Source organism: Flavobacterium cucumis, from assembly GCF_900148835.1.
GTDB lineage: Bacteria > Bacteroidota > Bacteroidia > Flavobacteriales > Flavobacteriaceae > Flavobacterium > Flavobacterium cucumis.
Genome location: NZ_FRYK01000001.1, coordinates 519,043 through 576,713, shown reverse-complemented (window position 1 = coordinate 576,713; position 57,671 = coordinate 519,043). Strand labels below are relative to the sequence as shown.

Annotated in this window: 60 protein-coding genes (2 of these 60 only partly in view); 26 read left to right on the top strand and 34 right to left on the bottom strand. The window is 32.7% G+C overall.

The features are described 5' to 3' along the window. The 5 genes from BUE95_RS02735 to BUE95_RS02715 all read right to left on the bottom strand — a co-directional run. Positions 1 to 1,125, bottom strand: partial view of an efflux RND transporter permease subunit gene (locus BUE95_RS02735; RefSeq protein WP_073581169.1) — the start only. 1,287 nt of this gene lie to the left of the window's left edge; the window shows 1,125 of its 2,412 coding nt (coding positions 1-1,125); the start codon lies at positions 1,123 to 1,125; its stop codon lies beyond the left edge, outside the window. A gap of 76 nt (positions 1,126 to 1,201) precedes the next feature. Further along, a complete protein-coding gene (locus tag BUE95_RS02730) occupies positions 1,202 to 3,685 on the bottom strand; it encodes a DUF5686 family protein (RefSeq protein ID WP_073581167.1) in 2,484 nt (827 codons plus the stop codon). 164 nt (positions 3,686 to 3,849) lie between these two features. Then, positions 3,850 to 4,413, bottom strand: a complete 564-nt coding sequence (gene frr / locus BUE95_RS02725) for a ribosome recycling factor (RefSeq protein WP_073581165.1) — start codon at positions 4,411 to 4,413, stop codon at positions 3,850 to 3,852. Between the two features lie 70 nt (positions 4,414 to 4,483). After that, positions 4,484 to 5,191, bottom strand: a complete 708-nt coding sequence (gene pyrH, locus BUE95_RS02720; RefSeq protein WP_073581163.1) for a UMP kinase — start codon at positions 5,189 to 5,191, stop codon at positions 4,484 to 4,486. A 115-nt stretch (positions 5,192 to 5,306) separates the two neighbouring features. Then, positions 5,307 to 6,089, bottom strand: a complete 783-nt coding sequence (locus BUE95_RS02715; RefSeq protein WP_200778602.1) for a patatin-like phospholipase family protein — start codon at positions 6,087 to 6,089, stop codon at positions 5,307 to 5,309. Positions 6,090 to 6,153: 64 nt separating this feature from the next. Here BUE95_RS02715 and BUE95_RS02710 point away from each other — a divergent pair, with 64 nt between their 5' ends. Further along, positions 6,154 to 6,759 carry a thioredoxin family protein gene (locus tag BUE95_RS02710; RefSeq protein WP_073581159.1) on the top strand — a complete coding sequence of 202 codons (606 nt, stop codon included), beginning with the start codon at positions 6,154 to 6,156 and terminating at the stop codon, positions 6,757 to 6,759. Positions 6,760 to 6,911: 152 nt separating this feature from the next. On the opposite strand, the gene BUE95_RS02705 is transcribed toward BUE95_RS02710, so the two are convergent. The 8 genes from BUE95_RS02705 to BUE95_RS02675 form a co-directional block, all read right to left on the bottom strand. Then, on the bottom strand, positions 6,912 to 7,529 hold the full coding sequence (locus BUE95_RS02705; RefSeq protein WP_073581157.1) for a YiiX/YebB-like N1pC/P60 family cysteine hydrolase: 618 nt from the start codon (positions 7,527 to 7,529) through the stop codon (positions 6,912 to 6,914). A 1-nt stretch (position 7,530) separates the two neighbouring features. After that, on the bottom strand, positions 7,531 to 8,091 hold the full coding sequence (locus BUE95_RS02700) for a hypothetical protein (RefSeq protein WP_084530215.1): 561 nt from the start codon (positions 8,089 to 8,091) through the stop codon (positions 7,531 to 7,533). A 5-nt stretch (positions 8,092 to 8,096) separates the two neighbouring features. Further along, positions 8,097 to 8,432 carry a type II toxin-antitoxin system RelE/ParE family toxin gene (locus tag BUE95_RS02695; protein ID WP_073581155.1) on the bottom strand — a complete coding sequence of 112 codons (336 nt, stop codon included), beginning with the start codon at positions 8,430 to 8,432 and terminating at the stop codon, positions 8,097 to 8,099. Further along, entirely contained in the window at positions 8,408 to 8,572 is a 165-nt protein-coding gene (locus tag BUE95_RS13620; RefSeq protein WP_157958486.1) for a hypothetical protein, read from the bottom strand. The genes BUE95_RS02695 and BUE95_RS13620 overlap by 25 nt, the downstream gene beginning before the upstream one ends. A 68-nt stretch (positions 8,573 to 8,640) precedes the next feature. Further along, positions 8,641 to 9,330 carry a tRNA pseudouridine(55) synthase TruB gene (gene truB, locus BUE95_RS02690; protein ID WP_073581153.1) on the bottom strand — a complete coding sequence of 230 codons (690 nt, stop codon included), beginning with the start codon at positions 9,328 to 9,330 and terminating at the stop codon, positions 8,641 to 8,643. After that, entirely contained in the window at positions 9,330 to 10,115 is a 786-nt protein-coding gene (locus tag BUE95_RS02685) for an undecaprenyl-diphosphate phosphatase (protein WP_073581151.1), read from the bottom strand. Before BUE95_RS02685 ends, truB begins: the two co-directional genes overlap by 1 nt. Positions 10,116 to 10,181: 66 nt before the next feature. Continuing rightward, positions 10,182 to 10,421, bottom strand: a complete 240-nt coding sequence (locus BUE95_RS02680) for a DUF3098 domain-containing protein (RefSeq protein ID WP_073581149.1) — start codon at positions 10,419 to 10,421, stop codon at positions 10,182 to 10,184. A 41-nt stretch (positions 10,422 to 10,462) separates the two neighbouring features. Beyond that, complete coding sequence (locus BUE95_RS02675; protein WP_073581147.1) at positions 10,463 to 11,338, bottom strand: cell division protein FtsX; 876 nt, start codon at positions 11,336 to 11,338, stop codon at positions 10,463 to 10,465. A gap of 180 nt (positions 11,339 to 11,518) precedes the next feature. Here BUE95_RS02675 and BUE95_RS02670 point away from each other — a divergent pair, with 180 nt between their 5' ends. The 3 genes from BUE95_RS02670 (at position 11,519) to BUE95_RS02660 (ending at position 15,969) form a co-directional block, all read left to right on the top strand. After that, positions 11,519 to 14,527: a leucine--tRNA ligase gene (locus BUE95_RS02670; RefSeq protein ID WP_073581145.1), complete on the top strand. Its 3,009-nt coding sequence runs from the start codon at positions 11,519 to 11,521 to the stop codon at positions 14,525 to 14,527. A gap of 221 nt (positions 14,528 to 14,748) precedes the next feature. Further along, on the top strand, positions 14,749 to 15,171 hold the full coding sequence (locus BUE95_RS02665; protein WP_073581143.1) for a hypothetical protein: 423 nt from the start codon (positions 14,749 to 14,751) through the stop codon (positions 15,169 to 15,171). Positions 15,172 to 15,273: 102 nt separating this feature from the next. After that, positions 15,274 to 15,969, top strand: a complete 696-nt coding sequence (locus BUE95_RS02660) for a zinc metallopeptidase (RefSeq protein ID WP_073581141.1) — start codon at positions 15,274 to 15,276, stop codon at positions 15,967 to 15,969. 55 nt (positions 15,970 to 16,024) lie between these two features. Here BUE95_RS02660 and BUE95_RS02655 read toward each other — a convergent pair whose 3' ends face one another. The 6 genes from BUE95_RS02655 to BUE95_RS02630 form a co-directional block, all read right to left on the bottom strand. Next, positions 16,025 to 16,399, bottom strand: a complete 375-nt coding sequence (locus BUE95_RS02655; RefSeq protein WP_073581139.1) for a hypothetical protein — start codon at positions 16,397 to 16,399, stop codon at positions 16,025 to 16,027. A gap of 18 nt (positions 16,400 to 16,417) precedes the next feature. After that, positions 16,418 to 17,245, bottom strand: a complete 828-nt coding sequence (locus BUE95_RS02650; RefSeq protein WP_073581137.1) for an N-acetylmuramidase domain-containing protein — start codon at positions 17,243 to 17,245, stop codon at positions 16,418 to 16,420. Between the two features lie 22 nt (positions 17,246 to 17,267). Then, entirely contained in the window at positions 17,268 to 19,016 is a 1,749-nt protein-coding gene (locus tag BUE95_RS02645) for a hypothetical protein (RefSeq protein WP_073581135.1), read from the bottom strand. Positions 19,017 to 19,082: 66 nt separating this feature from the next. Continuing rightward, positions 19,083 to 20,630, bottom strand: a complete 1,548-nt coding sequence (locus BUE95_RS02640; protein ID WP_073581133.1) for a hypothetical protein — start codon at positions 20,628 to 20,630, stop codon at positions 19,083 to 19,085. A gap of 78 nt (positions 20,631 to 20,708) precedes the next feature. Continuing rightward, positions 20,709 to 21,635, bottom strand: a complete 927-nt coding sequence (locus tag BUE95_RS02635) for a trypsin-like serine peptidase (protein ID WP_073581131.1) — start codon at positions 21,633 to 21,635, stop codon at positions 20,709 to 20,711. 17 nt (positions 21,636 to 21,652) lie between these two features. Beyond that, positions 21,653 to 22,498, bottom strand: a complete 846-nt coding sequence (locus BUE95_RS02630) for a caspase family protein (RefSeq protein ID WP_073581129.1) — start codon at positions 22,496 to 22,498, stop codon at positions 21,653 to 21,655. A 335-nt stretch (positions 22,499 to 22,833) separates the two neighbouring features. On the opposite strand from BUE95_RS02630, the gene BUE95_RS02625 reads away from it, so the two are divergent. The 4 genes from BUE95_RS02625 to BUE95_RS02610 are packed head-to-tail and all read left to right on the top strand — an operon-like array spanning position 22,834 to position 25,384. Continuing rightward, a complete protein-coding gene (locus BUE95_RS02625) occupies positions 22,834 to 23,331 on the top strand; it encodes a hypothetical protein (RefSeq protein WP_084530214.1) in 498 nt (165 codons plus the stop codon). 3 nt (positions 23,332 to 23,334) lie between these two features. Then, the gene (locus BUE95_RS02620; RefSeq protein ID WP_073581127.1) at positions 23,335 to 23,982 is read left to right on the top strand and encodes a hypothetical protein; all 648 of its coding nucleotides are present in this window, start codon (positions 23,335 to 23,337) and stop codon (positions 23,980 to 23,982) included. Then, the gene (locus BUE95_RS02615) at positions 23,955 to 24,728 is read left to right on the top strand and encodes a sensor histidine kinase (protein WP_073581125.1); all 774 of its coding nucleotides are present in this window, start codon (positions 23,955 to 23,957) and stop codon (positions 24,726 to 24,728) included. Before BUE95_RS02620 ends, BUE95_RS02615 begins: the two co-directional genes overlap by 28 nt. A 14-nt stretch (positions 24,729 to 24,742) precedes the next feature. Beyond that, positions 24,743 to 25,384: a response regulator transcription factor gene (locus BUE95_RS02610; protein ID WP_073581123.1), complete on the top strand. Its 642-nt coding sequence runs from the start codon at positions 24,743 to 24,745 to the stop codon at positions 25,382 to 25,384. A gap of 7 nt (positions 25,385 to 25,391) precedes the next feature. Here the strand turns inward: BUE95_RS02610 and BUE95_RS02605 are convergent, their stop codons facing one another. After that, positions 25,392 to 25,862: an Lrp/AsnC family transcriptional regulator gene (locus BUE95_RS02605; protein ID WP_026724461.1), complete on the bottom strand. Its 471-nt coding sequence runs from the start codon at positions 25,860 to 25,862 to the stop codon at positions 25,392 to 25,394. A 331-nt stretch (positions 25,863 to 26,193) separates the two neighbouring features. Continuing rightward, the gene (locus BUE95_RS02600; RefSeq protein ID WP_073581121.1) at positions 26,194 to 27,564 is read right to left on the bottom strand and encodes a saccharopine dehydrogenase family protein; all 1,371 of its coding nucleotides are present in this window, start codon (positions 27,562 to 27,564) and stop codon (positions 26,194 to 26,196) included. 125 nt (positions 27,565 to 27,689) lie between these two features. On the opposite strand from BUE95_RS02600, the gene BUE95_RS02595 reads away from it, so the two are divergent. Then, positions 27,690 to 28,076, top strand: coding sequence for a DUF423 domain-containing protein (locus tag BUE95_RS02595; RefSeq protein ID WP_073581119.1), 387 nt, complete (start codon positions 27,690 to 27,692; stop codon positions 28,074 to 28,076). 70 nt (positions 28,077 to 28,146) lie between these two features. Then, entirely contained in the window at positions 28,147 to 29,772 is a 1,626-nt protein-coding gene (gene pckA / locus BUE95_RS02590) for a phosphoenolpyruvate carboxykinase (ATP) (protein ID WP_073581117.1), read from the top strand. Positions 29,773 to 29,897: 125 nt separating this feature from the next. On the opposite strand, the gene BUE95_RS02585 is transcribed toward pckA, so the two are convergent. Both BUE95_RS02585 and BUE95_RS02580 read right to left on the bottom strand, forming a co-directional pair. Next, a complete protein-coding gene (locus BUE95_RS02585) occupies positions 29,898 to 30,647 on the bottom strand; it encodes a uroporphyrinogen-III synthase (protein WP_073582390.1) in 750 nt (249 codons plus the stop codon). Positions 30,648 to 30,664: 17 nt separating this feature from the next. Next, positions 30,665 to 31,330 (bottom strand): DUF4271 domain-containing protein, encoded by a 666-nt coding sequence (locus BUE95_RS02580; protein WP_073581115.1) that lies wholly within the window; start codon positions 31,328 to 31,330, stop codon positions 30,665 to 30,667. Between the two features lie 106 nt (positions 31,331 to 31,436). Between BUE95_RS02580 and BUE95_RS02575 the strand changes: the two genes are divergently transcribed. Genes BUE95_RS02575 through BUE95_RS02565 form a run of 3 tightly spaced genes read left to right on the top strand, consistent with a single transcriptional unit; the run spans position 31,437 to position 33,882 of the window. Next, complete coding sequence (locus BUE95_RS02575) at positions 31,437 to 32,159, top strand: polyprenol monophosphomannose synthase (RefSeq protein WP_073581113.1); 723 nt, start codon at positions 31,437 to 31,439, stop codon at positions 32,157 to 32,159. Next, positions 32,159 to 33,508, top strand: coding sequence for a dihydroorotase (locus BUE95_RS02570; RefSeq protein ID WP_073581112.1), 1,350 nt, complete (start codon positions 32,159 to 32,161; stop codon positions 33,506 to 33,508). Before BUE95_RS02575 ends, BUE95_RS02570 begins: the two co-directional genes overlap by 1 nt. Further along, entirely contained in the window at positions 33,505 to 33,882 is a 378-nt protein-coding gene (locus BUE95_RS02565; protein WP_073581111.1) for a DUF4296 domain-containing protein, read from the top strand. Before BUE95_RS02570 ends, BUE95_RS02565 begins: the two co-directional genes overlap by 4 nt. Here BUE95_RS02565 and BUE95_RS02560 read toward each other — a convergent pair. Continuing rightward, positions 33,869 to 34,858, bottom strand: a complete 990-nt coding sequence (locus tag BUE95_RS02560) for an NAD-dependent epimerase/dehydratase family protein (RefSeq protein WP_073581110.1) — start codon at positions 34,856 to 34,858, stop codon at positions 33,869 to 33,871. The two genes, BUE95_RS02565 and BUE95_RS02560, sit on opposite strands and share 14 nt — an antisense overlap. A 237-nt stretch (positions 34,859 to 35,095) precedes the next feature. Between BUE95_RS02560 and tyrS the strand changes: the two genes are divergently transcribed. Further along, entirely contained in the window at positions 35,096 to 36,385 is a 1,290-nt protein-coding gene (tyrS, locus tag BUE95_RS02555) for a tyrosine--tRNA ligase (RefSeq protein ID WP_073581109.1), read from the top strand. On the opposite strand, the gene BUE95_RS02550 is transcribed toward tyrS, so the two are convergent. From BUE95_RS02550 to BUE95_RS02530, 5 genes are all read right to left on the bottom strand, one after another. Continuing rightward, complete coding sequence (locus BUE95_RS02550; RefSeq protein WP_073581108.1) at positions 36,378 to 37,379, bottom strand: LuxE/PaaK family acyltransferase; 1,002 nt, start codon at positions 37,377 to 37,379, stop codon at positions 36,378 to 36,380. The genes tyrS and BUE95_RS02550 overlap by 8 nt on opposite strands. 107 nt (positions 37,380 to 37,486) lie before the next feature. Continuing rightward, positions 37,487 to 39,142, bottom strand: coding sequence for a T9SS type A sorting domain-containing protein (locus BUE95_RS02545; protein ID WP_073581107.1), 1,656 nt, complete (start codon positions 39,140 to 39,142; stop codon positions 37,487 to 37,489). Between the two features lie 72 nt (positions 39,143 to 39,214). Beyond that, positions 39,215 to 39,505, bottom strand: a complete 291-nt coding sequence (locus BUE95_RS02540) for a T9SS type A sorting domain-containing protein (RefSeq protein WP_394333983.1) — start codon at positions 39,503 to 39,505, stop codon at positions 39,215 to 39,217. 251 nt (positions 39,506 to 39,756) lie between these two features. Further along, entirely contained in the window at positions 39,757 to 40,911 is a 1,155-nt protein-coding gene (locus BUE95_RS02535) for an autotransporter outer membrane beta-barrel domain-containing protein (protein WP_073582388.1), read from the bottom strand. A 100-nt stretch (positions 40,912 to 41,011) separates the two neighbouring features. After that, complete coding sequence (locus BUE95_RS02530) at positions 41,012 to 43,729, bottom strand: TonB-dependent receptor (protein ID WP_073581105.1); 2,718 nt, start codon at positions 43,727 to 43,729, stop codon at positions 41,012 to 41,014. 179 nt (positions 43,730 to 43,908) lie between these two features. Between BUE95_RS02530 and BUE95_RS02525 the strand changes: the two genes are divergently transcribed. After that, positions 43,909 to 44,598 (top strand): response regulator transcription factor, encoded by a 690-nt coding sequence (locus BUE95_RS02525; protein ID WP_073581104.1) that lies wholly within the window; start codon positions 43,909 to 43,911, stop codon positions 44,596 to 44,598. Next, positions 44,598 to 45,641, top strand: a complete 1,044-nt coding sequence (locus BUE95_RS02520) for a sensor histidine kinase (protein WP_073581103.1) — start codon at positions 44,598 to 44,600, stop codon at positions 45,639 to 45,641. The genes BUE95_RS02525 and BUE95_RS02520 overlap by 1 nt, the downstream gene beginning before the upstream one ends. Here BUE95_RS02520 and BUE95_RS02515 read toward each other — a convergent pair. Continuing rightward, on the bottom strand, positions 45,615 to 46,676 hold the full coding sequence (locus tag BUE95_RS02515) for a glycosyltransferase (RefSeq protein ID WP_073581102.1): 1,062 nt from the start codon (positions 46,674 to 46,676) through the stop codon (positions 45,615 to 45,617). The two genes, BUE95_RS02520 and BUE95_RS02515, sit on opposite strands and share 27 nt — an antisense overlap. Next, positions 46,673 to 47,494, bottom strand: a complete 822-nt coding sequence (locus tag BUE95_RS02510; RefSeq protein ID WP_073581101.1) for a UDP-2,3-diacylglucosamine diphosphatase — start codon at positions 47,492 to 47,494, stop codon at positions 46,673 to 46,675. The genes BUE95_RS02515 and BUE95_RS02510 overlap by 4 nt, the downstream gene beginning before the upstream one ends. A gap of 118 nt (positions 47,495 to 47,612) precedes the next feature. On the opposite strand from BUE95_RS02510, the gene trmB reads away from it, so the two are divergent. The 10 genes from trmB to BUE95_RS02460 all read left to right on the top strand — a co-directional run bounded on the left by trmB (position 47,613) and on the right by BUE95_RS02460 (position 55,142). Next, positions 47,613 to 48,287 (top strand): tRNA (guanosine(46)-N7)-methyltransferase TrmB, encoded by a 675-nt coding sequence (gene trmB / locus BUE95_RS02505; protein WP_073582386.1) that lies wholly within the window; start codon positions 47,613 to 47,615, stop codon positions 48,285 to 48,287. Positions 48,288 to 48,345: 58 nt separating this feature from the next. After that, positions 48,346 to 48,972: a LysE family transporter gene (locus BUE95_RS02500; protein WP_073582384.1), complete on the top strand. Its 627-nt coding sequence runs from the start codon at positions 48,346 to 48,348 to the stop codon at positions 48,970 to 48,972. A gap of 2 nt (positions 48,973 to 48,974) precedes the next feature. Next, positions 48,975 to 49,316, top strand: a complete 342-nt coding sequence (locus BUE95_RS02495) for an MGMT family protein (protein WP_073581100.1) — start codon at positions 48,975 to 48,977, stop codon at positions 49,314 to 49,316. A gap of 193 nt (positions 49,317 to 49,509) precedes the next feature. Then, positions 49,510 to 50,097: a YceI family protein gene (locus BUE95_RS02490; RefSeq protein ID WP_073581099.1), complete on the top strand. Its 588-nt coding sequence runs from the start codon at positions 49,510 to 49,512 to the stop codon at positions 50,095 to 50,097. A gap of 26 nt (positions 50,098 to 50,123) precedes the next feature. Further along, positions 50,124 to 51,389, top strand: coding sequence for a hypothetical protein (locus BUE95_RS02485; RefSeq protein ID WP_200778596.1), 1,266 nt, complete (start codon positions 50,124 to 50,126; stop codon positions 51,387 to 51,389). Between the two features lie 57 nt (positions 51,390 to 51,446). Beyond that, positions 51,447 to 52,004, top strand: coding sequence for a YceI family protein (locus BUE95_RS02480; RefSeq protein ID WP_073581097.1), 558 nt, complete (start codon positions 51,447 to 51,449; stop codon positions 52,002 to 52,004). A 210-nt stretch (positions 52,005 to 52,214) separates the two neighbouring features. Then, positions 52,215 to 53,354 (top strand): Mrp/NBP35 family ATP-binding protein, encoded by a 1,140-nt coding sequence (locus tag BUE95_RS02475; RefSeq protein WP_073581096.1) that lies wholly within the window; start codon positions 52,215 to 52,217, stop codon positions 53,352 to 53,354. Positions 53,355 to 53,433: 79 nt separating this feature from the next. Continuing rightward, the gene (locus BUE95_RS02470) at positions 53,434 to 53,673 is read left to right on the top strand and encodes a NifU family protein (RefSeq protein ID WP_026724438.1); all 240 of its coding nucleotides are present in this window, start codon (positions 53,434 to 53,436) and stop codon (positions 53,671 to 53,673) included. A 76-nt stretch (positions 53,674 to 53,749) separates the two neighbouring features. Further along, on the top strand, positions 53,750 to 54,808 hold the full coding sequence (locus BUE95_RS02465) for an NAD(P)/FAD-dependent oxidoreductase (protein ID WP_073581095.1): 1,059 nt from the start codon (positions 53,750 to 53,752) through the stop codon (positions 54,806 to 54,808). A 1-nt stretch (position 54,809) separates the two neighbouring features. Next, entirely contained in the window at positions 54,810 to 55,142 is a 333-nt protein-coding gene (locus BUE95_RS02460) for a 2Fe-2S iron-sulfur cluster-binding family protein (protein ID WP_073581094.1), read from the top strand. 31 nt (positions 55,143 to 55,173) lie between these two features. Here BUE95_RS02460 and BUE95_RS02455 read toward each other — a convergent pair whose 3' ends face one another. From BUE95_RS02455 to BUE95_RS02445, 3 genes are all read right to left on the bottom strand, one after another. Next, positions 55,174 to 55,956, bottom strand: coding sequence for a DUF3050 domain-containing protein (locus BUE95_RS02455; RefSeq protein WP_073581093.1), 783 nt, complete (start codon positions 55,954 to 55,956; stop codon positions 55,174 to 55,176). 127 nt (positions 55,957 to 56,083) lie between these two features. Continuing rightward, a complete protein-coding gene (locus BUE95_RS02450; protein WP_073581092.1) occupies positions 56,084 to 57,262 on the bottom strand; it encodes an acyl-CoA dehydrogenase family protein in 1,179 nt (392 codons plus the stop codon). 142 nt (positions 57,263 to 57,404) lie between these two features. Beyond that, a protein-coding gene (locus BUE95_RS02445; protein ID WP_073581091.1) for a tRNA1(Val) (adenine(37)-N6)-methyltransferase crosses the window boundary here: on the bottom strand, positions 57,405 to 57,671 show its 3' end. It continues 438 nt past the right edge of the window; 267 of the gene's 705 nt are visible here — the last part of the coding sequence; its start codon lies off the right edge, out of view — the gene reads right to left on this strand; its stop codon occupies positions 57,405 to 57,407.

Genomic DNA, 57,671 nt, shown 5'->3' with positions numbered 1-57,671 from the left:
AATTATAATCAAACATAGAATGAATAAAAAGACAATGTTTAATGATGCTACAACCCCAAATTCACTCAGTAATTTACTATCGGTCAAAATAAAGGTCCCAAAACCAGCCGCAGTAGTTAAGTTTGTTAACAACGTAGCATTACCTACTTTAGAAATAACACGTTGCAATGATTTTGCTTTGTTTCCGTGATTTTTAATTTCTTGTTGGTACTTATTTATCAGGAAAATACAATTTGGAATTCCAATTACAATGATTAAAGGTGGAATAATAGCGGTTAAAACTGTAATTTCATAGTTTAAAAGACCAAGCGTACCAAAGGACCACATGACACCAATCACAACCACAAACATTGAAATGAGAGTGGCTCTAAAACTTCTAAAAAAGAAGAAAAACAACAATGAGGTAATTCCAAGAGCAGCTCCTACAAACAAACCTATTTCACTAATGATACTATTGGCATTTAAGGTTCTTATGTATGGCATTCCAGAAACACGAAGGTCTAGTCCTGTTTCTTTTTCAAAGGCACTAATTTTTTCCTGACTCAGGTGTTTTTCAATGAACTCTTTTCTAGCGGGAGTATTTACAATTTTTTTGTCTAAATAAACAGCAAATCGAACAGCACCACTTTCTTTATTAAAAAGCATCCCTTCGTAAAAGGGTAAATCATTAAAGAACTCTTTTTCTTTGCGTTTTAAGTAACGATCAGATATACTGTCATTATTCACAAAAGAAACAAGTTTGAATTTTTGTGCAACAGTATCTTTTTCTAAGACGCGTAAGTCTTCTATCGAAAGCGTTAGCTCGGTTGCTTTGTCTTTCTTAATTTCAGCTACAAACTTTTCCCAAGCTTTATAGTTTTTTTCAGAAAAGAAGTTTTCATCTTTAAAACCTAGGACAACTAAATTTCCTTCTTCACCAAATTTTTCTAAAAAAGAATTGTACTGAATATTTACTTCATGATCATCAGGTAATAAATTGGCTTCGGTAAAGGTAAAACGCATGTTTTGCCATTGAGACGCCATAAATACAGTAAACGCCAAAACAAGTATTAAAAGAAAAACACGATTTCTTAAAATTTTACGGGCAATATAATCCCAGAAACTGGTACTTAACCACTTTAACATCTCTCAAAAATTAAGGTGCAAAGGTAGTAAATATTGCTTAATTTATTGGTTTAGAAGGCAAACAATTAAAATAAATTTAAAGGCCCAAATCTAAATAATACGATATTTTTATAGCGATATTATCATCGAAGTTAGCCAGTTGGTTTTCTCCATATCTATAAAAAGCAACAAGGCCAAAACCTTTGAAAATTTTGTTGCATTCTACGCCACTTTCAAAGAATCCTTTTTCAAGTGTTTTATAAGCAATACCTATATGTTGGTTGTTTTTATTGTTTGAACCTACAGCCATTCGTGTAACAATCGTAAATTCAGGATTGATCTTATAGCCAAGACGAATTTTGTTAAAAGTGTGTTTTAATTGTAATGAGGCATATTTGTTGGAGAAAAATTCATTAAAATACATGGTTTCAAAACTGTTTTTTCCTGCAAAAGTAATTCGTTGTAAGATGGCTTCTCGATTTAAGTTGTTTGGAACAATGCTATATAAATGCGTGATGGGGACATCTCCAAATGCAATACCTGTTTGAAGTAAGACAGAACTCTTTTGACCCGATAAATAAGGTAATTCGTAATAGGTTTTAAAATCAACTTTGGTAAACGTAAAATCATTATCTAAAATACTGGGTAATGTTTGTGTTAATTGTAATGAAAATTTTGGATGCCGTTTTTCATATTCAATTTTACCCATAGGAGTTTGCATATAATTACTAAATGGATTCCATTGAAGAGCGAATTGAGCTGCTGCTATTGTGTATTTAGTGTAAGCTTGATTGTCATTGATAAAAGTATAATCAAAAAGAGGTTGGATTTCATTGTGTGAAATTCCAAAATAACTGGTTGTTTTAGGGAATAACTTACTTTCTAGAGATAAGACACTTAATTTGTTGTTATAAAATGTAGAAATATTGATGGGGCGTGGATCATAAATTTTAAATCTTCTAGAATCGGTTACAAAATTTGTTTGGGCGATTTCAAAGATATCATTGGAATAAGACGCACTAACCCATGTCTCGGTTTTTTTATCCACTAGATAAGAAGGGGTAATCCCAAATTTTAATTCATCATCTTTTAAACCATAAGCACCGTAGAAAGCAACTTTATATTTCTCAGACCATTTGGTATTGGTAGTAGCTCCTAATCCTAATCTGAACCCCTCAAAGTTATTGAATTTCACAATACTTCTTAAATCAACATCAAAAATTGAAATTGGAAAATAACCATTAATGATTTTTCTGCCAAGAAAAACTTTATGTTCGATTCTCTCTGAAAGGGATAAACTATCAATAGAAGTGTAAGTACGAAGTTTTCTTTTGTCTAAGGAATCTTTTTTGAAGCTGCTCCAGTATTCATTGTCTCTTTTTAAACTTTTTTCAGGAACCTCTATTTTTACTCTTGGTTTTGAAATAGTTATATCTTTGTTTATTTCAATATCAAACGGTGTGGATTCGATGTTTACATAGGCTTGATCTGTAGCATTTTTGCTTTCTAATTCTTCTAAATCCGAACTAAATTTTATAGTACCGCCTAAAATCTTGATGTCTTCATGATTATTTCCTTTCGAAACTCTAAATTTTCTGTTTTTTGGAAACCAAATGGCGATATCTTTTCGGTAATCAAAAGTGTAAGTTGCGTTAATGTTTACAACTCCATAAATTCGAAAATGAGCTTTAGCAATTGCATAGTTTTGACTATCAATGTAAAGCAAACCTCTTAATCTATTAGCGTTTAGTTTTTTAGGCTCAAAGTAAATTCGATATGTGCTTCTTCCTTCTATTTTTACAGTATCAATTAATTTGTAATTGTAAAGTCTTCTTCCAAAATTAGAAATCGGATTTTGAACAGGAATTTCTAAAATCTCAAACGGATTTTCGTAAACCGAATAAGAAATTAGTTTCAAACCTAAATATTCATAAACAGGTTGTTGAAAACCAGCCATTCGAGTAGCAAGAATGGTTTCTTTACTTTGCTTTTGGGTATGTTGAATTAAATTAACTTTTTCTGTTTGGTACAAGTGCTGCTTTTCTGAGAATTTTTTGAACTTGTAATTTGTAGAATCCAATTTAATTATTGGTTTTCTCAATAATCTTTTTTTGTAAATCGTATCAATTTTTGAAGAAATACTATCTGGATTTGCTGTTACTTGAACATATTCGTAATTTTTATATTGAAAACTTGATAAGCTTTTTTCTGGGTCATTTGACTTTCTGTTTTCAATTACTTTTTTGATGATGTTGTTGACTTTGTTTTCGGTGAAAATTTCGGGTTTTTTCTCATTCAAGTCCGTTACCAGTTTTATGGTAATATTAATGGTTTTTGGTTCGGGATAGGTTATTTTTTCGTAATATCCTTTAAAATTGACTTTTATAGGAAGTTTATAATCCTTTACTTCGATTGTGAATTTTCCTTCCCAATCCGCATGGAGTTTTTTATTATTATACGTTATAGAGGCAAAAGCGATAGGTACTTTAGAATCAAAGTCGATAACTTGTCCTTTAATTTTGGTTTGTGCTACAAAACTATTGGTTATTAAGAAGCACAAAAAAAGCCAAAAATATTTCATGTAAGTGATTTCAAGTATTTCTACAAATATATTGTTTTTTTTCAGTTTAATATGATGCTATCAAATTATAGAATCCTTATTTAAAATAAAAAACTCCCAATTCTAGATTGGGAGTTACATCGTATTTTTTCAAATTACTCGTCAGAAACGAAACTTTTATAAATTTATACTTTCATGATTTCAGCTTCCTTAACAGCTAAAAGTTCTTCGATTTTTTTGATGAAAGTATCTGTTAATTTTTGAACATCATCTTCTGCTTTTTTACAAATATCTTCAGCTGTTCCGTTTTTCTCTTCTTTTTTGATATCCGTATTTGCGTCTTTTCTGTGATTTCGGATACCAATTTTTGCTTCTTCAGCCTCGTGTTTAGCTTGTTTCACCAAATCACGTCTTCTTTCTTCTGTTAAAGCAGGGATGTTAATGATGATGTTCTCACCATTGTTCATCGGATTTAACCCTAGATTAGCAATCATGATTGCTTTTTCAATTGGGCCCAACATATTTTTTTCCCAAGGTGTAACGGTTAATGTTCTTGCATCAGGTGCATTAATATTTGCGACTTGCGAAATTGGTGTTTGTGAACCATAATAGTCCACAAAAACACCGCCTAACATTTGTGGCGAAGCTTTTCCAGCTCTAATATTTAAGAATTCTTTTTCTAAGTGGGCAATCGAACCATTCATGGCTTCTTTTGCGCTGTCTAAAATAAAGTTAATTTCTTCTGTCATTTTTTTGTTTCAAGTTTAAGGTTTCAGGTTTCAGGTTAAGAACAATAACAACATGAAACGAGAAACAAAATTATATTGTTACTGTTGTTCCGATAGTTTTGCCCTCACAAACTTTTAGTAAGTTACCATCTTTATTCATATCAAATACAATAATAGGTAATTTATTTTCTTGACTTAATGTGAAAGCAGTTGTATCCATTACATTTAAACCTTTTGTTAATACATCCTCAAATGAAATATAATCAAATTTTACTGCATCAGGATTTTTCTCTGGATCAGCATTATAAACACCATCAACACGAGTTCCTTTTAAAATTACATCGGCACCTACTTCAATTCCTCTCAAAACGGCAGCCGTATCTGTTGTGAAATAAGGATTTCCAGTTCCTGCTCCAAAAATAACAATCCTTCCTTTTTCTAAATGACGTGTTGCTCTTCTTTTAATATAAGGTTCTGCAATAGCTTCAATTTTAAGGGCAGTTTGCAAACGAGTTTGCATTCCAGCTTCTTCCAAAGCACCTTGTAATGCCATTCCGTTAATTACAGTGGCTAACATTCCCATGTAGTCTCCTTGCACTCTGTCCATTCCGTTACTTGCTCCTGCAACACCTCTAAAAATGTTTCCACCACCAATTACAATGGCAATTTCCACTCCTTTATCGTGAATTTGTTTGATTTCTTGAGCGTATTCTGCTAGGCGTTTTGGATCAATTCCATATTGTCTGTCGCCCATTAAAGCTTCACCACTTAATTTTAGAAGAATTCTTTTATACTTCATTCCTGTTTTTATTTTTTTAAAGGAGTCATGCTGTCGCAAGCTCAAGTCATTATGTTGTATTATTTTGGTGCAAATATAGTTAAATCGGTTTTTTCTAAAAAAAATGTTGGAATATTTATAAATCTAAATGTTCAAATGATTTTTTAGCTTCGTTATATCCAATTTCAAAAATAGCATCCATCTTGGTTTTATTCGTTTCAAAAGTACTAAAACGAACGAGTTCTTTAGGTTCAATAATTAAATCGCAATGATTGAATTTTTGAAGATTCGAATTGGCAGTTAATAATTCCAATGCTCTGTAAGTTACAGATTTTATGGAGTTTAGGTTTTTAGCTTCGATATTTTGAACTGGACTAACATAAACGCCAATGATGGAATCACATTTTCCTTGCAATAAATCAACTGGGAAATGATTTAAAATACCACCATCACTATAAAGCTTTTCTTTGATTACATAAGGAGAAATCATTCCAGGGACTGCCGTTGATGCCAAAACAGCATCAACAACTTTGGTCTCAGGATTAAATATTTTAAGTTTACCTTTAACCATATCGGTTGCAGTGATGTAAGTTGGTATTTTTAATTCATTCAAGGTCGTATTTTCACCAAAGATATCCTCAAAATAGCGCTTAAATGAATCAGAATCTACAATCCCAGGTTTTTTAAATGTGAAATGTTTCCAATGAAAAAAGTAAATCGATTTAAAAAAGTCTAATATTTCCTCAGGTTTTTTCCCAAATGCATACAAAGCCCCAACAATTGCCCCAGCACTTGAACCAGAAATACAACAAGGAGCTATTCCTTGCTCGGTTAAAAATTTCAATGCACCAGCGTGAGCAATTCCTTTTGAGCCACCACCTGAAAGTGCTATTCCGATTGATTTTGAAGACAAATCCATATGTAACATTTATTACAGATAAATTCCAAAAATAGAACTAAATTTGCTAATCAAAGTTAATGAGATGATAAATATTATAAAACAAGCATTAGAAAATAGTTTTTCTTATGCAGATTACCGAAAAAAAGTAACTGGATTAATTGCTGAAGGAAAATCTACTGGTCACGAGCAATCTGAAGATTTGCTTCATTATTCAGAATTAAACGAAACCCGAATGAATCGTTTGGAAAAAACCATTGAGGTTACTGACGAAGTGAAAACCAAATTGCAAAACTTAGATAAAAAATTCATTTGGTTGGTATTAAGCGAAGGTTGGTGTGGCGATGCAGCACAAATTGTTCCTGTAATTCACAAAATGGCAGAAGTTGCAGAAAATGTAATTTTAAAAATTGCTCTAAGAGATGATAATGACGCTTTAATGCAACATTTTTTAACAAATGGTGGAAAAGCAATTCCTAAATTAATTATTTTAGATGCTGATTCATTAGAAGTTGTTGCAGATTGGGGGCCAAGACCGACAGGAGCAAAACAATTGATTTTAGATTACAAAGCTGCTCATGGAGTAGTTGACGAAACAGCAAAAATTGAATTGCAAAAATGGTATTTACACGATAAAGGTGTTTCGATTCAGAACGAAATCGTGGAATTACATGAGCAAGTTTTAAGTTGATTTATAGGAACACAGATTGAGGAAATTTAGGTAATTTTTAAAATTTCTTTAATTAGCGTTCCAAAAAAAATAGAAGATAGCAATTAGAGAATCGATTTGTATTCAGACTTTAATTTTGATTTTTGGGCTTGAATTTGAATTTGTTGTTGAACTTATTCAATTGTTCCAACAATCTTTAACTTATTAGAAGTGGAAATTCCGCCAGGGTTACAACCGAGTTGACCTTCTGGGATTTCCATTTTTAGTTTCTTATAATAGTCCGCCCAAACTTCAAAAAAATCATTTGATTCAGGTGATTTGAATGTCATCGGAAATAAATCAAACAAAGGTTTTTTGTACGCATGAAGAAACGCATCATAAATTAGTTCCGAACAATAATATTTTCCGTTATCGTATAAATATTCGTCATCATAGGGAACGCCAACTTGTTGTAAAGAAAAAGTAATGGCTTCTGGAATATATTTTTGGTATTTTCTCTTCAATCTTCCTACAAACATTTCTTCATTTGTGTAGGTTTTGAAGGTTTCATAAGGAGTAATTTTCACCGCAGCTCCAGCAGCTTCAATTACGAAAATCGAATCGTTTTTGATGTATACCATTCCCAAATGACTAAAATCTTTTCCTTGATAACCTTCGGTAACTTCGTTAATGGCTTCGCAAAGCGGTCCGCAATTCATAGATTGGAATAAAATATCGCCAATTTTTAGTTTTACGTTTTGAGAGAAACTAAATAAAGAAATTAGCAGGAATAAAAGTATTGTTTTTTTCATTTTAAAAAGATACTAAAGCAATTCCAAGGCTAATACTTCCTTGACTATTGTTGTTTAAACGAATACCATAAGAAACAACTTCTAGAAAAATTTGAAATTCGGAGGCTTCTAAATTTAATTTAACTCTTTTAAAAGTTCCAGATAAGTCACCTCTACCAATAGCGAAAGTATGACCAAGTCCAACATCAATTCCAAATCGAGTTTCGTCTCCCACTTTTGGCATGATTCTTAAATTTGAAAAAACAGGAGTAACAATTAATTTTTCGGAGAGTTTCATTCCAATTCCTGAGTTTGCACTAATTCCTAACCATTGGTTGAAATGAATACCAAATCCAAAATTACTGTTTATACCATCGGGTACAAACCAACTATCATTAGTACTTCCATCTGGAAATACTTCACCTTGATTTTTATTTCCTTGTAAAGGGACTGAAATTTCAAATTGCGTAAAAGTTATTTTTTTCTTTGTTGGAATATCGTCAGAATCATTTACCGTAATTTCAACTTGGGCGAATGTTAGATTGAAAACTAATAAAATGAAAAGTAAGAATAAATTTTTCAAGGAGATTATGTTTTGATTTTTTTGACCGTTTTAATGTATTTTGGAGAATGACTTCCATGAAAAGCTCTTAAAACCTCAACTCTATGGGTACGAATTCGGTAGATAATCAAATACGAACCTAAAATTATATTGCGATACATTTTAGTCTTGGTTTCCAAATGGCGACATTCGGGATGAAGTAGGTATTCAGTTTCGAGTCTTTCGATGTATTTATATATTTCAGAAATGAATTCAGTGGCTAACCTTTCACCAAATTCAGCTAAACCATATTCATAAATATCAATCAAATCAAAATTATCAAACGGATAGGAAGTAACTACTTCTTTCTTTCTGATTTCCATTTTTCAAATTTCTCTTTAGATTCTTCAACAGTTAAAAATGGACCATTTTCCGCTTCTTTAATTAAGTCAGCGAATGCTTTTTGAGACATCGGTTTGCCAGGAATGGCTAAGTTTTTATTTTTTTTATCTGCAGTTTTCATTGAAAAAGAAATTTATGCTACGTAAAAATAAGAAATAATTTGGTTCTAAACTTCAGATTCAGAATAATTTAACCTAAAGATTGTGCAAAATCATCAGGAGAAATAGCATTTTTAACATCATAATCGCCAATTTTTGTTCTACGAAGCGCTGTTAAATGTCCTCCTGATTGTAAGGCTAAACCAAAGTCATAGGCTAACGAACGAATATAAGTTCCTTTACTGCATTTTACTCTAAAATCGATTTCTGGCAATTGAATTCTTGTAATTTCAAATTCGTAAATCGTAGTTTTTCTCGATTGAATTTCTACTTCTTCACCAGCACGCGCGTGTTCGTACAAACGTTTTCCATCTTTTTTAATAGCAGAAAAAACAGGTGGTTTTTGGTCGATTTCACCAATGAACTGTTTCGTGGTTTCTAAAATTAATTCATCGGTAATATGTGCAGTTGGAAAAGTAGCGTCAATTTCCGTTTCTAAATCGTAGGATGGAGTGGTGGCCCCAACCATAATCGTGCCTGTATATTCTTTGGCTTGTGCCTGAATTTCGTTAATGCTTTTGGTGAATTTTCCGGTACAAATGATTAATAAACCAGTTGCTAACGGATCTAATGTACCCGCGTGCCCAATTTTAAATTTCTTGGGTAAATCGTATTTGCGTTTTAAAATGTATTTTAATTTATTCACCGCTTGAAAAGAAGACCAAGTCAAGGGTTTGTCAATTAAAAGTACTTTCCCTGCTAAAAATTCTTCGGCACTCATTAGATAATTGTTAGTTTTTGAACGAAGAAATGAATCAAAAGAATTGCAACTCCAGCCATAATTCGGTAGTAACCAAAGATTTTAAATCCATGTTTTTGTAAAAATCCAATGAACGATTTAATGGCAATCATAGCAACAATAAATCCAACCACATTTCCAATGATTAGCAAGTTAATTTGGTCTTGAGATAATTCAAAACCAGCTTTATAATAGTCATACGATTTTTTCACTGTAGCACCTAACATGGTTGGAATTGCTAAGAAAAACGAGAACTCAGCAGCCGTTGTTCTGGATAGCTTTTGTGTCATTCCGCCTACAATGCTCGCGCCACTTCTAGAAACTCCAGGAATCATTGCTAAACATTGGAACAAGCCAATCTTAAAAGCAGTTAAATAGGATATTTCAGTTCCTTCCGAATTGCCAAACCAATCATCTACTTTTAATAATAAAAATCCGCCAACAATTAACGAAACCGCAACGGTAATTGGGTTTTCTAATAATCCGTCAATAAAATCACTCAATAGTAATCCGAAAATTACAGCAGGAACAAAAGCTACAAATAACTTGAAGTAGAAATCAAGTGATTGAAAGAAACGTTTAAAATATAAAACCACTACAGAAAGTATGGTTCCCAATTGAATTACAATCGTAAAAAGTTTCGTAAAATCGTCTTGTGCAATGCCGAAAAAGGAAGAAGCAATAATCATATGACCTGTTGAAGAAACAGGTAAAAATTCGGTTATTCCTTCAATAATGGCAAGAATAATAGCTTGTAGTGTATTCATTTTTTTAGTTTTCAGTTGCAGTTTTCAGTCGCAGTTCATCTAGAAACGGTGACTAAAAACTGAAAACTATTTTTTAGGATTTTTTAAAATCGAATAAATCGTAATTCCAAATCCAATTAAAACTACCGTTGGAGCTAATCGAATTCTTCTAAAACTAAATAATTCTTCTCCTTTGAAAACATTTGGATCGTCGCTTCCACCACCGCTCATTAAAATAAATCCAAGCGCAATTACTGCTAATCCAACTAAAAGAATTTTATAGTTTACCTTATCAAAAAGAAATTCAGGTTTGTTGTTGTTTTCCATTTTTATATTTTTTAAATTCACTGAACACTGTTTACTGAATACTAATAAAGATCGTCTGTTTTTAAATTCAAGAAACGTTGTGTTGCAAAGAACGTACTAATCCAAGTAATTAGAATACCAACTCCTAAAACACCAGCAATTACTATTCCGAGAGAAACGTAATCTTTTGCAATGCCTAAACTTGGGAATATACCATCTACATAAATAGCTAAAGCAATAATTCCGATAATAGCTAATCCAGAACCAATTAATCCTAATTTAATACTTCTCCAAATAAAGGGTTTTCTAATGAACGATTTTGTAGCGCCTACCATTTGCATGGTTTTGATCGTAAATCGGTGCGAGTAAATCGATAATCGCATCGAACTGTTGATTAATAACATGGCTACAACCGTTAAAATTCCACTGATGATTAAAATCCAAAACGTAATTTTTGTGACGTTTTCGTTGACCATGTCTACCAATTCTTTATCGTAGATAATTTCTGAAATCATTTCGTTTTTACGAATGTTACGCTCAATTATTTTAATACTGTCGGCATTAACATAATCTCCTTTTAAATGAATGTCAAAAGAGTTTTGAAGCGGATTGAACCCTAAAAATTCCATAAAATCTTTTCCTACGATATCTACATTGTTTTTAGCGGCACTATCCTTATGAACAAAAGCATATTCTTTGATGAATTTTGCATTTTTCATTTCGGTATCAAATGCATTGATAATCGAATCATTAGCATCGTTATTAAAGAAAACCGTCATGGGAATGTTTTCTTTAAAATCATTCGTTATCTTCTTTGAATTAATTACAAAAAGCCCCAAAGCTCCCAAAAGGAACAATACTAAAAAGATACTCAATACTACCGAAAAGTAGGATGAAATCAAACGTCGTTTGTTGTAATTTTCAAAAGATGATGCCATATAATTCTATTTAAGGCGTAAAAATAGTAAAGATATTTTGTTTACATAGAATATAACAACAAAGTTTTAACTTTAGTATTATAAAATGTATTTTTGCACCGAAATTTTAGTTTCAGGTTTCAAGTTTCAAGTTTGATAAAACTTTTTTAACCTGAAACCTGAAACCTGAAACCAAAACAAATGAAGTACTTCCATAACGACATCGAAGCCAAATGGCAACAATATTGGGCAAAAAACCAAACTTTTGCTGCATCAAATAATTCAGAAAAGCCTAAATACTATGTATTAGACATGTTTCCTTATCCTTCTGGAGCGGGTTTACACGTGGGGCATCCGCTGGGTTACATTGCTTCTGATATTGTCGCAAGATATAAAAGACATCAAGGGTTTAATGTGTTGCATCCGCAAGGATATGATTCGTTTGGTTTGCCAGCCGAACAATATGCAATTCAAACGGGGCAACATCCAGAGAAAACAACTCGTGAGAATATTGCACGCTACCGTGAGCAATTAGATAAAATTGGTTTTTCGTTTGATTGGAGTAGAGAAGTACGTACTTCAAATCCGGATTATTACAAACATACACAGTGGATTTTCATTCAATTATTCGAATCTTGGTACAATAATAATTCGGATAAAGCAGAAAGCATTTGTACGTTAATTCAAGAATTTGAAAAAAACGGAAATGCGAATGTAAATGCGGTTTGTGATGATAATATTGTACCTTTTTCTGCTGAAGATTGGAAATCGTTTTCTTCTGAAGAACAACAAAAAATCTTATTACAATATAGATTAACCTATTTAGCCGAAACCGAAGTTAACTGGTGCCCGGCATTAGGAACGGTTTTGGCGAATGACGAAATCGTAAACGGTGTTTCAGAACGTGGTGGACATCCTGTTATTCGTAAAAAAATGACACAATGGTCAATGCGAATTTCTGCTTACGCGGAACGTTTGTTACAAGGTTTAGAAACCATCGATTGGAGTGAATCCATTAAAGAATCACAAAGAAATTGGATTGGTAAATCTGTCGGAGCAAGTGTGACTTTTAACGTTCTTCCAACTTCCAACTTCCAACTTCCAGCAACAATTGAAGTTTTCACTACTCGTCCTGATACGATTTTCGGAGTGACGTTTATGACATTAGCGCCAGAGCACGATTTGGTTGCACAAATTACCACTCCAGAACAAAAAGCAGCGGTTGATGCTTATGTTGAAGCTACAGCAAAACGTTCGGAAAGAGAAAGAATGGCAGATGTGAAAACGATTTCAGGTGTTTTCACTGGAGCGTATGCCGAACATCCTTTCACAAAAGAACCCATTCCAGTTTGGATTGGCGATTACGTTTTAGCGGGTTATGGAACTGGAGCAGTTATGGCGGTTCCCTGTGGCGATGAACGTGATTATGCGTTCGCGAATTTCTTCAAAGGAACTCACGGAATGCCAGCCATTAAAAATATTTTCAACCAAGATATTTCAGAAGCCGCTTACGGTGAAAAAGGCGGTTTCGAATTAGTAGATTCGGATTTCTTAAATGGTTTAGATTATAAATCGGGAACGAAAAAAGCAATTGAAGCATTAGAAAAAATAGGAGCAGGAAAAGCAAAAGTAAATTACCGTTTACGCGATGCCGTTTTCTCTCGCCAACGCTATTGGGGCGAACCATTTCCAGTATATTACGTGAATGGTTTACCACAAATGATTGATAAAAAACATTTACCAATCGTGCTACCAGAAGTTGAAAAATACTTACCAACCGAAGATGGCCAACCACCATTAGGAAACGCTACGCATTGGGCTTGGGATAGTGTTCAGTGTTCAGTGGTTAGTAATCAGTTAATAGATAACGTGAATGTTTTTCCTTTGGAATTAAACACCATGCCGGGTTGGGCAGGTTCTTCTTGGTATTGGATGCGTTATATGGATGCTCAAAATGAAAATGATTTTGCTAGCGAAGATGCACTAAAATATTGGGAAAATGTAGATTTATACATTGGAGGAAGCGAGCACGCAACCGGACATTTATTATACTCTCGTTTTTGGAACAAATTCTTAAAAGACAGAGGTTTCGCTCCAACAGAAGAACCATTCAAAAAATTAATCAATCAAGGAATGATTTTGGGAATGAGTGCTTTTGTATACATTATGTATCAACATGTTCAAATTGTTGACACAAGTGAATTAGTTAAATCATTAAAAGTTAATAAGAAAACTTATTTATTATCAAAAAATATATACGGTGATTTAATTAATAAAATTAACAACTCAGAAATTGAGAGAATTAAAGAGGAAATTTTAAATGAGTATATAAAAATTGGGGTTAAAAGTGCTGTTTGGTTTGATGCAGAACCATTGGCCTTGCCTATACATGTTGATTTATCTTGCATAAACGACATCACAAACGAATTAAACATTGAAAAATTCAAAGCGCATCCATTATATTCAGATTATAAAGATGCGGAATTCATTTTAGAAGATGGTAAATACATTGTAGGTCGTGAAGTAGAAAAAATGTCGAAATCGAAATACAACGTAGTCAATCCAGATGATATTTGTAATGAATACGGTGCGGATACCTTGCGTTTGTATGAAATGTTCTTAGGGCCATTAGAGCAAGCAAAACCTTGGAATACTGCTGGAATTACTGGAGTTTATGGTTTCTTGAAAAAATTATGGCGTTTGTATTTTGATGACAACGGTTTGAACATCACCAATGACGAACCAACAGCCGATATGTACAAATCGTTACACAAAACCATCAAAAAGGTTACGGAAGATATCGAGAATTTCTCGTTCAATACTTCGGTTTCACAGTTTATGATTTGTGTGAATGAGTTGGCCCAACAAAAATGTCATCACCGAGCGATTTTAGAACCATTAGCAGTTTTAGTTTCGCCTTATGCACCTCATATTGCGGAGGAATTATGGAATGCTTTAGGTCATGAAGGTTCTGTCGCAACGGTCGCATTTCCTAAATTTGAAGAAAAATATTTAGTAGAATCTGAGAAAGAATATCCAGTTTCATTTAATGGAAAAATGCGTTTCACGATTAAGTTGCCTTTAGATTTAACAGCAGCTCAAATCGAAGAAATCGTAATGGCGGATGAAAGAACACAAAACCAATTACAAGGAAGAACACCAAACAAAGTGATTATCGTTCCTGGTAAGATTATTAATTTGGTGGGATAAACTCACCCACAATTTTGTCATGCTGAAAGCATCTCACACAAACTTTATGGAGACTCTTTAACTTTGTTGAATCTTCGATTTCAGAGTGACAAACGATGTGAGAAATTTTAAACCGCAGATTCGTAGATTGATTTAAAATCAGCGAATCAGCGGTTTTTTCTTCTCGTTTTTGTAACATTTTTCGTTTTTTACGTATAATAGATAAATTAAAACTATAAAAAATGGAAAAGAGAAATTTAGGTAAATTAGTCACAGGTATTATTGTAATGGTATTTGTTTTTATTGCTGCTTTAATGTTTGGTTTGCCAAGATATAACGTATGGCAACAAGAAATGGCAGGAAAAGCGGAAATGGCTAAAGCCGAACAAAACCGTAGAATTTTAGTTGAAGAAGCTAAGGCCAAATTAGAAGCCGAAAAATTAAACGCACAAGCCGAAATCGAACGAGCAAGAGGAATGGCAGAAGCGATGCGAGTTGAAAACGGAACTTTGAGTGAAACCTATAACCAATATTTATTCATCAGAACCTTGGAAAAGTTAGCAGATAAAGGCGATTTGCCACAAATTATCTATGTGCCAACAAACGGAATGGTTCCCGTGATGGATGTTTCAAAGAAATCCCCAGTAAAACAGATGCAAGAGTAATAATTGTTTTTAGAAATATTTAACGAATGCCAAATTGGCATTTTGTAACTTTGGCTTGTAATTTGTATAAGTTTAGTAAATTTAGAAATAAAAAAAATAGATATGTTAGGATATTATATCATGATTGGAGCGATTGCTCTAGTAAGTTGGTTAGTAAGCTCGCGTTTGAAGAGTAAGTTTGAACACTATTCAAAAGTTTCGTTACGCAATGGAATGAGTGGTGCTGAAATCGCAGAGAAAATGCTTCACGATCACGGAATTTTTGACGTAAAAGTCATTTCAACACCAGGAAGATTAACGGATCATTACAATCCGATGGATAAAACGGTAAACTTATCAGAAGCAGTTTACAATCAAAGAAATGCGGCTGCGGCTGCGGTAGCGGCTCACGAAGTTGGGCATGCTGTGCAACATGCGCATGCTTACAGTTGGTTAACGATGCGTTCTAAAATGGTGCCTGTGGTAAACATTTCGTCAAGTATGTCGCAATGGTTAATTATGGGTGGTTTGATTTTAGGCTTTGCATCAAAATCTAGTATTGGTTTTTACGTTGCGGTTGCAGGTTTAATTTTAATGGCTATTGCAACTACCTTCAGTTTCGTTACGCTTCCGGTGGAATACGATGCAAGTAACAGAGCATTAGCATGGTTGAAAAATAAAAACATGGTGAGCCAACAAGAATATGCAGGTGCAGAAGATTCATTAAAATGGGCAGCAAGAACTTATGTGGTGGCAGCTTTAGGTGCTTTAGCGTCTTTATTGTATTGGGCTTTCCAAATTTTAGGATCGAGAGAGTAATTTAATAATATCGCAAGATTTAAATCCCAGATTTTTAATTGGAATCTGGGATTTTTCATTCTATTAAATACCTATGCCAAATTTGATAATTTAGTTCATGTAAACCCGTGCCTAAATTTTTTGTTTGCAATTTTTCTTGAGAACCATCCTGATAAAAAAGGATTAGATATAGCAAATTATATTCTTCAATGATATCCCAACTACCATAATGCTCATTTTTACTTTGAGAAGGTATAGAAAATCCGCCCGAAGAAACACTTGTAAATGATTCTATTATGAGAGCAAAGCTTTTGTCTGAATAAAGATAAAGAGAGGTTGTTTTTTCATCAAACCACCCTCCGCCATCATAATCCCGATCACTATGGACCTCTTGTTTTTTTAGTTTTCTGTCAGACAACACCTCAAACATTTGTTGAACGTGATAACTCATAACTTTAAATGTATTGTGCTATTGTTTTGAATATTTTGCATAGGCCATTGCCAATTTTGTATCATATTTATTGACTTTGTATGATGCTCCGTTGTAACGTTTTGCAAACTCGGACCAATTTTTATTTTGTAAATATGAGATCAAGTGATTTGTTTTTAAAAACTGACCGAAAGCATGAAGATGCTCACCTTCGTTTGCATACATTTTTTCAATAAAATTATCGATGCTTGAATAGTTCAATGACAAAGCGTGAAACCCCATAATTTGAAAACACCCCCAAGAAGCTGATGCATTTGCCGCATCAATAAACCTTTGATCAGAACCTAATTGTTTCGCTTTTTGTAGTCTCAAATGCTCTGCTTCTCCTCCAAGATAATTTTTTTTGGTCCAATTTTTATATAGTATGTTAGCAGTAGTATTCGTGTAGTATGTATTCGGATCAATCCCTCTTTTTTCTAATTCTCTCCAAAAAACATGACCTTCAAACAAAATTTTAGGTTTTCCACTCAACAAAAAGCCTTTTCCACTACTTTCAATTTCGTTGACTGCTTTTACAGTTGCTAGTTCTAGTTCAAAAACATCGGCAAAATGAATTAAATCGTTTTCCGATAAAAATTTACTATTGTGATTTGTAAATTGGAAATTCAATTCATATAATTTCGACCAACTTTTTGTGCCTACAATTCCATCAACTATTAGATTGTTTTTGGTTTGAAAATCTTTAACGGCATTATCGACCTCTACAGTGAATGAGTTGGAAACTATTAAGTTGTAGCCTAAATTATTAAGCATTTCACAAAGTAGTATTACTTCGGGAGCTTTAATATTGTATTTTATGGTTCTCATAAGGAATAATTTTAATTAAAAATTATCTAGGAATTTTAGGTAGTTTTTCGCAAATCATACCAATTAGGAAAAAACTATCGTAGTTAACCGATTGAGGTTTTAAAAAATACGCTTTTGATATCGTATTTTGATTTTCAATTTTCAATTCTTCTTCAAATGCAGCATATCCATCTTTAATAATTATAATTTTATAATTTCCAATTGGAAGTTTTAATTCCGTAGCACCTTCTTTATCGGATTCAATTTCTTTAAAAAAAGCATTATTATTTCCAATTATTGATATTTCGGACTTATAAATGGCTTGTTTTGTTATTGCGTCTTTGATATTGACAATAATCGACGTTAAATTTCCAGTATTGATAGGTGCTATAGTAGCGGGCTGAAACAAAACGGGGTTTACCAAAATTGGTTTAGAGGCGAGCACCTTCTTTTCAGGAAAGACGGGTTTAGTTCGCATTGTAGTTCTTGTCGCTGAGATAGCAATATTAGGAGTACTAACTGAAGGTTTTACTGCGGTATTAAGTTTCTCAACTTTATTGATTTTTACTTTTTCATTGTAGTATTTTACATTACTTGATCGTAAAGTTTCTTTATTTCTTACAGCTTTTATAAAACTAACATTGTTATTAGAGTTTACAAAAAGTTGACTTTTCATTATTATAGGTCCGAAAGAAATTAACTGATTTATATTACTCACCAGTTCTGCTGATAGAGTAGGGTCGATATTGATCTTAAGATTTTTAATAAGAATCATTTTTTTTGGATAAGCAGGAAGTAGAAAATCGTTATGGATTGTTTCTCCATCCGAAATAGATTTGGCTTCTGTCCATTTAAAAAAATTAGACACCAATGAAGATAAAGAGAACCAACTTCTTTGTAAGGTAACAATTGAGAATTCTAATTCGATCCCGATAATGTTTTTCTCATCATAGTCTATTGAAATAATCTCCTCAGGAAAATTATCTTTGTGGATTTTAGCAATTTCATATAACTCATCCAGTTCTTTTTTTTCAATTGATAATTTTGTCCAGCCATTTTTATTCGACATAAAATCATAAGGAATAAAATTGATGTCGTGAAAAGTCTCTAATGACTGTATGCCGGTTTTTGCAGTGTTTTCCATAACATTTCTTGAATTCATAAGATTTGCTAAAAATAGGTCGAGACCATCTAACTTATTTATTGTGCGCATTGCATTTTCTATAAGTTCTTTATGTCCTAATAACTTATGATCTACAATTGCTTTTTCTTTTCTTAACAAAATAGTATTCAATTTGGCTAGCCAAACTTGTTTTTCATCTTCGGTAGTTAAACCACTATATTTCGCAACATGTTCTTCCCATTCTGTAATTAACTTATCAAACAAGAGCAAATACTTATCATAGGCTTTCTTCTCTTTAGTAGCTTTCCCTTTATCGTCATATAATATTTTATTGGCTTCAAAATTTTCAATTTCTTCTATTTGTTCTGCTTCTATTTGTGCTGTATTTATAATTTTGCTATAAGCATTAAACAGCGTATTACTTGGGTTTATATCCCAAAATTTATCAGATGAAGGGATAGAGTTTAATTGAAACGACATGTCTTGTTTTTTAAGATATGCCTCACCTTTTAGATTTTCATTAATGAGCAATTGAGGTAAAAGTAGATTCATTTCCTCATTATCATAAACACGCAATGAAGGACAAATTAATGGTACTTCAGATTCATTAGTACTCTGAGTTTTATAATACTCTTTTATTTTTTGGAATAATGATATGTAGTATTTCATGATTATATTATGTTTAAAAAAAATCCAAACTCCAATAAGCTGGGGTTTGGATTTTTATTGTTAGAATTAATTCACCTCTACCCATTCATCTTCTTTAATCGAAGGAAGTGGGTTTGGTGATAAGTCAATGATATTGCATTTTCTTCCAAGAAGTAAAATCCCTCCAGAGGACATACCTTGACTTTCTCTAGATCCTGTTTTATTTACCCTAACATCTTCATACCCATAACTACCTCCAATTACAAAAGGTCCAATAGCTAAACCACCACCAGCTTTTACTTCATCTTCAGTTCTTTTGTAAGAATCAGAACCTTTTTTAAAACCAATTTTTAAATCTGTAATAAAATAAAATTCTGTTGCAACAGCTGGCATTAAACCTTTCCCATTTCCATCACTAATCATTTGATTGTTTAAAATTTCTGCACCATTTTTAGAATATTTCCAATAACGTGATTTTAGAAAGGTAGTTCCTAACCAAGTACTTGACACATAGCATTTTCCAATTTTAAAAGACATTTCAAAATCATTAAAATTAAAATTGGAATTTATTCTTTTGTGTTTACCCGCACCTCCTACATTAAACAATCCTGCAAAACTTGCAGCGGCACTCCAACTATGGGCCGTACTTTTATAGTTAGATTCGTAATCACTTTTACTAAATTTGTATTCCAACCATTTACTCGAGTTGGCTAAAGTACTTGCTGGAATTGGGGCAGAGTAGAAATAAGTATTCATTCCTCCAAGTCCTGTTCTTTTAGCTGCTAAAAGTTCCGATTCGTATCTTTTTTTGATGGTAATGAAATTACTACTTTCAATTTCATCGATGTAGTTTAAGGATTTTTCAATTTTACCTTTATAACCAATACCTTCCCAACGTTTTAAGGCATCATCTCTTTTTTTAATGTAGTTTCTACCATTAATGGCCATTTCCGACATAGCATCACCCTCTCCGTCTGCAACTCTCTTTTGTAAATCCGTAAGTTTTTCTTCAGCTTCATAGTAAAGCGCTTCATACTCTAAATATTTTACATATTTAGGAGATGGAAACGATTGATAAATGAATTTTGGATTGTCTTCTGGATGCTCAATAAGTGTGTCATCGTAATCTGGATTTTTCAATTTTTTAATAGTTACGATGTCTTTTCTTAAGGTTTCTAATTTCTTTTCAACTTTAGGATCAATTTTAGTGTTTTTAACCACACAATATTCCATTACGTCTTGGTAAACATTAGATTTTGTGTGATCTGGATGTGGACTAAAAATGGTGAATTTTCTAGATCCATCTTTATCTAATTCAGGAATCATACTCGGAATTTGATCTGCTAAACGAGAAAATTCTTCCGCATGAGCATATTTACTATACTTCTTTGAAGCACGAGCTTCAGTATATTCTTCATCAGTCATTCCCTCGATTTTTGGAGTAGCTCCAAAAAAACCTTTTAATGCATAATCAAATGCTTCAGGGTCAATCACTACAGGAACAGGTTCCCATGCAATAAAATTGTTTGGTCCTAACATTTTAGGATCTCCTCCGTTCGTTAGTTTTTTAAATACGTCGCCTAGAAGATAACTCATAAAGTCACTTTCGTTTGGCATTGGTTTGAAAGTTGCCATAATTTTGTTTTTTATTTAAAGCTTACTCTATAATGGGTTTTCAGCTTCCCCCGTTAGTTAATATTTTATGCTTGCTTTTTAAGGGAATTGTGTTCTTGCTTGATTAATTAAATCAACCATGTCAGAACCTCCGCTTGCCGCATTGGTGGTATTATTTTGCCAGCTTTGTACAGCTACAACTTTAGGAGTTGTTCCCCAATATCCCCAAAAGGGACCTCCACTTTGACCTGGCCAAACATCACCTTGATGGTATAATGCTTGTGCTCTATCTGATGTAGAATCGTCTCCATTTAAAGCAATATTTGTTTGATAAATTGGTCTTTCTGAAGCTGTTAAGTCAACAGGATAACCAGCATGTGTCCAGTATGCACCATTATCCCAAGAATCGGTATAAGATGTTGCACCCATCCACCCTGTAGTATTGCCTAGATTTCTGTCTAATACTATTACTGCGTAATCAAATTTTGATTCTGTGGTATCAATAGTAGGTCCGCTGACTTTATATTTATAAAAAGTTTTAATACTATTTGCTGTTCCATAAGTTGTATTTGCTCCGTTGTAATACATTGGTGAAAACTTTACCCAACCTGTTTTCCCGTTTGATAGAAACTTGATGACATGAGCGCAAGTAAGGACATGTCGAGGGCCTATCATTACGCCACTAGCAACGCCCAGTTCTGTTTGAATTTTACCTATACAGTTCCAAGGGTATTCAAGTGAATGATATACTACTCTTTGATCTGGACCAAAAATTGTTCTACTTTTTTTATCTTGCATAAAAGTTTCTCTATCAAAAAACTTGGTATTCTTTACTTTTTTAGGTATAAATTCTACACCTAAAAATTCAGGTAAAAATCCTTCTGTTTTTTCAATAGTTTTTTTTGTTCCTTCCAGACTTTTAATTGCAATTGCATCAATTTCGTCTAAATTTGAAACCGATTTTTTTGCCTTTACATTCTTTAGTTTTTTTAATTCTTCACAAAGAATTGGTTTTGTAGTTTCCATAATTTAATTTTTAATGTTTATTTAAATATGATTTGATTTAATTCCCGAGTTTTACCTTCGGTTTGATTTGTTTGTGCTGCCCCCATTGCTGCTAATGCATTTGAGATTTGTGCATCTAACGCACTTCGTTTAATGTTTCCGTTTGTTGCCCTTAAAACTTTACATAGATTATAGGTGAAATATCCTCGAGTTACACCTCCCATATTTCCTTCCATTGCTACTTGACTTTCCTTGCAAGCAGCAAAAAGAGCATGATTCATTGTGGATTTGGTTACGACTTGTTTTGTTCCTTTTTTACTTTCCTTTTTTACTTCAATTAATTCTTTAGAATGATTGAAATAAAATTCGTCTTCTAGATTAGGCTCTATAAATCGTGCAGCTTCATTTGTTGGATTACCATCAAGATCAACCAAGTTCATTCTTCTCGTTCCGGTTCCTGAATGGCAACAATCAAAAATGACGTCTAAATTTACTCCTGCTGGGAGTTTATTTATTATAGCGGCAAATTCATCATCACGAATTACACCAGCTGAAGCATAATCATGTGGACAAATAGCATCGTCAAGGCCATCTACTTCAAAGTCAACACCTATGTTGGTCACCCTTGTTCCATGTCCGGAATAATAAAAAACAATAGAATCTCCTTTTTTACTAGTTTTTACTAAGTTGGTTAAATTGGAAATAATGTTTGTTTTTGTTGCGTTCTGATTGGTTAAAATTCTTATACTTAATGCAGGAAAACCACAAATTACCAGAGTATTAGCCATGTCTCTTGCATCATTTACACATCCGTTTAAATCGGGACCACCAATTCCAATAGGAGCATAATCATTTATGCCCACTACTAAAGCTCTTTTAGCCATATTTATAAAATTTAAGTTGTTACTAATTATTAATCAAAAAACACTCGCTATATTTGATTTGCTATTCCGCGTATTTAAAAACATTACTTTAATCTAATTGTATGTGATTAAATGTCAAACAATTAATGTCGTTTTTGATTTTGTAAAATTGAAACTATTTGATTTTTTATGGTAGAGTTGATTTCCTCATTTTTCAAGGTGGTTTACAGGATTCTTTTTAAGGAAATTGATTGTCGTTAATTATAGATTATAACTAAATAAAAAAGGGGTTTTTTCCCCTTGTTCAGACAAAGACTAAAAAATTACATTTGTACCACAAACTAAAAATTAAAAAAATGAAAATGACAATTTTTGCTGGCTTTTTAGCCACTACATTATTTGTATTAAACTCATGTTCAGAGAATGTACAATATGAACAACCTTCTCAATTGATCACACATGATTTAGCAGTAGAGTTAAGTGAAAGATACCATGAAAGTAGAGCAGAATTAATTTCTAAAAGTATTCTAAAAGATGATGTTACTGCTGTTTGGTATTCTATTGAGGAATTAGAAAATTATCTTAATTATGTTAAAAATCAAGGAGCAGAAAAGGGTATTGATGTAACAGGTATTAGATTGTATTTAGGGGTCTATCCAAATGATAGTTCCTACAAAGAAAAGGCGGGTTTAACTACAATATTTCTAACCCCAACTAAAAAAAGAGAGGCAACAATAAATGTTGAAAGTTCAAGAACGGATCAATATTCGGAGGAAAATATTGACGCAATAGAGTTACAACCATTAAATTATGGCGGAATAGGGCGTCCTCCTAGAGTAATGTATCCTCAATAAGACATGCTAAAAGAGTTAGGTTCTTACACGGTTTATTTAGCTTTATTATCGGGTGTTCCTGGAATATTTTTTTATTTCAAACTTCCTAATAACAAAGCTAAATCGCTATTGGTTTTTATATGGATAGCTTTTGTAATAGATTTCATTGGTATCAACTTTAAAGAGTGGACAGGCTATGTTAATTATCCGATCTATAATTTTTATATTCTTATTAGTTTTTCGTACTATATAATTTTATTAAAATTGTTGCTAGTTAAAATAAAAACACAAAGAATTGCTTCATTGTCCCTTCTCTTTTTTATTGTTGTTTATTTTACAAATATTTTATTTATACAAAATAATTTAGCTCAAACTTTTACTAATGTTTTTGCTCTAGGAGTAATCATAGTTTTATTCTTATCCTGCTTGTATTTATTTGAGATATTTAGCTCTGAAAACATCTTAAATTTTAAAAAATCAATATTTTTTTGGTTCATAGTGGGTGTATTAGCTTTTCATGTGTCTTTTTTACCTTATATGCTGGCTATTCATTTTTTATTAATCGATACAAATGATACAATACTTAGTTTTGTTTTATTTATATTAAATTTGTTAATGCACAGTTGTTTTTTAATAGGGTTTATATGCAGCGAGAAGAAATACAATTATTAATAATTTCATTCAGTATAGTTTTATTTACATTACTGCTGACAGTTTTTATTTTATTCTTTTTTTTTCAGAAAAAGAAAACAAAATTTTTAACGGATAAGTTAGAAGCGGAATTACGCTTTCAGTCTGAATTAACAAAGTCGAAAATTGAAATTAAAGAACAAACATTGACTAATGTGAGTAGAGAGCTTCATGATAATGTTGGACAAATGCTTTCAGTCGTACTTATGCAAATGAATTTTTTAATTGAGGATAACAATAGATATTCTGTTTCAGAGCTAAAAAAAATTAAAGAGCTAGTTACAAAATCTTTAAATGAAATTCGATTGTTATCTAAATTAATGAATGGAGATATTTTTTTAAATACTAATTTTATTACAGCTATATCTGAGGATTTAGATAGAATTAAAGCGCTAAAAAAAATAAAATGTGAAATTCATGTTAGCGGTGAGGTAAGAAAAATAAATATCGAACATGAAACCATAATTTATAGGATTTTACAAGAATCTATTTCAAATATATTGAGGCATTCTTGTAGTGATTCTATAAAAATAAATGTATTGTTTACGGATGTTAATTGTAGGATAGACATCATTGATACTGGAAAAGGATTTGACTTAGAAAAATATAAAAAGGGTTCTGGACTATCAAATATAGAGACTAGAGCAGATTTAATTGGTGCCAATTTTATGATTTATTCTGATAATAAAGGAACAATAGTAACTATCGATTATCCTATCAAAGAATAAAAAAATTTAAAAACATGGAAAAAATTAAAATAATAATAGTAGATGATCATTTATTGTTTTCGCAGTCACTTGCTTATCTAATAAGCAAATACAAAGAGTTTGAGGTTATAGGAAGTTATGCCAATGGTAAGGAATTTATTTCTGCCTATGAATCAGCTGATTTTAACCTTCCTAATATTGTTCTTTTAGACGTTAATATGCCAATTATGGACGGAATTGAAACAATGAAATGGATAAAGGAACATCATGCAGAACTTAAAGTTTTAGCACTATCAGTAAATGATGACGAAGAGACAATTATGAAAATGATTACTAATGGAGCAAAAGGGTATTTGTTAAAAGATACCGATCCAATAGTGTTTAAAGAAGCGCTATTAGAAGTATATAACAAAGGATTCTATTACACAGAAATCGTTTCTGGTTTTTTAATTAACAAATTAAACCAAAATGAAACCAAAATTGTTTTAAAAGAGCGTGAAGTTGAATTTATAAAATTGGCTTGCACTGAAAAAACGTACAAAGAGATTGCTGAAGGAATGTGTTTAAGCCCAAAAACAATTGATGGTTATCGAGAGAATTTATTTCAAAAACTTGAATTAAAAACTAGAATAGGCTTGGTTTTATACGCTGTAAAACATAAAATTGTTTGTATATAAAACGATACTATAATTGAATTTGACGTTCAATTTGCTGTTCCAAAGAAATGTAGGTTTCCGTTCTTGAAACACCATCAATGGGTTGAATTTTTTTGTTGAGTAATTGCATTAAATGTTCGTTATCGCGACAAATGATTTTGATTAAAATACTCCAATTTCCAGTCGTATAATGGCATTCTAAAACCTCTGGTATCTTCTTCAACTCTTTAACCACTTCTGGATTACTTGATGCTTTTTCTAGATAAATTCCAATAAAGGCCATCGTACTGTACCCTAAAACTTTAGTATCTACAATAAATTTTGAACCTGAAATCACGCCAGCTTGTTCTAGTTTTCTTAATCGTTGATGGATCGCAGCGCCTGAGATTCCAATTTTGTTGGCAATCTGTAAAATAGGTTTGCGAGCATCTTCCATCAAATCGCGAAGGATTTCTTTATCGATTCCGTCTATTTCAATCTGTAAGTGATTTATTTTCATTTTCAATTGATTTGAAAGTAAAAATACAAATATGATTTCAGAATTGTGTTTTTTATTAGGTTTTTTATACTATCCCTACGGGGCTTTTCTCAAGGAGTAATTATTCAGTTACCAATATTCCAAACCTATGGGATTAAGTAATCACTTAAACAAAGTACATGTCCTATTTGGCTCAAATACAATTTTAAAGTAATGTTGTTCGTAATCTCGGTAAAGTAAAACACAACAGGATTGAAAGATTACGAAGGTATGATATTTTTGTAGCGCTTCCAGAATAAAAAAAATCCGAAACCTATACGATTTCGGATTTTGCTTATAATAAAGGAGTAGTTTAATTTTTAACATTCAACGGATTGTAACCTAAATACGGCACTTCCATTTCTTTGAAAATAACACCATAAGCCTCCAATTCTTTTAAGATGGGATTGTATACTTCTTTTGTAATGGGTAATTGTACCCCTGGAGTTGTGATTTCTTTGTTTAAGATTTTCAATGTGGCTATAGCCACTGGAAGTCCAACGGTTTTTGCCATCGATGTATAGGTTTGATCGTCTCCAATACAAACCATGGTTGCATCAATTTGTTTTTTCTCACCGTTTAATTCGTAACCAAATTTGTGATACATCACAATCATATCTTTATCGTTTGGTTCTAAAGCCCATTTCTCGGATAAGATTTTTTCTAAAATTTGTGCAGGTGTAGCTTTAATTAATCCCACCTTTTTGTTCGGATTGAATAAATCGATTTCTACTAGTTTGTCCCAAATGATATCATCTTGATCAATTTTTTGAATATGACGCAGTTTGATTTCTACAGTATCTGTAGGGTGATAAGGTAAAAAGGAGTTCGTAAATTCGCGATAGGTCATGTTTTCTGAATTATCAATTGTATACGAATCATCGGTCATTCCCAATTGTACTAAAATGTCCCAAGCTCTTGAATAACCAACTCTTCTGATCGTACCGCGGTAACAAGTTAAAGCATCGTCTAAACCGTATACGCTTCTGTATTTCAATGAATCTCTATTAGCATATGCTTCAAATCTTCCGTAGCCTTCTACTTCTAAAAACTCGGTTCTTCTGAATAGTTTGGTGTAGGGGATATATTTGTAAGTGCCTTCTTGTATGAATTTTGCAGCGCCACCTTGTCCCGCTAGAACTACATTTCTTGGGTTCCATGTAAATTTGTAATTCCATAAATTGGTATCGCTTTCTGGAGCTACTAATCCACCACAGAACGATTCAAACAGGATAATGTTTCCTCCTTTTTCCCGAATTTCATCCAATACTTTCATTGCACTCATATGGTCGATTCCTGGGTCAAGCCCAATCTCATTCATGAAAACCAAACCGTTTTCTTTAGCTGCAGTATCTAATTCTTGCATAGCAGGACTGATATAAGATGCCGTTACCATATGCTTTTTATAGGTAATACAGTCTTTTGCAACTTCTAAATGCAAATGTGCGGGTAACATCGAAACCACAATATCTGCTTTTTTAATTTCTTCTTTTCGTTGTGCTTCATTAAAAAGATCAAAAGCAATGGCTCTTGCGTTTTTGTGATTGTTGGTTTTTTGTTTTGCTAATTCTTCTGATAAATCACCAATAGTAACCTGAAGATTTTCTTTCTCTGAATTTTCTAAAAGGTATTTTATAAGGGATGAAGCAGAACGACCTGCTCCAATGACTAAAATTTGTCTCATCTTGGGATGTGTTGTAAAAATATCACACGAAGATAGTAAAATGTTATATTTGCGAAAACATTTTCTTGATTTATGTCGTAATTTAACATAAAAACTTTTGCTATATTTGGTCTCAAATAAAAAAAATGGATAAGAAAATTCTTTTAGTAGCTGCTTTTTTAGGTGTAACGGCAATAATTTTAGGTGCATTTGGTGCTCATGGATTAAAAAAAGTACTTTCAGTAGAGCAATTGACAACATTTGAGGTTGGAGTGCGTTATCAAATGTATCACGCTTTATTTTTACTTTTTGTTGGGACTTTTACTTTTCTAGAAGATAAAGAGCGTTCGATTATTTTTTATTTAACTATAGTGGGTGTTTTGTTTTTTTCAGGTTCAATTTATTTTTTGGCGACAAATACGATAACCCATTTGAAGACAAAATTTTTGGGACCAATAACACCGATTGGAGGTTTATTCTTGGTTGCGGCTTGGGGATATTTATTTTATTCGGTATTATCTAAAAAACAGTGATTAAAAAACGCTATCTCAAATTTAATTTATAATTTTGCACTTTATTTTAAACACAACATAACCTAATTTTATGGATACGAATGCTCAAACTACGAAATCGATTTCGTTAGAAAAGTACGGAATCGTTAATGTATCAGAAATCATATACAATCCTTCATACGATTATTTATATAATGAAGAATTAAACCCTGCTCTTGAAGGTTTTGAAAGAGGTCAGTTGTCTGAACTTGGTGCGGTAAACGTAATGACGGGTGAATTCACAGGTCGTTCTCCTAAAGACAAATATATTGTTAAAGATAGCGTTACAGAAAACACCATTTGGTGGAATTCTGATAAAGCAGCTAACGACAATAAACCTATTTCTCAAGCTACTTGGAATGCTTTAAAAGAAACTACTGTAAAGCAATTATCAAATAAAAAATTATACGTAGTTGATGCTTTTTGTGGTGCGAATGAAAACACTAGATTGAAAGTTCGTTTCATCATGGAAGTAGCATGGCAAGCACACTTTGTAAAAAACATGTTCATTCGTCCAACAGAAGCGGAATTGGAAAATTTTGGTGAGCCAGATTTTGTAGTAATGAATGGTTCAAAAACAAGTTTTAAAGATTACGCAGCTCATGGATTAAATTCGGAAGTATATGTGGCGTTCAACTTAACTGAGAAAATTCAATTAATTGGAGGAACTTGGTATGGAGGTGAAATGAAAAAAGGATTGTTCTCTATGATGAACTATTACTTACCATTACAAGGAATTGCTTCTATGCACTGTTCTGCTAATAAAGGGAAAGATGGCGATGTGGCTGTTTTCTTCGGATTGTCAGGAACAGGGAAAACTACGTTATCAACAGATCCAAAACGTGAATTAATTGGAGACGACGAGCATGGATGGGATAATGACGGTGTTTTCAACTTCGAAGGGGGTTGTTATGCGAAAACAATTGATTTAAGTAAAGAAAATGAGCCGGATATCTTCGGAGCAATAAAAAGAGATGCGTTATTGGAGAACGTAACGGTTGATGCTAATGGGAAAATTGATTTCAAAGACGGTTCGGTTACACAAAACACGCGTGTTTCTTACCCAATTAACCATATTGAAAATATTGTAAGACCTGTTTCTAAGGCAGGTCACGCTACTAAAGTTATTTTCTTAACGGCAGATGCATTTGGAGTAATGCCTCCCGTTTCTAAATTAACTCCAGAGCAAACTAAATATTACTTCTTATCTGGATTTACTGCTAAATTAGCGGGAACCGAAAGAGGGGTAACACAACCAGAACCAACATTCTCAGCTTGTTTCGGAAAAGCATTCTTGTCTTTACATCCAACAAAATATGGTGAAGAGTTGGTTAAGAAAATGGAGCAACACAAAGCTACTGCATACATGGTTAACACAGGTTGGAACGGAACAGGTAAACGTATTTCCATTAAAGATACTAGAGCGATTATCGACGCTATTTTAGATGGTTCAATCGAAAAAGCAGAAACGAAAACAGTTCCTGTATTTAACTTTGTAGTGCCTACTGCCTTACCAAATGTAGATACTAACATTTTAGATCCAAGAAATACGTATGCTGCTGCTGCTGAATGGCAAACAAAAGCAGAAGATTTAGCTTCAAGATTTATCAAAAATTTCGTTCAGTATACGGATAATGAAGAAGGAAAATCATTAGTGGCTGCTGGTCCTCAATTGTAATCTAAGCAATTTACATAGTAAAAAGTCCCGATTTAATCGGGACTTTTTTTGTTTTTTTGACAACATTTTAATTAAAAACCCCAAACGCAAACGCATTTGGGGTTTAATATAGGTTTTGTTTATTTTTATTTTCCTTTGTTTACCTCGGCAACATATTTTTCTAGTGCTCCTGTCATCGAGGGCGTTCCTGGGCTAGGGGCCATGATATCCACTCGTAATCCATGCTCTAATGCTTCTTTTTGTGTGGTGGTGCCAAAAACAGCAATTCTAGTATTGTTTTGTTTAAAGTCGGGGAAATTTTTGAATAACGATTTAATTCCTGTTGGACTAAAAAAGGCTAAGATGTCATAGTATACATCCTTTAAATCAGATAAGTCACTCATGACAGTTCTATAAAAAGTTCCTTGAGTCCAATCTACTTTCAGTCCGTCAAGTGTTTGTGGGACATCAGCATTTAATTGATCTGAAGAAGGAAGTAAGAATTTTTCGTCTTTATATTTTTTAATAAGAGGAGACATATCAGCAAAGTCTTTTTGACCTACATATATTTTCCTTTTTCTATAGACAACATATCTTTGAAGATAAAAAGCAACGGCTTCAGACTGACAAAAATATTTTAAATCTTCAGGCACTTTGTAGCGCATCTCTTCTGCAACTCTGAAAAAGTGGTCAACGGAGTTTCTACTGGTTAAAATAATGGCAGTGTAGTTGTTCAGGTCTATTTTTTGTGCTCTAACTTCTTTCGCAGGAACACCTTCAACATGAATAAAAGGTCTAAAATCAACCTTTACTTTCAGTTTATTTTGAAGCTCAAAATAAGGAGAATTTTCTACTTTAGGCTCTGGTTGTGAAACTAATATTGTTTTCACTTTCAAATTTGACATATTTCTCTCTAATTTTTTGTAAACCAATTATAAATAAAATAGTAAGGTGCTATTTCAAGGGTGCAAAGATATAAAATAAAATAAAATATTTTACGGAATAGTAAATTTTGATACAATTTCAATGCAACTATGTAGGTAGTGACATTTAAGGTAAACAGCACAACAAGCAGTATAGAAAAAAATAATTTTGAATCAAAAGTGTTGTAATATAGGAGGATATTAATTGGCATTAAAACCAAACCAAAATATCCTCGATAATTGACTTTTAATAAGTTAAATTGTTCGCTAAATTCTTCAATATTAAACGCTGTAGCTATTATTTTTTCAATTAAGAATTTCGATAAGATAAAAACCGAGAGAAAAGTAAACAGCTGAATAAAGATAATCCAATCTGTTTTTTTTGCAATTCCAAATTGATCCAATACTAGAAGTATAAAAAATGAAAAGGAAAATAATTGTAAAAGAAACATGGAAACAGTAAACCCACTCATCAAATTACTGCTGTCTTTATAAATTTTGGTGTATTTGTCCGAGTATGCTAATTTTATAAACTCGTTAAATCGTACAGAAGAAATTACTTTGTTGATCGCAATTATTACCAAACAGAAAAGGAACAAAACTGTTGCCCAATCTTTGTTTTCAATTATTCGATTATGTAATTCAATTGCTAACATATGTTTTGCAAAACTACAAAAAATAGTGTCATTTTGATTATTATAAGATTATTAAGAATTTTACTGAGTAAATACCTTATTTTTGCACACAAATATAATTCATTCTATGGCTAAAAACATTGTCATAATACCTACTTATAACGAAATTGAGAATATTGAAACTATAATTCAAGCTGTTTTTTCACTTTCTACTTCATTTCATGTTTTAATTGTGGACGATAACTCTCCAGATCAAACTGCTAAAAAGGTTAGAGAACTACAAGAAATATTTCCAACACAATTGTTTTTAGAGCTTCGCACCAAAAAAGCAGGATTAGGAACGGCTTATGTACACGGATTCAAATGGGCTTTATCACAGGGTTATGATTATATTTTTGAGATGGATGCCGATTTTTCACATAACCCAAATGATTTAGAAAAATTGTTACATGCTTGTGAGAATGGAGCAGATCTAGCCATTGGTTCTCGATATTCGAATGGGGTTAATGTTGTTAATTGGCCACTGAGTAGAGTTTTACTATCTTATTTTGCTTCGGTCTACGTTAGAATGATAACAGGCATGAAAATTGCTGATGCTACAGCAGGTTTTAAATGTTACAAACGACAAGTTTTGGAAACTATTAATTTAGATAAAATAAAATTTGTGGGTTATGCGTTTCAAATTGAAATGAAATACCGCGCTTTTGTAAATAATTTTAAAATTGTTGAGGTTCCTATTATTTTTACGGATAGAACAAAAGGACAATCCAAAATGAGTGGAGGAATTATTAGAGAAGCTGTTGTAGGTGTAATTATGCTAAGATTTCGAAAAATATTTAATAGATTATAATGAATACATACTTAATTAGAAATGCCAAAATTGTTAATGAAGGCGCTATTTTCGAAGGCGATATTTTAATTGAAAATGAATTCATTAAAGAAATTGCAGAGAAAATAAGTCCAAAATCTTCAGATTGTGTAATTATAGATGCAGAGGGAAGTTATATAATTCCGGGAGCAATTGATGATCAAGTGCATTTTAGAGAACCTGGACTCACGCACAAAGGGACTATTGAGTCAGAGAGTAGAGCCGCTGTTGCAGGTGGGATTACTTCCTTCATAGAGCAACCTAATACGGTCCCAAACGCAGTTACCCAAGAACTTTTAGAAGATAAATATCAAATTGCATCTCAAACATCGTACGCGAATTATTCGTTCATGATGGGGGGAACCAATGATAATTTAGAAGAAGTTTTAAAAACAAATCCAAGAAATGTAGCCGGAATTAAATTGTTTTTAGGTTCTTCCACGGGAAACATGTTGGTAGATAATCCGGACGTTTTAGAAAAGATTTTTTCGTCTACCAAAATGCTAATCGCTGTTCATTGTGAAGACGAAGCCACTATAAAAGCAAATACTCAAAAATATAAAGAAGAATATGGTGAGGATATCCCAATGAAATACCACCACTTAATTCGAAGTTCAGAAGCTTGTTATTTGTCTTCTTCAAAAGCTATTGAATTGGCAAAGAAGACAGGAGCTCGTTTGCATGTTTTTCATTTGTCAACAGCAAAAGAAATGGAATTATTTACAAATAAGATTCCATTAGAACAAAAACAGATTACGGCGGAGGTTTGTATTCATCATCTCTGGTTCACGGATGCCGATTATGAAACGAAAGGTTCTTTGATTAAATGGAATCCTGCAGTTAAAACACAAGAAGATAAGGATGCGCTTTGGAAAGCACTATTAGAGGATAGAATAGATGTTATTGCAACTGATCATGCCCCACATACGTTAGAGGAGAAGATAAATCCATATTTAACATGTCCTTCTGGAGGTCCTTTAGTACAACATGCTCTTGTGGCTATGTTTGAAGCACATCATCAGGGTAAAATTTCGGTAGAAAAGATTGTAGAAAAAATGTGCCACAATCCAGCTAAAATTTTTAAAATAGAAAAAAGAGGGTTTATCAAGGAAGGGTATTATGCAGATTTAGCTATAGTAAATGCCCATCAGCCTTGGAATGTTAAAAAAGAAAATATTTTATACAAATGTGGATGGTCTCCATTTGAAGGATATAATTTTAAATCAAGAGTGACCCACACTTTTGTAAATGGAAAATTAGTTTATGCAAATGGAAAAGTGAAAGAATTAAGAGTTGGACAACGTTTATTATTTGAAAGAACAGCAGAATGAGAAATTTTTTAGTATTGCTTATCGGTGTTGTATTGGTTTCATGTTCTAAAAATCCGGTTCCAAAACCAGACAATTTGTTAGATGAGGAGGTGATGACCGATATTCTTTTTGATATTTCAATTCTTCAAGCTACTGAAGGTGCTATGCCAGATAAATTAACTTCTGAGAAAATCAATATTGAAACGTATATTTATGAAAAATATAAGATAGATAGTATTACTTATTATCAGAATATTCGATTTTATGCGGGGGATGCCAAAAAATATCAAAAAATGCATTTGGAATTGATGAATCGTTTCGATACGCTTCTTAAGAATAAAACAAATATACCTGAAAAGAATAAGCAAAATAAAGTTGTTCCTAGTTTTCAATAATTTTATCGAAGTAAGCTTCTTTTTTTAAGAAAGAATACTGTAATGTATGGATTATTTTCGATGTATCATAAGTAGTCCTTGAATGAGATGCTTTCGCAGTTGCTCTAGTAATTTTTCTTTTTTTAGATATAATTTTACTAATCAGCCAATCCAATCGCCAGGCGAATGTTGTTGTTAACTCAGATGCTTGATATGAAGGAGGCTTAACTTGTAGTAGTCTCGCAATATATTCGAATAAATCTTTTAGGGTAATATTTTCGCCAACTAATGTAAAACGTTCACCAGACACTTCGCTTTTCATTAGTTCAAGCATGCATGATGTTACATCTTGAACAGCTATTATGCCAATGTTACCGTTGGTGTAAAAAAGAAGACCTTTTTTTATTAATTGAATCAACACATCACTACCTTGATGTGGAAATCCAAAGCCGAAAATAACACCAGGATTTACAATGATGACCTTTAATCCTTCCTGATGTCCTCGCCAAACTTCCATTTCAGCACCATATTTGGTAATAGCATAATCACTATGAATTTCTTCAGGATTCCATTCAATTTCTTCAGTAATATTGGTTTCGTGTTCTTTTGGATCCCCAAGTGCGGCGATAGAACTTACATGACAAAGTTTTTTTACACCAAAATCAATACAGCAATTCACAACGTTTGCAGTTCCTTCGATGTTTGTTTTTCGGAGCTTTTCTTCATCACTAGGTTCAAACGAAATCATAGCGGCACAATGGTAAACATGAGTAATGTTTTTAAAAGCGATTTCAAGTGAGGGAATATCGGTAATATCGCCTTTTACCCAATGAATTTTATCAAAAAGAATAGTTTGATTATGAAAAGCAAATACATTCTTTACTTTTTCAATTTGTTTCTCAGAACGGAATAACGCTTTCACTTCCTCATTTTGTTGAAGAAGTCGAACTAACAAATGCGAACCGACTAAACCTGTTGCTCCTGTGACTAAAATCATGTTGTAAATATAATATTTTTTACTGGATGCTGGAAGAATTGATTTTAAGTTGAGCCTTCCTCTTGAATGTAATTTTTAAGCCTACTTTAGTCATTTTGCAGAAACAGGAAACTCCTAGAAATAGGCTTATCTTTAAGCGAAGAAAAAAAATGGTTTCTTGTCTTTATCCTTGAATTTTGAATAAAACTTTTAAACTTTTAAACTAAAAACTATCTTTGCTCAAATTATTATAAAATCATGAAAAATTTTATTGAAGAAGTGACTTGGAGAGGAATGCTCCACGACGTAATGCCAGGCACCGAAGAACATTTGATGGAGCAGATGCGTGTGGCGTATGTGGGTATTGATCCAACCGCCGATTCATTGCATATAGGACATTTAGTTGGGGTGATGTTGTTAAAACATTTCCAATTGAGTGGTCATAAACCGTTAGCGCTTGTAGGTGGAGCAACCGGAATGATTGGTGATCCATCAGGGAAATCTAACGAACGAAATTTGCTAGACGAAGCTACTTTGCGTCACAATCAAGAAGCGATTAAAGGACAATTGGCTCGCTTCTTAGATTTTACTTCTGCCGAACCTAATGCTGCGGAGTTAGTAAATAACTACGATTGGATGAAAGAATTTTCATTCTTAGATTTCATTCGCGATGTGGGAAAACACATTACGGTGAACTACATGATGGCGAAAGATTCGGTTAAAAAACGATTGACGGGTGAAACTTCAGAAGGAATGTCATTTACAGAGTTTACCTACCAGTTAGTGCAAGGTTACGACTTCTTACATTTATACCGTGCAAAAAAATGTACGCTACAAATGGGTGGAAGTGATCAATGGGGGAATATTACTACAGGGACAGAGTTAGTCCGTAGAATTGAATCAGGTAAAGCGTATGCGTTGACCTGTCCGTTGATTACAAAAGCGGATGGAACGAAATTTGGTAAATCAGAAGGGGGCAATATTTGGTTAGATGCGGAAAGAACTTCGCCTTACAAATTCTACCAATACTGGTTAAATACTTCGGATGTTGATGCTCAAAAATACATTAAGATTTTCACCTTCTTAGATAAAGAAACGATTGAAAAGTTAATTGCAGTACACAACGAAGCGCCGCATTTAAGAGCGTTACAAAAACGTTTAGCAGAGGAAATTACTGTAATGGTTCATTCTGTAGCAGATTTAGAAAATGCTATTGCAGCTTCAAATGCGTTCTTTAGTCCGTCTATGGATGAACTTAAAAAGTTAGATGAGAAAACGTTTTTAGAAGTATTTGATGGTGTTCCTCAAGCTGAAATTTCTATGGAAGATTTGAATGCAGGTTTGGATATGATTGCAGCTTTAGCAGCAAAAACGAATTTCTTAGCGTCTAATAGTGATGCGCGTAGAGAATTGAAACAAAACTCAATTTCCTTAAACAAAGAGAAAGTAGGTGAAGATAAAATCATTACAAAAGAAGATTTAATTAACAATCAATTTTTGTTATTGCAAAAAGGAAAGAAAAATTATTACGTGATTAAGGTTAAATAACCATCAGGTTACAACCACGAATATCAGAGTTATCAAAACGTCCCAACACTTCGAAAGAATGGTTGGGATATTTTTTTCCCAAATCTTGTGTAGCAATAAACGAACACGAATTGATATTAGCCAAATCAATAACATTAATTCCTCCAGTTTTTCCCTCGGAAACGTAAGTTAACGCGTCTTCGGTATCGCGAATTAGAATTTGCATCCAAGGTGGACATTCGAAAATACCATCGCCAAGAGAATAGGCTTGTGAAAGTAATTCGGTCATGCCATATTCAGAATGAATCTTAGAAACGCCAAATCCGTCGCATAAAATGGAATGCAATTCTTCTCGAATCATTTCTTTTCGTTTGCCTTTCATGCCGCCGGTTTCCATGATGATGAGGTTGCCTCCTAACCCTCGAAGGGGGAATGAGTTAGATTGCGCATATTCTATTAGGTCTAATAAAGCATAGGTTACTCCAATAAGAATTGTGTTTTGACCTTCTTTATTTAGTTTTTCAATTTTTTGTAAAAGCTCATTATGGTTATTCAAATAAAATCCAGAATCATCATGATTGCTACTTTGAATTAAATCTTCCACCATATAAATCAGCGATGAACCTTCGCGCTCTAAATAGGATGGGAGTAAGGCTAAAACGCAATAATCTTCAATATTTCCATAAAATTCTGAAAAGCCTAAGCGATAACTCATTTCGTACCAACTCACATCCGTAACTAAATGTTTGCTCGTTTGCATTCCAGTGGTGCCACTACTCGTAAAGGTTTGTTGAATGGGTCCAGATGAACTTAAAACGTTATGACTTTTAAAAAACTGAATAGGCAAAAAAGGGATTTCCGTTAATGATTTTACTTTGGTTTTGTCTTTCTTTAAGAAGTTGCAAAATTGTTGGTACACTAAATTGTTATCGTACTGATGACGAAATACTTTTAAAGTAATTTTTTCAAATTCTTTTTTAGAACTAATTTGGAAAATAGCTTCTTGTGAAATCATGGTGCAAAAATAGGAAACAAATTTGTCTTAAATAAAAAAGCACCAACTTTCGTTGATGCTTTTTCTATTCTTTGTCATGCTGAATTTGTTTTCAGCATTTAAATTATTTATTGAATAACTAATTTTCTTGAAGCTGTTTTTCCTTCTTCTGTAATTTTTACAATGTAAACACCAGCATTTAAACCAGAAACGCTTACAGCATTATTCATTACGTTTGATTTTAAAACTTCTTTACCTAATACATCAAAAATTTGAACTGACATTGCAGCATTAGCAGTAGAAGTTAAGTATAATGTGTTTCCTTTTAAAGGGTTTGGATACATAGTTAAACCTTCAATTGCGTTGAATGATGATGAAGATAGCGTTACTTCAGCAAGTGAACGCGATACAACTTGAGGTACGCCATTAAATTCTGCAACTAAAACCACTCTATTTCCCGCTCCTTGAGGAACAATTTGTCCAATGTAGTCTGCTTCTGAAAATAAAGTTCTGAAAGCAATATCTGTTCCATCATTTAGATTGTAATTTTGAGAAGTAGCAAAAGCAACTACACCATCAGCGGTTGTGAAAGAAGCGTTGTTGATTTGTACTAATTCACTTTCGTAAGTTTCGATATTAGCAATAATGTCTGCAGCTGTAACGATTTGAGGAGTGATTACATTTCCTGAAGAAGCTACAGTTGCATTTTCTAATGGTAAAAGTTGAAGCACTCCACCAAATAAAGAAGTTTGCCCTTTTAAACCAGAAATTGCATCGCCAGCAACCATAGGTGTAGAAATTGTACCTGAAAGGTCATCAATTAAAATTCCTGCAGATGCATCTTGAATATATTTTTGATTTCTATTAGCTAAAGGTCTAGCAAAAGTAATAATTGGGTTGCTTGAAACTTGATAATATTTTCCAATTCCATTTAATTCAACATCAGCACGTAACGCTGCTAAATCTGCAACAACAGTTAAGTCTGCAACATCAAAAGTTACCGTTTGATTTACAGCAGGTGCAATAGGATTGTGAGAGTTGTCAACTAATTCAACATAAACAGTATAAGAGTTTCCTGGGGTTACTGGTATTGAAATAGGATCGGTATCATACTTCATAACTACAGCGCCACCATTGACTGTGTAGTGTATATGACCATCACCTGTGCCATTAGCAACATTGAAATTGTTTATGGATAAAACCACATCTACACTTGTTGTGTTTGGATTGAATGTTGTTGCATTTGCAGGAGCTGTAATTAATAATGAAGGTATAGGTGTTCCACTGAAAGCTGTCCAACTAATATTATCAATTGTTGTTTGTCTGTTGGTAGTTGTTGCTCCAATATTTTTTATTCTAATCGTTACGTTACCAGGTTGATTTACAGTGTGTGTGAAGGTGTAAATTGTGGTTTCTTCTCCAGAAATAGTGCCAAAAGTAGCTGTTGTTGCAATTGCCACTCCATTGACAAGTAATTCTAGTTGTCTTTCTGTAGTTCCTGTGAATGCTTTTCTGTATTCAAAAGTAAAGTCTCCAATACCTCCTGGTATTGTTGCCTCAAGATAACTGTCAGAAGCTCTTCTTAACATTAAGCCTTTTCCGTTTATTGCATATATGTCTTCATTTCTTGAATGACCATATGTCCAAGTAATTCCTCCATTTCCAACGAAACTACCATCTAAGTAAGATGCAGTTGCTGTTGAATTTGTAAAATCTTCACTACCTTGTGAATAAATAGTGGATAAAGAAAAGAAGGTAAATAATAAAAAGTAAAGTTTTTTCATATTTTATTTTAGTTTTAATTGAATACAAATTTAAATTATTAAAATGAATTGAAAGAATTCAAATGTTAAGTTTTAATTAATTATTAACTTCCTAGTTGCCGTTGCCTCCCCTTCTTTAATTTTGATAATGTAAACGCCAGCTGTAAGGTTGCTAATATTAACCTCTTTTGAAGTAATAACTATTTCTAATACTTTTTTTCCAAGTACATTAAAAATTTCTACTTTTTTATCCAAAGAAGATTTTGAAGAGATAAAAATTTTACCTGAGTTTACAGGATTTGGATATATGGCCAAACCTTCAATAGTAGGTTCTTGTGTTTTGCCAATAACCGATTGCTTATTTTCCTGTGCTACTGCGTTCATGGAAAATAAAACAAATATAAAAAAAGAAGTAAAAAAGTATTTTTTTATCATTGGCTTACAGATAGTAAAGTGTAAAGATAATAAAAATTTTCAAAAATGATGCCGTTTTTTGATTTACATAGTATTTACTTATGCTGTAAAGCAAGTTATAATTTTATGGAAACATTAAATTTTTTTAATTTATTTTGGTTTTATAAAAAAGAATGGGATGAAAAATTCATCCCATTTAATTTATTTTAATTTATATTCTATTAGAAAGCATAACCTGTCCAAGAGAATAAACTAGTTGCTACACCACCTGTGGTTCCATTTGACACAGTTAAGGTTGCTCCAGGACCATTTACATTATCATTAATATCAAGTCCATTTGCACTATTTCCTATTGCAGTTATGTTAGTGGCAGCAGTAGCATTACCTCTTGAGTCATTAAGATCAATAAAATCTGCAAAAACAGAAGCCGTACCTACCTCAATATAAGCACCAGTAATAGTAGCAGTAGCACCTCTTCTTACTTTAATTGCATCTGTTAATTCCATTCCTCCTTTATGAATTATTGAAATTCCATTGATGGTGAAATTCGATTGATTGATATCAGTTGGTGAATTACCATCTAAATTACCATCTGCTTCAATTCCTCTTGGATCAGATGTAACTGCTGTATATCCAGCCTCACGAATTCCGTATAAATTACTACAAGTTCCGGTATATCCTTGAGAAAAATCAAACATATCATCTTTAGGATTTACTACTAAAATATTTGAAGTGTTAACGGTTCCACCAAAAAATTCAATTGCATCATCATCTCCATTTTTAATAAAAATGTTTGAAATTGTTGTCCCTGATCCTACACCATTTAATGTTAATCCATTATGCTCAGTTTCATCATCTATTCTTGCTCCAGTGTATTCCAAGATAACGTAATCTAAAATACCAGAGTTGTCATTACTAACATCACCGCCAAAAAAGATATTGTTATTGACTTCTGTTGCAGCATTACTTGTACTTGAAGCTTGTCTGCTCACAGGGGCTTTCCCGTTTATAATTAAACCTCCCCAATCGCCTGGAGCTGGATTACTTGCGTTTGAAGTAAATCGTATTGGATTTGAAGCTGTACCGTCAGCTATGATTCTGCCTCCCTTTTCAACCAATATGTAAACATCTGTACCACCTGCTAAAGCTTTAATAGTAACACCAGCATCTATAGTTAATGTTGCTCCATCCTTAACTAAAAGAGTGCCATTTAACACATACTCAGTTCCATTATTTTCTAGTCTTAAATTGGTGGTTAAATTTCCAGATAAATTCTCTGTAGATGGACCGTTTGATGAATTACTGTCATCATCTGTTGAACATGAATTTAATAGTAATACAGAACTAGCTAAAGCCGTTAATAAAATTTTTTTCATTTTTTTTAAATTTGTGTTATTTAATAATACAAACATAAGATTGACTTATTAATTGAATGTTTAATTAAAATCAAAAATTCGTTATGAATTTTCAAAAAAATTAGAAACTAATCCCAAATCCTAACGATAAGTTTACACCTCTTTTAAAATCCCTTAACACTACATTTTCTCCGTTGTTCGCGCCATCTCTACTTAATTGGAAATCAGGATTTAAAAGGTTTTGACCTTTTAAACTTAAACTGTAATTTTTGTTCAAGTTTAATTTTGCTACAAAATCTAAAGTAGGGATTGATTTTTCTATAATATTTTCAAAACCTCTTGTCCCAATTGAATATACTCTATCGCTGAAGTAATTTAAAATTAAAGTACTAGTCAGACTTGATTCATTTTTAAATTTTCTAGTGTAAGTTAAATCCGAATTTATTAGTAATGGAGTTGCTCCTTCTAATTCACTAGTTTTTTTAGTAAATTGAGCTACTGAATTTCTGTCTAAATTAACTTCTGAAAATAAATAAGATGCATTCAATCCAAATGAAAGTAAGTTTTTATTCGTTTCATTTTCTTGACCATTAATAATATTCTTTCTTAATTCTAGCTCAATTCCAAAAACATTTGCTCTTTCACCTATGTTAAGATAAGTTAAAGTATTGCCCCCACTTGGGATTTCAGAACGAGCTATTGGATTTAAAATTTGTTTTCCAAAACCTGTAATAGAAAATAGTTCACCATTTCCAAAGAATCTCTCATATTTTAAATCAAAATTATAATTTTCTGAAGGCTCTAGATCAGGATTACCTTGACTAGAGAAACTTACATCTTGATACTTGAAGGGTGCTATCTCTTTAAATTGTGGATAGGTATATGTTTTACTCGAGCTGAATCTTAGAATTGAGTTTTCATTAAAGTTGTATTTCAATGACAAACTAGGTAAAAGGTATAAATCCTCTAAATTTGCTTTTCCATTGGTAGCACTATTTGAGATGTTAGTATCATATTTTGCTTCCTGAAACGCAAATTCCCCTCTTAGTCCCACTAGAGCAACTAGATTCTCATTAAATGAATGGGTGTATTTTCCATAACCAGCTCCAATAAATCGAACCGCATTATAGGTGAAGGGATCGAAAACTCTAGGATTACTTGCCGTTCCTCTTCCTGTTTCCAGTTCAAAAATTCCATTATCTAAGGACGCTTGATTGAAAATTAAATCAGGATTGTTTACATCAATTTCAGTTCGTGTTGAAAAATCGTGGTTAAAAATAATACTTTGAAAATCTCTTTTCGTATATCTAACATCACCACCAAGTTCAAAAATTCTAGTTTTATTTTCACCACCAAAATCATAAGTAAAGAACGAATTTGCTACATAATCTTTTTCTTTTAGATTTGAATAAAAACGTTCATTCTCTCCAGCACTATTAGTTTGTGGGGCAAAAAAACCATCTCGAAACAAATAATTATTAGATCTTCTGTCAGGTTCGTTACCAGTTACAGTATTAAAAGCTAATCCAATGTGATATTTAATTTTTTCTGATAACTTAAAGTCTCCAATTAATTGATTTACAAAAAGTAAATTATCGTTAACTTGTTGACGTACTAATAATTCTAAATCCCCCGTTTGTTCAGGATTATTCTCCCCAAAATAATCTCCATAAGATTGGTTATTATTATGAATTAAAATATTGTTTAAAGCAATTGAATTTCCATCGCCAAATTTGTATTTCATATTATTCATCACTAATTGTGATACATTGTAGTTGTATTTGTTGAAGTTTTGATTTAGATAAACTTGTCCAAGTGAATTTGTTTGTTTGATATTTCCTTCAGTATACAAATAGTTATTATCTAAACTACCTACAAGGAATAGAGAAAGTTTTCCTTTACCAATGTTAAATTTTCTTCCTCCTGATATTGAAAAGCCATTATTTATCTGTAAATTTTGTTCATTTGGTTTTAGATTGTTCTTGAAATCATAAACCGTAATACTTGAAATTGTATTCTTAGTTCTTTGGGTTCCAAACCAATTAGTACCGTCAATCAGTTTGAAGTTTTCGCCCAAGGTCTGCGTATTAATACCATTTGAAAAATTGATATCAATTTCTTTATCTTTCCCCAATTCTTTTGAAGTAATATCAATATTGGCTCCACCAACATCACCAAGAAAGTTAGAACTAAATGTTTTGTTAATACTAACGTTTTGTATTAATTCTGAACCAAAAAAGTCAAGAGATATGTTTTTGTATTCGGGATCGTCCGAGGGTAAAGCTAATCCATTTAAGGAAGTAGAATTGTATCGGTCGCCTAAACCTCTTACAATGACATTTTTAACACCTTGTTGTTTGGTTACACCACTTGTTTTTGTAACTGCTGCTTCTGCATTACTTACTCCTTTTCTTGATAGTTCTTGTGCGCCAATTGCCTGTTTAAATTCAACAGCTTTTTGTTGCTCTTGAAGCAAAACACTCTCTTTTTCTTTTAAGATTGTTTGGACAATTTCAATATCTTTCAATTGAACGCCACTAGCTTCAAGGGTGTGATTAATTATCTTTTTTTCATTGGCTTTTAAAGAAAAGGCTATTTCTTTGTTTTCATATCCTAAATAACCAAAAATTATGGTATAATTTCCAGGCTTTAATGTTAAGGAATACTTACCATTTTCATCTGTTGTAGTTCCTTGTGGTGAACCTTTAATCATTACATTTGCAAATGGCAACGGTTCATTGTTCATTTCTTTATCTAGGATTACTCCAGAGACGGTTCCATTCTGTGCAAAAGAAATTACACTAAATAAAAGGATTGAAAATAATAAACGTAGTTTCATGTTGTGTTGTTAAATTTTGGTGCAAAGAAACCGCTATTGTGTTACAAGAAAGTTACTCGTTTATTATGAATTGGTTGCGAATGCGTTACCGAATTGTTAATACATTAAATAATTGTAAACTCCTTTGAACATTTTATTTTATCTTTACCTTTACAATTCAAAAAGTAAGCAAATTCGTAATGAAAAAAAAGGATATAAAAATCTTATTGGTTGATGATGAGCAAGATATATTAGAAATTGTAGGGTATAATCTTTCTCAAGAAGGCTACCAAATTGTAACGGCTACTAATGGTAAAGAAGCTATCGCTAAAGCAAAAAAAGAACAGCCCGACTTGATCATAATGGATGTTATGATGCCCGAAATGGATGGGATGGAAGCTTGTGAAAACATCAGAAAAATTCCAGAACTACAGAATACCATCATTACTTTTTTAACTGCTCGTTCAGAAGATTATTCTCAAGTTGCTGGATTTGATGCCGGTGCAGACGATTACATTGCTAAGCCAATTAAACCAAAAGTATTGGTGAGTAAAGTTAAAGCGCTTTTAAGAAGAGCTAAAACCAATGATGACACTATCTCCACAACTACATTAGTAGTAGGGAATATTGAAATTAATAGAGAAGAATACAAAATCATTAGCAGTGGTAAGGAAATTATTTTACCAAGAAAGGAGTTTGAATTGTTCTATTTGTTAGCTACTAAACCAGGTAAAGTTTTTACAAGAGAAGAGATTTTAGATAAAGTATGGGGAAATGAAGTAGTGGTAGGAGGCAGAACGATTGACGTGCACATCAGAAAATTAAGAGAAAAAATAGGAGACGATTTCTTTAAAACAATTAAAGGTGTTGGTTACAAAATTGAATTCTAATGCAACTAAATTTTAAGAAATCATACAAGTTTGCCTTTAAGTCGGCATCCTATATTACTCTGTTTTTTTTAGGCGTATTTGTACTCTATCATTTTTTTATAGCTCCTTTGCAATTAGTATTTGTTTTTGGATTTGCTTTTTGTTTATTTCTTTTTTCCTTCTTGTTAATTCAGTACAGAGTTGAAACTTTTATCTATAAAAGAGTAAAGAAAATTTACGATGATGTTTCTTTACTTGAAAATACCTCTTTTAGAAATCAACCTATTACAACAGACATGGCTACCTTGACAAAGGAAGTTCAAAAATTTGCTCGAGATAAAAAACTTGAAATTGAAACGTTAAAAATTAGAGAAGAATATCGAAGAGAATTTCTAGGAAATGTTTCTCATGAGTTGAAGACACCATTATTTACAGTTCAAGGATACTTGTTAACTTTATTAGATGGTGCTATGGATGATAAAAGTATACGAAAAAAATACCTACAACGTGCCGAAAAAGGAGTAGAGCGTTTGATTTATATTGTCAAGGACTTAGATATGATCACCAAATTAGAAACGGGTGATATTCATTTAGATCTCTCAAGATTTAATATTGTTGAGGTAATTCAAAATGTCTTTGATTTACTCGAAATGAAAGCTGCCAAAAAAAATATCACATTAACTTTTGATACTAAATACGCTAAACCTATTTGGACCCTTGGTGATAGAGAAAAAATTCAACAAGTGGTTACGAATCTTGTTGTTAATTCTATTAAATATGGCAAAGAAGGCGGAACAACTGAAGTAGGTATTGAAGATTTGATTGACAACAAAATTATTGTTAGAATTACTGATAACGGGGAAGGAATAGAAAAACAACATATTTCTCGTTTATTTGAACGTTTTTATCGTGTTGATAAAAGCGGTGCAAGAAGTGAAGGTGGTTCAGGATTAGGACTGGCTATTGTTAAACATATTATAGAAGGACATAACGAAAAAATCTATATTGAAAGTCAGTTTGGAGTAGGTTCAGAGTTTTCATTTACCATGGAAAAGGCTAAATAAACTTGGCCAATTTATGGTTTCCCAATTCAAAGAATGAAATCCGTTGTAAAAATCGATTTTCTCTAATTTCGAGATCTTAAATTGCTCTTGTTTACAACTCGGAGCTATGGCCTCCGATTTGAATTTTTTTGCAAGATATACTTGTTCATACTGTCCTGGCGTTGGAATAAAAAATGCTTTCTTATTCAATTTAGCCAAATCCATTACTGTTGTGTATCCTGAGCGACATAAAATAACATTACTTTCATTGAATGATGTTTCAAGTTGATTGGAAGTCATAAAATTGTAATAAGTGATATTTCCCTTCTTTGTAATGACTTGAGAAGAGGCTACTTTCCCTTGTATGAATAATACTTCTTGGGAATAATTTTTTAATTCTGAAATAATTTTTTCTTCAAGGAAGGTTCGTTGTGGCTCAGGACCCGACAAAATAACCATCAAATCATATCGAATCGGGAGTATTTCTTTTTTAAATCTACTGAGAGGCCCAATATATTGTATGTTTTTAAGAGGGTTATTCATATGACCTAATTTCCCTGATAAATTTGGAAAGTTTTCCACATCTGGTACCCAACACGAATTGTATTTTTTAATAAAATTTAAATGTACTTTTGTAGTAAGCCAAGACGTTTTTCCTGAGAGGACATTTAATTGGTGTGTAATGAAAACACTTGGAATTTTTTTTGAAAACACGCCAAGCCTATTGTCTGAAATGATTCCTTTTATTTCGTAATCAGCAATTATTTTTTTTATGGCTTTCTTCTCTTTACTAATAGCACGAAACATTTTTGGCATTTGCGCTAATAATTTCCACTTAAAATTCTTGCCGTTTTCGGCATATAAAATATTGTAAGGAGGTAACTCAATTGTTGTTAAATGAGGGAATTCTTTTTTAAGTAAGGTTAAAGCAATGCCATCAGAAGCAAGAATAGGTTCAAAATTATTTTCTTCTAATGCCTTTATAATAGGAATACATCTGGTTGCATGTCCTAATCCCCAATTTAATGGTGCTATGAGTATCTTTTTTTTTATCATTTCTTTAAAACGGCAATAAATTGTTTAGCTAATTCATTCTCATGCTCAAAACTGTACTCATGCTCATCTGAACTAAAGTTTCGATCGTGTTGGTACAATTTCCACTTTCTTTTATGGTATTCTAATGCTGTCAAATTTTCAACCCAATCCCCCGAATTCAAATAGAAAACGTTTCCTTTTTCTTTTTCTACAAATTCAATTTTTGGTTCATGGATATGACCACAAATTACATAATCGTAGTTATTTTCAATAGCTAATTCTATACAAACATTTTCAAAGTTAGTTATAAATTTAACAGCTGATTTTACATTCGTTTTAATTTTCTTTGAAAGCGAATACGGTTCTTTATTAAATCGAGCTAAAGCCCAGTTGATGAATCGATTAATTAAAATAAGGATGTCGTAACCCCAACCTCCTAATTTTGCTAGCCACTTGGCTTGTGTAATGGAAGCGTCAAAAACGTCGCCATGAAAAATCCAGGCTCTTTTATGGTCTAATTCCAATACGAGTTTATCGATTAAACTAATGTTTCCCATGTGTAAATCGGTAAATTTCCTAAGAAATTCATCGTGATTTCCTGTTATGTAGTACACTTTTGTGCCTTTCGTACTCATCGAAATGATTTTCTTAATCACCTCTAGATGTTTCGAAGGAAAGTAGGATTTTCTAAATTGCCAAATATCGATAATATCACCATTTAGAATTAAAATTTTAGGTTTTATCGAAGTTAAATATTCTAATAATTCTTTCGCATGGCAACCATATGTTCCAAGATGGACATCGGAAATAACAACTACTTCAACTTTACGTTTCTTCAAAATACAAATTTTAAGCAAAAGACTAAAACGTATCTAATGTTAAGGTTATTGAAACATTATTAAAAGTTTATTTGTGTTGCTAATTATTTGCTTAATTTTGTCCAAAATAAAATTAGAAGTGGGAAGTAAGAATAAATTAAAGCGATTTAAAGAGAACGAAACGTTTACTAATGTGTTCCAGCCAACAAGAGAAGAAGTGGTGGGCGACCAATTTCCGTTGAAAGGAAAGTGGAGTAGTGATTTCTTTAAAAATGATAATCCAATTGTATTAGAATTAGGTTGCGGAAAAGGAGAATACTCTGTTGGGTTGGCCGAAAGATTTCCTGAAAAAAATTTCATAGGAATTGACATCAAAGGTGCAAGATTTTGGCGTGGTGCAAAAACCGCGGTAGAATCGGGTATGAATAACGTAGCTTTTGTGAGAACGCAAATTGAATTAATCAATCATATTTTTACTGAAAACGAGGTTTCTGAAATTTGGATTACCTTCCCAGATCCACAAATCAAATACAAAAGAACAAAGCACAGAATGACGAATGCTGAGTTTTTAGACCGCTATAAAAAAATTCTAAAGCCAAGCGGATTCATGCATTTAAAAACCGATTCGGAATTTATGCACGGGTATACCTTAGGATTGTTACATGGTTTAGGTCATGAAGTAATTTACGCGAACCACAATGTGTATAAAAATGAAGGGGCGCCGGCAGAAGTAACAGAAATACAAACATTTTACGAGAGCCAATATCTAGAAATTAATAAACCCATTACCTACATCAAGTTCCGAATTAAGTAATCTTTGTTACTAACAGATGGGGTTAAAACCATCTATTTTAGAAAATAAAACCAACTGTATGACATTAGTAGTAGCTTTTATATTAGGATTTTTTATTGCCGCCGTAGGAATTGTTGCACCAGGTATGTTGAATATGACCATAGCAAAAATAAGTGTAAGCGAAAGTAAAAAAGAAGCTCTTTTGTTTGCTTTTGGAGCTGTAGTTGTTGTTTTAATTCAGTGTTTTGTTGGGGTTTATTTTGCAAAGTTTATTGATGCCAACCCTAGTGTTAGTGAAAACTTAAAAAAATTCGGGACAGTTATATTCATTTTACTTACTTTTTTCTTCCTATTTAATGGGATACGGGCCAAAAAACCCAAACCAGAAGTTCAAATCAAAAACAAAAAAAATCGTTTTGTTTACGGAGCTACACTTTCCTCACTAAATATGTTTGCAGTACCTTATTATGCTTTCATAAGTTTAACTTTAGCATCAAAAGAAGTTTTTGATTTTGAGTTGTTATCTATTGTGGTGTTTTCTATTGCGGCTGCACTAGGAACATATACCATATTCTATTTATATGCCATCTTGTTTAAGAAAATAGAGCATAAAGTAAGTTTTATTTCTAATAATATAAATTTTCTAATTGCTGCCATCACAGGATTGGTAGCCGTATCTTCAATGTATAAATTACTAGCGACTTAAGATTGGTATCAAACAGTTCGAATAACGACAACTTTTTTGAACGAGTTTATGAAATCGTTCGTCAAATCCCCGAAGGGAAAGTAACATCTTATGGGGCAATTGCCAAAGCGCTTGGCGCAGCGCGTTCGGCTAGAATGGTTGGATGGGCAATGAATGCTTCACATGGATTAGAAGGTGTGCCGGCACATCGAGTTGTCAATAGAAATGGATTACTTTCTGGTAAACATCATTTTCAAGGCACTAATTTAATGCAGCAACTTTTAGAAAATGAAGGAATACAAGTGGTAAATAACCAAATTGTAGATTTTGAGAATCATTTTTGGAATCCAGTTCAAAAAGGATAGTCTTTTCATTGAATTACAGTGGTTTATAATTCTTCTTCTCAGATTAAAAGCATAATTAGATGCTTAAACCTTTCTTAAAATAATACTAAAGTTTTTCTATAAACGTGATATTTGTCATGTTGTGCCTTTTTTTTTCATGCGAAATTTGTACTATAAAATTAGAACAAATAGTATTCAATAAAATTTAGGTATTATGAGCAAATTTAAAACACAGATTAGAACTTTACTAACACTTTTAATAGTGGGATGTAATATGAGTACTTTGATAGCTCAAGAATCAAAAGTTGTTTTAGCGGAGAGTAACTTAAAAGTACTCGGAACCTCAAATCTACACGATTGGGAAATTAATGCTAAAGCAATGAGCGGAAAGGCATCATTAGCAATTGAGGCAAATGATTTAAAAGCAATCAAAAATTTAGATTTTTCTGTTGAAGTAGAACAGTTGAAAAGTGGTAAAAGCGGAATGGACAACAACACTTTCAAAGCATTAAACAGTAAAACTTACAAAACCATTAATTTTAAACTGGTTAGTGTTACTAAAATTTCAGAAAAATCAGAAAACAATTTTACAATTGAAACACAAGGAGATTTAACCATTTCTGGAGTTACTAAAAGAATCAATCAAACCTTTGCAGTAAAACTTGTGGGTAAGAAAGCGGTTTTTTCAGGAAAAACAAAAATCGATATGACCGTTTATGGTGTAAAACCCCCAACAGCTTTAATGGGAACAATTAAAACGGGTAAAGATGTAACGGTTGATTACAAAGTAACTTATAATTAAACAAAACGTATTAAATTTTAAAAATCATGAGAACATTTATTAAATTATCGTTAGTAATTGCAGCCTTAGGCTTAAGTGCAGGTATACAGGCTCAAAATAGAGATTTAGACAATTACAGACAACCAGATAAAAGAGGAGTTAATGTATTTGAAAGCCCAAAAGATACTGCTTCCACATTTGATGGAGTAAAAGTTAGAGTAGGAGGTGCTTCAACACTTCAATATCAAGCTTTAGATCACGAAAATGCAACAGGAGCAACGGCTTTAATACCAATTGGAAATAACTTTAACTTAGCTACTGCCAACTTAGATTTAGACGTAGCTTTAGCAAAAGGGGTTAGAATGCATTTAAGAACTTATTTGTCTTCTCGTCACCACCCAGAACCTTATGTAAAAGGGGGGTATTTTCAAATTGATAATTTAGATTTTATCAAAGAAGGTTTATTAGAAGAAACAATGAAGTATGTTACCATTAACATTGGACATATGGAAAATAATTATGGGGACGCTCACTTTAGACGTTCTGATAATGCACAAGCTATTTACAACCCGTTTGTTGGAAATTATATAATGGATGCATTTACAACTGAAGTTGGAGCAGAAGTTTACTTTAGAAAAAACGGATTCATTTCGATGATTGGAGCAACTAACGGTAAATTAAACCAAGGAGCTAACGCGCCAAGTGCTACAAGTCCATCAGTTATGGCGAAATTAGGATACGACAAACAAATGAATGAAGATTTCAGATTTAGAATTACAGGTTCTATCTATAACTCAGCTCAATCTGCAAGAACTTATTTATATGGTGGTGATAGAGCAGGTTCAAGATACTATTTTGTAATGGAGCCTACAACAGCGACTTCATCTGCGAATTACTCTTCTGGATTAGTTAATCCGGGTTTAACAAACAAGCTGACTGCAATTATGGTAAACCCATTTGTGAAATACAAAGGTTTCGAGTTCTTTGGTTTATTTGAAACGGTTTCAGGTAGAAAAATTGCTGAAACAGATCGAAGAAACTTTACACAATTAGGTGCAGATTTATTATACCGCTTCGGTAAAGATGAAAACTTATACGTGGCAGGTCGTTACAATTCAGTTTCTGGAGAGTTAGATGCAACCCAAGATATTGATGTACAAAGAATTTCTCTTGGTGCAGGTTGGTTTATGACTAAAAATATCTTAGCAAAAGTTGAATATGTGAACCAAAGCTACGATGGTTATACAGCTGGAAGTATCCTTGATGGAGGTAAATTCAGCGGATTTATTGCAGAAGCAGTAATTAGTTTCTAAAAAATAGTAAATTTAAAAGCGAAAAGTTCATAAGCTTTTCGCTTTTTCTTTAAGGTTATGAAGACAATAGGTATTATAGCGGTTATTATTCTTTTGAGTTTTGGATTTTCTAAAAATCAAACTAAGGTTAAAATCACGAACAAAAGTGAGGTTTCGATTAAAGGAAAATCTAATGTCAATAGTTTTGAATGTAAATACAATTCTGATTTTATCGAGAATGATTTGCAAGTTTCTATTTCGAGATATAGTGATAAAATTCTACTAGAGGGAGCTAAAATTGCAATTAAAAGTACTGGTTTTGATTGCGCGCATAGAATGATTACAAAAGATTTTAAAACCATACTCAAAGCAGATGACTACCCTCATATTGTAATTAACGTTAAAGAGATTAGTACTGCCAAAGAAAATATAACTACTAAGTTACATGTAAAAATTGCTGGTGTTGAAAAAGAATATTTAGTACCCGTAATGTTTAATCAAAACACAAATAATGTGAAAGGACAATTGAAGTTGAACATCAAAGATTTTAAATTAAAATCGCCTAAAAAATTATTAGGCATGGTGGTAGTTAATGACAATGTAGATATCCACTTCAATCTGTTCTTGCAATATTAATACTTTTTTCATTTAGTATAAAAAAGCAATCTTTTGATGAAAGGTTGCTTTTTTGATTCAATTATAGATTCTAACTATCAAATTATAAAAACTTTAAACTTCTAAAGTTTCATACTCCTAAACTTCTTATTATCTTTGCAATTCAGATTCAGTTTAAATAAAAGTTCAAGTAACTTTTTAAACTTATAAACACACAAACTTTATACAAGAATGAAACTAGATAGAAAAGAAATTTTAGCTGCTTTAGAAACTATTTCGGTTGCAGGTGAAGGAAAGAACATGGTGGAAAGTGGTGCGGTTCAAAATGTAATCACTTTTGGAGATGAGGTTGTTGTTGATTTACTTTTATCAACTCCTGCCTTGCATATTAAAAAAAGAGCTGAAGTAGATATTATGAAAGTAATTCATGAAAAAGTATACGAAAAAGCCAAAGTAAAAGTAAACATCAAAGTAGAAGCACCAGAAAAACCAGAAAATCCAAATTTAATTCGTGGAAAACAAATTCCTGGAATTTCAAATATTATTGCAGTAGCCTCTGGAAAAGGAGGGGTTGGAAAATCTACAATTACGGCAAACTTAGCGGTGTCATTAGCAAAAATGGGATTCAAAGTTGGAGTTTTAGATGCTGATATCTACGGACCTTCAATGCCAATTATGTTTGATGTTGAAAATTCAAAACCTATTTCAGTTGAGGTGGATGGAAAATCAAAAATGCAACCTATTTCAAGTTATGGGGTAGAAATTTTGTCTATTGGATTTTTTACAAAACCTGACCAAGCCGTTATTTGGAGAGGTCCAATGGCTGCCAAAGCTCTAAACCAAATGATTTTTGATGCTAACTGGGGCGAATTAGATTTCATGCTAATCGATTTACCACCAGGAACAGGCGATATTCACTTATCAATTATGCAATCGTTGCCAATTACGGGAGCTGTTGTAGTAAGTACACCCCAAGCAGTTGCTTTAGCTGATGCTAAAAAAGGAGTTTCAATGTTTATGTCAGAGTCTATCAATGTTCCAGTTTTAGGAATTATTGAAAATATGGCGTATTTCACACCAGAAGAGCTTCCGGAAAATAAATATTATATCTTTGGTAAAGAGGGCGCTAAAAACTTAGCAGAAGATTTACAAGTGCCTTTATTAGGTGAAGTGCCATTAGTACAAAGCATTCGTGAGGCAGGAGATTACGGTCGCCCAGCAGCATTGCAAACAGCTTCGGTTTTAGAAGGTGTTTTCGAAAATATTACAAGAAATGTAGTGCAAGAAACGGTAAATCGTAACGAAACATTACCACCAACAGAAGCTATCAAAATAACAACAATGGCAGGTTGTTCTGCTGTAAAAAAATAATTATCAATTAGTCTATATGCCAATTAGCCAATCAAAAGGCAAAGATTATTGACACATTGAAAATTGACACATTGAAAATATGACTACACTAGAAATAAAGGAGAATGTTGAAAAAGCATTAGATGAAATCCGTCCGTTTTTGAATTCGGATGGTGGCAACATCTCATTAGTAGAAATTATTGAAGACAAACATGTTAAAGTTCGTTTAGAAGGTGCATGTACTAATTGTAGTTTAAGTATCAGTACAATGAAAGCTGGTGTAGAAACCACAATCAAAAAATACGTACCTCAAATTGAAACTGTAGAAAATATTGCCTAGTAAAACAATAGTATGATATAAATCATATTTCTACACTTTACGAGTTTGTTACTTTGCTACTTTCAAAATTAAAAAAATGATTCAAACAGATATTCTTATAATCGGTGCTGGTCCTACGGGACTTTTTGCCGTATTCGAAGCCGGACTTTTACAACTTAAATGTCATATCATTGATGCTTTGCCACAACCTGGCGGGCAATTAGCAGAATTGTATCCAAAAAAACCTATTTTCGATATCCCAGGTTATCCTTCGGTTTTAGCAGGTGATTTGGTAACGAATTTAATGGAACAAATCAAACAGTTTCAACCTGGATTTACTTTAGGAGAAACTGCAGAAACTATTGAGAAATTAGAAGACGGAACTTTTATTGTAACTACTAACGAAGGAACGCAACATCACGCAAAAGCAGTAGCTATTGCAGGTGGATTAGGTACTTTCGAACCAAGAAAACCTATTTTGAAAGATATCGAATTCTACGAAAAAGAAGATCGTGGAGTAGATTACTTTGTAAAAGATCCAGAAAAGTATCGTGGAAAAAATATTGTAATTGCTGGTGGAGGTGATTCGGCTTTAGATTGGAGTATTTTTTTGTCGAATGTAGCGAATTCCGTGACTTTAGTTCACAGAAGAAACGAATTTCGTGGCGCTTTAGATTCGGTTGAAAAAGTACAAGAATTGAAAAACGCTGGAAAAATTAAATTGGTTACTCCTGCAGAAGTTGTTGGATTTAACGGTAGTGAAAGAATTACCGCTGTTGATATTGAAGTTAACGGAGCTAGAATGAAAGCAGAATGCGATTATTTCATTCCGCTTTTCGGTTTAACGCCAAAGTTAGGGCCAATTGCCAACTGGGGATTGGAAATCGAGAAGAACGCTATCAAAGTAAATAACGCTTTAGATTATCAAACCAATATCGACGGAATTTATGCTATCGGTGACGTTAACATCTATCCAGGAAAATTAAAGTTGATTTTATGTGGATTTCATGAAGCAACTTTAATGTGTCAAAGTGTGTACAACAGAATCAATCCAGGAAAACGTTACGTGTTGAAATATACCACCGTTTCAGGAGTAGATGGTTTTGATGGAACCAGAAAAGAAGCTGAAAAAGCCGTTGTAAAGTCAATTGATTAAAATGAGCCAAGACGTAAAAATTTTTATAACCGACAGAAACGGAGTTAAACACGAAGTGTTAGCTCCAACCGATATGAACATGAACATCATGGAGTTAATTCGTTCTTATGAATTAGCCGAAGAAGGAACCGTTGGTGTTTGCGGCGGAATGGCGATGTGCGCTTCTTGTCAGTGTTATGTTTTAAACGATGTTGTTTCTTTGGAACGCAATCCTGATGAGGAAGCAATGCTTTGGGAAGCTTATCACGTAAAGGATAATTCGAGATTAGGTTGTCAAATTCCAATCACAGCAGATTTAGAAGGTTTAGAAATTGAAATAGCACCAGAACAATAAAAAAAGCGAGAAGAAATTCTCGCTTTTACTTTTATACTAATTCGTGTTTATGTTCCACTTGCTCTTCAATTGCATTCCAAAGTTCGATTCTTTTTTCTAAAGCTAAAACTGAAACTTCTTCGACTTCTTTCCATTTTTGTTCCGAATCGCCGCAAAGTTCTGCAATCATTTGCATTGCCATTGGTCCGTGTTCGTCAGCATCTAACTCAATATGTCTTTCGAAATAATAAATTAGTTTTGATAGATCTGTTTCTGGGAAGTTTTGCTGAAAATTTTTCAAGATTTCAGTAAACATATTCGGAATCAAATCTTCTCTTCCAAAAGTAAATGCAGCCGCAATTTCATGAGGTTTTCCTTGTTCAATCACACGAAAAGTAAAATCCAAAAACGCTTTCACATTCGGATGTAAATCACTTTGCTTAATCGATACAAAAATGTTTTTGGTTTCTTCCACATTTTTCAAAAATGCATTGATTTGAGTTGTAGAAGCACCACATTGTATCATCGCATCCAAATACATTTCAAAATGGCTTTGACGCAAACCATCAATAGTTAAATCAGTTTCTTCAGCTACTACTATCTCGTTAATTAAATATCGAATCTCTGGATTTCCTATGGGTAACCAAGGCGTTGTAGTACAAGTTAATTTATTCTGTAAGGCTTTTAACAACGACATAAAGTCCCAAACCGCATAGATATGATTTTCTAAAAAGCAATGTAAATCATCTATCGTTTTTACTTTATTGTATAACGAATGATTAAGTAGTTGTTTTTTTTGATTTTGAATTGATTGATTTATAGTCTGAATATTCATAGTGTAATTTTTCTTTTATGTACGAGATTTAAACCACATAAGGTTTGAATCCTAACCATACAAATTTAAAAATGCTTCCCTAAAGAGAGAAGCATTTTGTATCAATTTTATCTATTGTTTGATTTAATTATTTGAACGCCGGGAAACCTGTAACGTCCATTCCTGTAATTAACAAATGGATATCATGTGTGCCTTCGTAAGTCACCACAGATTCTAAATTCATCATGTGTCTCATGATAGAATATTCACCTGTAATTCCCATTCCTCCTAGCATTTGACGTGCATCACGAGCAATCGTTAACGCCATATCAACGTTGTTTCTTTTTGCCATCGAAATTTGAGCCGAAGTAGCTTTTCCTTCATTTCTTAAAACACCCAATCTCCAAGTTAATAATTGCGCTTTTGTGATTTCAGTAATCATTTCAGCTAATTTCTTTTGTTGTAACTGAGTAGCTCCAATGGGTTTGTCAAACTGAATACGTTCTTTTGAATAACGTAAAGCGGTATCATAACAATCCATTGCTGCTCCAATCGCTCCCCAAGCAATACCATAACGTGCCGAATCTAAACATCCTAGTGGTGCTCCTAATCCCGATTTGTTTGGTAATAAGTTTTCTTTTGGAACTTTTACGTTGTCAAAAATAAGTTCTCCAGTTGCAGAGGCTCTTAACGACCATTTATTGTGTGTTTCTGGAGTTGAAAAACCTTCCATTCCTCTTTCTACGATTAGTCCGTGAATTCTTCCTTCTTCGTTTTTAGCCCAAACTACTGCAATATCAGCAAACGGTGCATTCGAAATCCACATTTTAGCACCATTTAAAAGATAATGATCACCCATATCTTTAAAATTAGTTACCATTCCACCTGGATTTGAACCGTAATCTGGCTCTGTTAAACCAAAACAACCAATCATTTCTCCTGTGGCTAATTTTGGTAAATATTTCATTCTTTGTTCTTCGTTTCCGTATTTCCAAATTGGATACATCACCAATGAAGACTGAACAGATGAAGTCGAACGTACACCCGAGTCTCCTCTTTCAATTTCTTGCATGATTAATCCGTATGAAATTTGATCTAATCCAGCACCACCATATTCTACTGGAATGTAGGGACCAAATCCACCAATTTCTCCTAAACCTTTTACGATTTGCTTTGGAAATTCTGCTCTTTGCGCGTATTCTTCAATAATTGGAGATACTTCTTTTTTTACCCAAGCACGTGCAGCATCACGCACCATTTTATGTTCGTCAGATAATAATTCGTCTAATAAATAATAATCTGGAGATTGAAATAAGTCTGGTCTCATAGTTTTTGATTTGAAAGTCACAAAAGTAAGTAAAGATTTTTAACAAATCAATCAACAAGTGTTATAATTTACCATGCAGTGAACTATTGGAATTCGCTTTTCTTAGAAAAGTTTTCGTCAAGTGCTTTAGTTAATGAAAAGTTTACATTTTCAAATAGAAATCCTTAGTCAACTCAATGTATTCAGGAGTATAATTATGTCTGGAAATTTCAATGACTAACTCATCAATTAACGGAGTTTGTTCCATTCTGCAAAAAGCTAGTAAACTTCTTTTAATTTCAGATGTTGGTGTTCCTTTTACACGAGTAATTTTTAGTGGAAACAAATCCAATTCTTTGCATAAAGAAACAAATCGCTCTTCTTCTTTATAAGGAATAATCACAGAGAAAATTCCGTTATCTGAAAGTAA

Coding starts and splice junctions, on each gene's coding strand:
- BUE95_RS02710 (WP_073581159.1), top strand. CDS start 6,154: ATGATAAATATTATAAAACAAGCATTAGAAAATAGTTTTTCTTATGCA.
- BUE95_RS02565 (WP_073581111.1), top strand. CDS start 33,505: ATGAGAAATTTTTTAGTATTGCTTATCGGTGTTGTATTGGTTTCATGT.
- tyrS (WP_073581109.1), top strand. CDS start 35,096: ATGAAAAATTTTATTGAAGAAGTGACTTGGAGAGGAATGCTCCACGAC.
- pckA (WP_073581117.1), top strand. CDS start 28,147: ATGGATACGAATGCTCAAACTACGAAATCGATTTCGTTAGAAAAGTAC.
- BUE95_RS02650 (WP_073581137.1), bottom strand. CDS start 17,245: ATGAGAACCATAAAATACAATATTAAAGCTCCCGAAGTAATACTACTT.
- BUE95_RS02480 (WP_073581097.1), top strand. CDS start 51,447: ATGAAGACAATAGGTATTATAGCGGTTATTATTCTTTTGAGTTTTGGA.
- BUE95_RS02560 (WP_073581110.1), bottom strand. CDS start 34,858: ATGATTTTAGTCACAGGAGCAACAGGTTTAGTCGGTTCGCATTTGTTA.
- frr (WP_073581165.1), bottom strand. CDS start 4,413: ATGACAGAAGAAATTAACTTTATTTTAGACAGCGCAAAAGAAGCCATG.
- BUE95_RS02460 (WP_073581094.1), top strand. CDS start 54,810: ATGAGCCAAGACGTAAAAATTTTTATAACCGACAGAAACGGAGTTAAA.
- BUE95_RS02485 (WP_200778596.1), top strand. CDS start 50,124: ATGAGAACATTTATTAAATTATCGTTAGTAATTGCAGCCTTAGGCTTA.
- BUE95_RS02660 (WP_073581141.1), top strand. CDS start 15,274: ATGTTAGGATATTATATCATGATTGGAGCGATTGCTCTAGTAAGTTGG.
- BUE95_RS02695 (WP_073581155.1), bottom strand. CDS start 8,432: ATGGAAATCAGAAAGAAAGAAGTAGTTACTTCCTATCCGTTTGATAAT.
- BUE95_RS02450 (WP_073581092.1), bottom strand. CDS start 57,262: ATGAGACCAGACTTATTTCAATCTCCAGATTATTATTTATTAGACGAA.
- BUE95_RS13620 (WP_157958486.1), bottom strand. CDS start 8,572: ATGAAAACTGCAGATAAAAAAAATAAAAACTTAGCCATTCCTGGCAAA.
- BUE95_RS02655 (WP_073581139.1), bottom strand. CDS start 16,399: ATGAGTTATCACGTTCAACAAATGTTTGAGGTGTTGTCTGACAGAAAA.
- BUE95_RS02570 (WP_073581112.1), top strand. CDS start 32,159: ATGAATACATACTTAATTAGAAATGCCAAAATTGTTAATGAAGGCGCT.
- BUE95_RS02540 (WP_394333983.1), bottom strand. CDS start 39,505: ATGAACGCAGTAGCACAGGAAAATAAGCAATCGGTTATTGGCAAAACA.
- truB (WP_073581153.1), bottom strand. CDS start 9,330: ATGAGTGCCGAAGAATTTTTAGCAGGGAAAGTACTTTTAATTGACAAA.
- BUE95_RS02550 (WP_073581108.1), bottom strand. CDS start 37,379: ATGATTTCACAAGAAGCTATTTTCCAAATTAGTTCTAAAAAAGAATTT.
- BUE95_RS02605 (WP_026724461.1), bottom strand. CDS start 25,862: ATGAAAATAAATCACTTACAGATTGAAATAGACGGAATCGATAAAGAA.
- BUE95_RS02675 (WP_073581147.1), bottom strand. CDS start 11,338: ATGGCATCATCTTTTGAAAATTACAACAAACGACGTTTGATTTCATCC.
- BUE95_RS02580 (WP_073581115.1), bottom strand. CDS start 31,330: ATGTTAGCAATTGAATTACATAATCGAATAATTGAAAACAAAGATTGG.
- BUE95_RS02630 (WP_073581129.1), bottom strand. CDS start 22,498: ATGGCTAAAAGAGCTTTAGTAGTGGGCATAAATGATTATGCTCCTATT.
- BUE95_RS02535 (WP_073582388.1), bottom strand. CDS start 40,911: ATGAAAAAAATTTTATTAACGGCTTTAGCTAGTTCTGTATTACTATTA.
- BUE95_RS02575 (WP_073581113.1), top strand. CDS start 31,437: ATGGCTAAAAACATTGTCATAATACCTACTTATAACGAAATTGAGAAT.
- BUE95_RS02685 (WP_073581151.1), bottom strand. CDS start 10,115: ATGAATACACTACAAGCTATTATTCTTGCCATTATTGAAGGAATAACC.
- BUE95_RS02615 (WP_073581125.1), top strand. CDS start 23,955: ATGCAGCGAGAAGAAATACAATTATTAATAATTTCATTCAGTATAGTT.
- BUE95_RS02595 (WP_073581119.1), top strand. CDS start 27,690: ATGGATAAGAAAATTCTTTTAGTAGCTGCTTTTTTAGGTGTAACGGCA.
- BUE95_RS02625 (WP_084530214.1), top strand. CDS start 22,834: ATGAAAATGACAATTTTTGCTGGCTTTTTAGCCACTACATTATTTGTA.
- BUE95_RS02715 (WP_200778602.1), bottom strand. CDS start 6,089: ATGGATTTGTCTTCAAAATCAATCGGAATAGCACTTTCAGGTGGTGGC.
- pyrH (WP_073581163.1), bottom strand. CDS start 5,191: ATGAAGTATAAAAGAATTCTTCTAAAATTAAGTGGTGAAGCTTTAATG.
- BUE95_RS02465 (WP_073581095.1), top strand. CDS start 53,750: ATGATTCAAACAGATATTCTTATAATCGGTGCTGGTCCTACGGGACTT.
- BUE95_RS02680 (WP_073581149.1), bottom strand. CDS start 10,421: ATGGAAAACAACAACAAACCTGAATTTCTTTTTGATAAGGTAAACTAT.
- BUE95_RS02515 (WP_073581102.1), bottom strand. CDS start 46,676: ATGATAAAAAAAAAGATACTCATAGCACCATTAAATTGGGGATTAGGA.
- BUE95_RS02730 (WP_073581167.1), bottom strand. CDS start 3,685: ATGAAATATTTTTGGCTTTTTTTGTGCTTCTTAATAACCAATAGTTTT.
- BUE95_RS02475 (WP_073581096.1), top strand. CDS start 52,215: ATGAAACTAGATAGAAAAGAAATTTTAGCTGCTTTAGAAACTATTTCG.
- BUE95_RS02500 (WP_073582384.1), top strand. CDS start 48,346: ATGACATTAGTAGTAGCTTTTATATTAGGATTTTTTATTGCCGCCGTA.
- BUE95_RS02490 (WP_073581099.1), top strand. CDS start 49,510: ATGAGCAAATTTAAAACACAGATTAGAACTTTACTAACACTTTTAATA.
- BUE95_RS02620 (WP_073581127.1), top strand. CDS start 23,335: ATGCTAAAAGAGTTAGGTTCTTACACGGTTTATTTAGCTTTATTATCG.
- BUE95_RS02670 (WP_073581145.1), top strand. CDS start 11,519: ATGAAGTACTTCCATAACGACATCGAAGCCAAATGGCAACAATATTGG.
- BUE95_RS02665 (WP_073581143.1), top strand. CDS start 14,749: ATGGAAAAGAGAAATTTAGGTAAATTAGTCACAGGTATTATTGTAATG.
- BUE95_RS02520 (WP_073581103.1), top strand. CDS start 44,598: ATGCAACTAAATTTTAAGAAATCATACAAGTTTGCCTTTAAGTCGGCA.
- BUE95_RS02525 (WP_073581104.1), top strand. CDS start 43,909: ATGAAAAAAAAGGATATAAAAATCTTATTGGTTGATGATGAGCAAGAT.
- BUE95_RS02640 (WP_073581133.1), bottom strand. CDS start 20,630: ATGGCAACTTTCAAACCAATGCCAAACGAAAGTGACTTTATGAGTTAT.
- BUE95_RS02545 (WP_073581107.1), bottom strand. CDS start 39,142: ATGAAAAAACTTTACTTTTTATTATTTACCTTCTTTTCTTTATCCACT.
- BUE95_RS02645 (WP_073581135.1), bottom strand. CDS start 19,016: ATGAAATACTACATATCATTATTCCAAAAAATAAAAGAGTATTATAAA.
- BUE95_RS02530 (WP_073581105.1), bottom strand. CDS start 43,729: ATGAAACTACGTTTATTATTTTCAATCCTTTTATTTAGTGTAATTTCT.
- BUE95_RS02705 (WP_073581157.1), bottom strand. CDS start 7,529: ATGAAAAAAACAATACTTTTATTCCTGCTAATTTCTTTATTTAGTTTC.
- BUE95_RS02610 (WP_073581123.1), top strand. CDS start 24,743: ATGGAAAAAATTAAAATAATAATAGTAGATGATCATTTATTGTTTTCG.
- BUE95_RS02470 (WP_026724438.1), top strand. CDS start 53,434: ATGACTACACTAGAAATAAAGGAGAATGTTGAAAAAGCATTAGATGAA.
- BUE95_RS02600 (WP_073581121.1), bottom strand. CDS start 27,564: ATGAGACAAATTTTAGTCATTGGAGCAGGTCGTTCTGCTTCATCCCTT.
- BUE95_RS02455 (WP_073581093.1), bottom strand. CDS start 55,956: ATGAATATTCAGACTATAAATCAATCAATTCAAAATCAAAAAAAACAA.
- BUE95_RS02635 (WP_073581131.1), bottom strand. CDS start 21,635: ATGGAAACTACAAAACCAATTCTTTGTGAAGAATTAAAAAAACTAAAG.